This window comes from Paenibacillus sp. J2L1-98, assembly GCF_056269405.1.
In genome coordinates, this window is sequence record NZ_JBWDNW010000009.1 from 172,749 (window position 1) to 216,085 (window position 43,337).

45 protein-coding genes, 1 rRNA gene and 1 pseudogene (1 of these 47 only partly in view) are annotated in these 43,337 nt (G+C 49.0%); 41 read left to right on the forward strand and 6 right to left on the reverse strand.

The genetic code is table 11. The annotated features are described in order from the left end of the window. The 5 genes and pseudogenes from AC0YNZ_RS18035 to AC0YNZ_RS18055 form a co-directional block, all read left to right on the forward strand. Positions 1-2,046 carry the 3' portion of an alpha-galactosidase gene (locus AC0YNZ_RS18035; RefSeq protein ID WP_475827930.1) on the forward strand. Its footprint begins 147 nt before the window's first position, so the window shows 2,046 of its 2,193 coding nt (coding positions 148-2,193); its start codon lies off the left edge, out of view; the stop codon is at positions 2,044-2,046. Between the two features lie 238 nt (positions 2,047-2,284). Beyond that, positions 2,285-2,482, forward strand: a complete 198-nt coding sequence (locus AC0YNZ_RS18040; protein ID WP_475827931.1) for a hypothetical protein — start codon at positions 2,285-2,287, stop codon at positions 2,480-2,482. Positions 2,483-2,526: 44 nt separating this feature from the next. Further along, positions 2,527-3,708, forward strand: coding sequence for an STM4014 family protein (locus tag AC0YNZ_RS18045; RefSeq protein WP_475827932.1), 1,182 nt, complete (start codon positions 2,527-2,529; stop codon positions 3,706-3,708). A 6-nt stretch (positions 3,709-3,714) separates the two neighbouring features. Next, positions 3,715-3,925 (forward strand): annotated as a pseudogene (locus tag AC0YNZ_RS18050) (STM4013/SEN3800 family hydrolase); the annotation flags it as partial. A 624-nt stretch (positions 3,926-4,549) separates the two neighbouring features. Then, positions 4,550-5,080, forward strand: a complete 531-nt coding sequence (locus AC0YNZ_RS18055) for a type 1 glutamine amidotransferase domain-containing protein (RefSeq protein WP_475827933.1) — start codon at positions 4,550-4,552, stop codon at positions 5,078-5,080. A 107-nt stretch (positions 5,081-5,187) separates the two neighbouring features. On the opposite strand, the gene AC0YNZ_RS18060 is transcribed toward AC0YNZ_RS18055, so the two are convergent. Then, entirely contained in the window at positions 5,188-6,792 is a 1,605-nt protein-coding gene (locus AC0YNZ_RS18060) for a SulP family inorganic anion transporter (RefSeq protein ID WP_475827934.1), read from the reverse strand. A gap of 94 nt (positions 6,793-6,886) precedes the next feature. After that, the gene (locus AC0YNZ_RS18065; RefSeq protein ID WP_475827935.1) at positions 6,887-7,216 is read right to left on the reverse strand and encodes an ArsR/SmtB family transcription factor; all 330 of its coding nucleotides are present in this window, start codon (positions 7,214-7,216) and stop codon (positions 6,887-6,889) included. Positions 7,217-7,546: 330 nt separating this feature from the next. Here AC0YNZ_RS18065 and AC0YNZ_RS18070 point away from each other — a divergent pair, with 330 nt between their 5' ends. From AC0YNZ_RS18070 to AC0YNZ_RS18085, 4 genes are all read left to right on the forward strand, one after another. Continuing rightward, positions 7,547-8,188 (forward strand): hypothetical protein, encoded by a 642-nt coding sequence (locus AC0YNZ_RS18070; RefSeq protein WP_475827936.1) that lies wholly within the window; start codon positions 7,547-7,549, stop codon positions 8,186-8,188. A gap of 145 nt (positions 8,189-8,333) precedes the next feature. Beyond that, complete coding sequence (locus AC0YNZ_RS18075) at positions 8,334-9,020, forward strand: M50 family metallopeptidase (RefSeq protein ID WP_475827937.1); 687 nt, start codon at positions 8,334-8,336, stop codon at positions 9,018-9,020. A 24-nt stretch (positions 9,021-9,044) separates the two neighbouring features. Then, complete coding sequence (locus AC0YNZ_RS18080; RefSeq protein WP_475827938.1) at positions 9,045-9,863, forward strand: PPK2 family polyphosphate kinase; 819 nt, start codon at positions 9,045-9,047, stop codon at positions 9,861-9,863. 295 nt (positions 9,864-10,158) lie between these two features. After that, positions 10,159-11,658: an MDR family MFS transporter gene (locus AC0YNZ_RS18085; RefSeq protein WP_475827939.1), complete on the forward strand. Its 1,500-nt coding sequence runs from the start codon at positions 10,159-10,161 to the stop codon at positions 11,656-11,658. Between the two features lie 167 nt (positions 11,659-11,825). Here AC0YNZ_RS18085 and AC0YNZ_RS18090 read toward each other — a convergent pair whose 3' ends face one another. From AC0YNZ_RS18090 to AC0YNZ_RS18100, 3 genes are read right to left on the reverse strand one after another with little or no spacing between them, the layout of a single operon-like run. After that, positions 11,826-12,860 (reverse strand): ABC transporter ATP-binding protein, encoded by a 1,035-nt coding sequence (locus tag AC0YNZ_RS18090; RefSeq protein ID WP_475827940.1) that lies wholly within the window; start codon positions 12,858-12,860, stop codon positions 11,826-11,828. Continuing rightward, complete coding sequence (locus tag AC0YNZ_RS18095; protein WP_475827941.1) at positions 12,857-14,602, reverse strand: ABC transporter permease; 1,746 nt, start codon at positions 14,600-14,602, stop codon at positions 12,857-12,859. Before AC0YNZ_RS18095 ends, AC0YNZ_RS18090 begins: the two co-directional genes overlap by 4 nt. A gap of 24 nt (positions 14,603-14,626) precedes the next feature. Beyond that, complete coding sequence (locus AC0YNZ_RS18100; protein ID WP_475827942.1) at positions 14,627-15,682, reverse strand: ABC transporter substrate-binding protein; 1,056 nt, start codon at positions 15,680-15,682, stop codon at positions 14,627-14,629. Between the two features lie 314 nt (positions 15,683-15,996). On the opposite strand from AC0YNZ_RS18100, the gene AC0YNZ_RS18105 reads away from it, so the two are divergent. The 30 genes from AC0YNZ_RS18105 to AC0YNZ_RS18250 all read left to right on the forward strand — a co-directional run bounded on the left by AC0YNZ_RS18105 (position 15,997) and on the right by AC0YNZ_RS18250 (position 41,300). After that, on the forward strand, positions 15,997-17,193 hold the full coding sequence (locus tag AC0YNZ_RS18105) for a LolA family protein (RefSeq protein WP_475827943.1): 1,197 nt from the start codon (positions 15,997-15,999) through the stop codon (positions 17,191-17,193). Positions 17,194-17,341: 148 nt separating this feature from the next. Beyond that, positions 17,342-18,529 (forward strand): alanine racemase, encoded by a 1,188-nt coding sequence (gene alr / locus AC0YNZ_RS18110; RefSeq protein ID WP_475827944.1) that lies wholly within the window; start codon positions 17,342-17,344, stop codon positions 18,527-18,529. 227 nt (positions 18,530-18,756) lie between these two features. Beyond that, entirely contained in the window at positions 18,757-19,038 is a 282-nt protein-coding gene (locus tag AC0YNZ_RS18115) for a CopG family ribbon-helix-helix protein (protein WP_475827945.1), read from the forward strand. A 3-nt stretch (positions 19,039-19,041) separates the two neighbouring features. Then, complete coding sequence (locus AC0YNZ_RS18120; protein ID WP_028609438.1) at positions 19,042-19,392, forward strand: type II toxin-antitoxin system PemK/MazF family toxin; 351 nt, start codon at positions 19,042-19,044, stop codon at positions 19,390-19,392. Positions 19,393-19,645: 253 nt separating this feature from the next. Then, positions 19,646-20,371 carry a CpaB family protein gene (locus tag AC0YNZ_RS18125; RefSeq protein ID WP_475827946.1) on the forward strand — a complete coding sequence of 242 codons (726 nt, stop codon included), beginning with the start codon at positions 19,646-19,648 and terminating at the stop codon, positions 20,369-20,371. Next, positions 20,368-21,216: a CpaE/TadZ family protein gene (locus AC0YNZ_RS18130; RefSeq protein WP_475827947.1), complete on the forward strand. Its 849-nt coding sequence runs from the start codon at positions 20,368-20,370 to the stop codon at positions 21,214-21,216. Before AC0YNZ_RS18125 ends, AC0YNZ_RS18130 begins: the two co-directional genes overlap by 4 nt. Positions 21,217-21,260: 44 nt before the next feature. Next, positions 21,261-22,586, forward strand: coding sequence for an ATPase, T2SS/T4P/T4SS family (locus AC0YNZ_RS18135; RefSeq protein WP_475827948.1), 1,326 nt, complete (start codon positions 21,261-21,263; stop codon positions 22,584-22,586). Continuing rightward, positions 22,579-23,514 carry a hypothetical protein gene (locus AC0YNZ_RS18140; RefSeq protein ID WP_475827949.1) on the forward strand — a complete coding sequence of 312 codons (936 nt, stop codon included), beginning with the start codon at positions 22,579-22,581 and terminating at the stop codon, positions 23,512-23,514. The genes AC0YNZ_RS18135 and AC0YNZ_RS18140 overlap by 8 nt, the downstream gene beginning before the upstream one ends. Before the next feature lie 12 nt (positions 23,515-23,526). Further along, the gene (locus AC0YNZ_RS18145; protein WP_475827950.1) at positions 23,527-24,420 is read left to right on the forward strand and encodes a hypothetical protein; all 894 of its coding nucleotides are present in this window, start codon (positions 23,527-23,529) and stop codon (positions 24,418-24,420) included. 33 nt (positions 24,421-24,453) lie between these two features. Beyond that, positions 24,454-24,603 (forward strand): hypothetical protein, encoded by a 150-nt coding sequence (locus AC0YNZ_RS18150; RefSeq protein WP_475827951.1) that lies wholly within the window; start codon positions 24,454-24,456, stop codon positions 24,601-24,603. A gap of 43 nt (positions 24,604-24,646) precedes the next feature. Next, positions 24,647-24,793 carry a hypothetical protein gene (locus AC0YNZ_RS18155; RefSeq protein WP_475827952.1) on the forward strand — a complete coding sequence of 49 codons (147 nt, stop codon included), beginning with the start codon at positions 24,647-24,649 and terminating at the stop codon, positions 24,791-24,793. Further along, complete coding sequence (locus tag AC0YNZ_RS18160; protein ID WP_110772632.1) at positions 24,790-25,215, forward strand: hypothetical protein; 426 nt, start codon at positions 24,790-24,792, stop codon at positions 25,213-25,215. Before AC0YNZ_RS18155 ends, AC0YNZ_RS18160 begins: the two co-directional genes overlap by 4 nt. Before the next feature lie 21 nt (positions 25,216-25,236). Then, positions 25,237-25,722, forward strand: a complete 486-nt coding sequence (locus AC0YNZ_RS18165; protein ID WP_475827953.1) for a hypothetical protein — start codon at positions 25,237-25,239, stop codon at positions 25,720-25,722. A gap of 61 nt (positions 25,723-25,783) precedes the next feature. Then, on the forward strand, positions 25,784-27,007 hold the full coding sequence (locus AC0YNZ_RS18170; protein ID WP_475827954.1) for a M24 family metallopeptidase: 1,224 nt from the start codon (positions 25,784-25,786) through the stop codon (positions 27,005-27,007). Between the two features lie 21 nt (positions 27,008-27,028). Beyond that, a complete protein-coding gene (locus AC0YNZ_RS18175; RefSeq protein ID WP_475827955.1) occupies positions 27,029-27,508 on the forward strand; it encodes a PH domain-containing protein in 480 nt (159 codons plus the stop codon). Continuing rightward, entirely contained in the window at positions 27,501-29,036 is a 1,536-nt protein-coding gene (locus AC0YNZ_RS18180; protein WP_475827956.1) for a PH domain-containing protein, read from the forward strand. The genes AC0YNZ_RS18175 and AC0YNZ_RS18180 overlap by 8 nt, the downstream gene beginning before the upstream one ends. 147 nt (positions 29,037-29,183) lie before the next feature. Continuing rightward, on the forward strand, positions 29,184-29,717 hold the full coding sequence (gene sigY / locus AC0YNZ_RS18185; RefSeq protein WP_475827957.1) for an RNA polymerase sigma factor SigY: 534 nt from the start codon (positions 29,184-29,186) through the stop codon (positions 29,715-29,717). Continuing rightward, a complete protein-coding gene (locus AC0YNZ_RS18190; protein ID WP_475827958.1) occupies positions 29,704-30,042 on the forward strand; it encodes a YxlC family protein in 339 nt (112 codons plus the stop codon). Before sigY ends, AC0YNZ_RS18190 begins: the two co-directional genes overlap by 14 nt. Further along, a complete protein-coding gene (locus AC0YNZ_RS18195) occupies positions 30,030-30,251 on the forward strand; it encodes a sigmaY antisigma factor component (RefSeq protein ID WP_475827959.1) in 222 nt (73 codons plus the stop codon). Before AC0YNZ_RS18190 ends, AC0YNZ_RS18195 begins: the two co-directional genes overlap by 13 nt. 38 nt (positions 30,252-30,289) lie before the next feature. Continuing rightward, positions 30,290-30,496, forward strand: a complete 207-nt coding sequence (locus tag AC0YNZ_RS18200; protein ID WP_475827960.1) for a PLD nuclease N-terminal domain-containing protein — start codon at positions 30,290-30,292, stop codon at positions 30,494-30,496. After that, positions 30,496-31,446, forward strand: a complete 951-nt coding sequence (locus AC0YNZ_RS18205) for an ABC transporter ATP-binding protein (RefSeq protein WP_475827961.1) — start codon at positions 30,496-30,498, stop codon at positions 31,444-31,446. Before AC0YNZ_RS18200 ends, AC0YNZ_RS18205 begins: the two co-directional genes overlap by 1 nt. Continuing rightward, a complete protein-coding gene (locus AC0YNZ_RS18210; RefSeq protein ID WP_475827962.1) occupies positions 31,443-32,288 on the forward strand; it encodes an ABC transporter permease in 846 nt (281 codons plus the stop codon). The genes AC0YNZ_RS18205 and AC0YNZ_RS18210 overlap by 4 nt, the downstream gene beginning before the upstream one ends. Before the next feature lie 103 nt (positions 32,289-32,391). Then, entirely contained in the window at positions 32,392-32,775 is a 384-nt protein-coding gene (locus AC0YNZ_RS18215; RefSeq protein WP_110772643.1) for an ATPase, read from the forward strand. Between the two features lie 162 nt (positions 32,776-32,937). Next, complete coding sequence (gatC, locus tag AC0YNZ_RS18220) at positions 32,938-33,225, forward strand: Asp-tRNA(Asn)/Glu-tRNA(Gln) amidotransferase subunit GatC (protein WP_110772644.1); 288 nt, start codon at positions 32,938-32,940, stop codon at positions 33,223-33,225. 35 nt (positions 33,226-33,260) lie between these two features. Beyond that, positions 33,261-34,718 (forward strand): Asp-tRNA(Asn)/Glu-tRNA(Gln) amidotransferase subunit GatA, encoded by a 1,458-nt coding sequence (gene gatA, locus AC0YNZ_RS18225; protein WP_475827963.1) that lies wholly within the window; start codon positions 33,261-33,263, stop codon positions 34,716-34,718. 36 nt (positions 34,719-34,754) lie between these two features. Then, entirely contained in the window at positions 34,755-36,194 is a 1,440-nt protein-coding gene (gene gatB / locus AC0YNZ_RS18230; protein WP_110772646.1) for an Asp-tRNA(Asn)/Glu-tRNA(Gln) amidotransferase subunit GatB, read from the forward strand. 145 nt (positions 36,195-36,339) lie between these two features. Further along, positions 36,340-37,050 carry an MgtC/SapB family protein gene (locus AC0YNZ_RS18235; protein ID WP_475827964.1) on the forward strand — a complete coding sequence of 237 codons (711 nt, stop codon included), beginning with the start codon at positions 36,340-36,342 and terminating at the stop codon, positions 37,048-37,050. Between the two features lie 62 nt (positions 37,051-37,112). Then, positions 37,113-38,948: a DUF4097 family beta strand repeat-containing protein gene (locus tag AC0YNZ_RS18240; protein WP_475827965.1), complete on the forward strand. Its 1,836-nt coding sequence runs from the start codon at positions 37,113-37,115 to the stop codon at positions 38,946-38,948. Between the two features lie 75 nt (positions 38,949-39,023). Continuing rightward, positions 39,024-39,458 (forward strand): peroxide-responsive transcriptional repressor PerR, encoded by a 435-nt coding sequence (gene perR, locus AC0YNZ_RS18245; protein ID WP_475827966.1) that lies wholly within the window; start codon positions 39,024-39,026, stop codon positions 39,456-39,458. Positions 39,459-39,566: 108 nt separating this feature from the next. Beyond that, entirely contained in the window at positions 39,567-41,300 is a 1,734-nt protein-coding gene (locus tag AC0YNZ_RS18250) for a glycosyl hydrolase family 18 protein (RefSeq protein ID WP_475827967.1), read from the forward strand. Between the two features lie 174 nt (positions 41,301-41,474). Here the strand turns inward: AC0YNZ_RS18250 and AC0YNZ_RS18255 are convergent, their stop codons facing one another. Next, positions 41,475-41,834: a YgzB family protein gene (locus AC0YNZ_RS18255; RefSeq protein WP_475827968.1), complete on the reverse strand. Its 360-nt coding sequence runs from the start codon at positions 41,832-41,834 to the stop codon at positions 41,475-41,477. A 154-nt stretch (positions 41,835-41,988) separates the two neighbouring features. On the opposite strand from AC0YNZ_RS18255, the gene AC0YNZ_RS18260 reads away from it, so the two are divergent. Both AC0YNZ_RS18260 and AC0YNZ_RS18265 read left to right on the forward strand, forming a co-directional pair. Further along, complete coding sequence (locus AC0YNZ_RS18260; protein ID WP_475827969.1) at positions 41,989-42,873, forward strand: nucleotidyltransferase-like protein; 885 nt, start codon at positions 41,989-41,991, stop codon at positions 42,871-42,873. Positions 42,874-43,252: 379 nt separating this feature from the next. Continuing rightward, positions 43,253-43,337 (forward strand): 16S ribosomal RNA (locus AC0YNZ_RS18265); the annotation flags it as partial.

Genomic DNA, 43,337 nt, shown 5'->3' on the forward strand with positions numbered 1-43,337 from the left:
GAGCTGAGAGAACGCGCCTCCTTCACGCCAAGCACGGAGCTGGACCAGCTTGAGCTGTCGCTGGACACGCTCCCGCATGAGTATCCGGCCTACGGCAATTCCGACTTTCGGATGCCTGCATTCCAGGTCAAGCTGGCTAACGGCACGACCGTAACGGATTTGCGCTATGATTCACATAAAATTTTCGACGGCAAGCCTGCGCTTGAGGGATTGCCGTCGACGTATACGGAAAGCGATTCCGAGGCGCAAACGCTGGAATTGACGCTTAAAGACGAGCTGACCGGCTTATCCGTTATTTTGTCCTATACCGTATTTGAAGCGTTTGACGCGATTGCCCGTTCGGCTAAAATTGTCAACAACGGCACCGACACGCTGCAATTGCAGCGCGCATTCAGCATGAGTCTCGATTTTGCGCATGACCGGTTTGAAATGCTGCAGCTATCCGGCGCCTGGATTCGCGAGCGTCATGTTCATAAACGGAAGCTCGTTCCGGGATTGCAGTCGATTGAGAGCCGCCGTGGCTCGAGCAGCCATATGCAAAATCCGTTTGTTGCTTTGCTGTCGGAAGGCTCGACAGAGGATCATGGCGACGTGTACGGGGTGAATCTGGTATACAGCGGTAATTTCACAGCTGGCGTAGAAGTGGATCAATTCCATGCCGCGCGTCTATTCATAGGCATCAATCCATTCGACTTTAATTGGCAGCTGGAGCCGGGCGAGCAATTCCAAACGCCTGAGGCGGTCATGGTTCATTCCGAGCATGGGCTCGGCGGCATGTCGCGCAGCTTCCACGACTTCTACCGCGCCCGCTTAATTCGCGGTGCGTTCCGTGACCAGACGCGTCCGATTCTCGTCAACAACTGGGAAGCGACTTATTTCAACTTTAACGCGGATAAAATCGAGGACATCGCGCGCGCGGGACAAGAACTGGGCATCGAGCTGTTCGTGCTGGATGATGGCTGGTTCGGCAAACGCGATAGTGATAATTCTTCGCTTGGCGATTGGTTCGTAGACCGCAATAAGCTGCCAAATGGTTTAGAGGATTTAGTCAGCCGCGTGAAGCGTCTCGATATGCAATTCGGCTTATGGTTTGAGCCGGAGATGATATCGCCGGAAAGCGAGCTGTACAAAGCGCATCCGGACTGGTGCTTGCACCTGGAGGGACGCAGACGCACGCAAGCGAGACAACAGCTCGTTCTCGATTTGTCGCGCAAGGACGTTCAAGAATATATCGTGAAGTCGGTTTCGGATATTCTCTCAAGTGCTCCAATTACGTACGTGAAATGGGATATGAACCGCAATATGACGGAAATCGGCTCTGCGCTGCTGCCTGCCGAGCGGCAACGCGAGACAGCTCACCGGTATATGCTTGGCCTCTATGCCGTGCTTGAGGAAATTACGTCAGCGTTCCCGGATATTTTGTTCGAGAGCTGCTCCGGCGGCGGCGGACGCTTCGACCCCGGCATGCTGTACTACATGCCGCAAACCTGGACGAGCGACAACACGGATGCGGTATCCCGCCTGAAAATCCAATACGGCACAAGCATCGTTTACCCGGTAAGCGCGATGGGCGCTCACGTCTCGGCTGTGCCTAACCATCAGGTTGGCCGCATCACCTCGCTTGAGACGAGAGGGAATGTCTCTTTGTCCGGCAACTTCGGCTATGAGCTTGATCTGACTCAGTTTACGGAGGAGGAGAAGGAAGAGGTCAAGGTGCAGGTTGCCCTGTACAAGGATGTGCGCCATCTTGTGCAATTCGGCGATTTCTATCGTCTGCTTAGCCCGTTCGAGGGCAATGAGACGGCGTGGATGTTCGTGTCTAAGGATCAAAGCGAAGCCTTTGTCGTCTTCGTTTCCGTGCTGCAGGAGCCGAATCCTAGACTTAACCGCTTCCGCCTAAAAGGTCTCGATCCGAACCGCGATTACAGGCTGCTTGGCGAGGAAGCGGTATACGGCGGTGATCAGCTGCTTTACGCAGGCCTGGCGACACCACAATTTTTCGGCGATTACTCGAGCAAGGTGTACCGTTTCCGCGCAGTCGAGTAGAGCGGGATACGGGCAACAATTGATTTACTGAAACTTATAAAAAGAGGGCGTTCCTTAAGTTCATTCAACTTCAGGAGCGCCCTCTTCTGCGTTTTATATATCCGCCGAGTCGGCTAAGTTATAGAGATGTCGGGGCTGCTGCGGCGATGATAATGATGAAAATGACTAAGGGACCATTGACTTGCCGAAAAATGAGATGGTAACCTGATTTCATATGGAAACAAATGGAGGGATGATCTTGATTGAAAATCACTTATCGGTAGGCTATGACGAGTATGAAGACGTCTTAAGAATGTCTAGCTTTATTGAAAAGTTGGCATCAGGCGTGGACAGCGAGCTGCTGGAACGCAGGAAGCAGTCGGGGTTGTTGGTAGATCTATCGGATCAGCAGGATAAGGATGAGGATGATTGGCGTTATCCTTTTCTCACTAAGTGATGGGCCGCTATTCTGCGAATGACGCCAGAGAGAATCCCTTTCTATTGATAGGAAATCCGACAAACAAACGGACACTCGGTCTTCAGGCGGCAAGAAGCAAGCTGGGGCTTGCTCCGGCTCTCTTGCTCCCCTACGAGCAGCTGCTTAAGCGTACTTTGTACATACAAGATGTACTGCGGGCATTCGCAGGCTTTGATGAGATCATCATACGAATCGATGCGCCTGGCGAGGATGATGCGGTGGAGCGGGAGCTGATTGCATGGGGAGCGCCTGACCAGAGCGGTGATGACGTATTCTGGTCAGCCGGTTCCCTGCCTGACAGCATTTCAATTGCGGCGGAGGAAGCGCGCGGTCTTCCGCTTGAGTATGGTCGAATCTATTATCCGGCGCAGTGGTACCGCGGGTATTGCCGGTTCCTTGCTGCTGTGCACCGGGAGGTGAAGGCCTTGAAAATGGCCGTCCGCTGGGTCAATTCGCCGGGAAGTATCGCGAGTATGTTTGACAAAAGAAGCTGCTGGCAGCTGCTGTCGCGCCATGGCCTTCGTTTGCCGGCTTTGCCGGCTCCTGCCGGAACTATAGGAAACTACGACTCGCTCCAAGCTGCAATCGCGGCCAGCGGAATGAACCGGCTGTTCATCAAGCTGGCCTGCGGATCGGGAGCCTCGGGCATTATCGCCTACCAGATCAATCCGCGTACCGGAGACGAGCTTGCCCTTACGACGATCGGCATGGAGGAACGTGCCGGCAGCTATAGCTTTTACAATACGGGCTTGATGCGGCGCTACCGGGAGCGTTCGGATATCCGAGAAATGATCAATTGGGTGTGCAGAGAAGGCGCGCATATTGAATGCTGGATCGAGAAGGACAGCATCTTGAGCAAGTCGTTCGACGTGCGGCAGCTTGTCGTGAACGGTCAGGCCTGCCATACGGTGCTGCGGCTAAGCCGTACGCCAATTACAAATATGCATCTGCGCAGCGAGCGAAGAACGGACGCGGACCAGCTTCTATCCGCGGAAGTGAAACAAGCGGTGAAGCATACGGCTGAAGCTGCGCTCCGCGCATTTCCGGGTAGCTTTGCTGCGGGTGTGGACGTACTAGTTCAACAGGGCAGCAGCAGGACTTATGCGATAGATGTCAATCCTTTTGGCGATTTGCTGTCCGGTGCTGAGTATGAGGGGATGAACACCTATGAATGGCAAATGCGTCAGCTTCTCAGAAAGGATTAGGTACGAATGTTGAATATGAACCAAATCGTGGGCTCACACGATATATTGATGATTACGCTTGATACGCTGTGTTATGAAGCAGCAAAGCTGGAGGAAGGGAACTGTCCGTACCTTTGCGCAGGCAGAGGCTGGGAGAAGCGGCATTCACCCGGCAGCTTAACTTATGCGGTCCATCATGCTGTTTTAGCCACTTCTGCCTGCTCCGGCGAGCACGGACTATGCGGGAGAGAGCTGGAACGGGAACGGGAACGGGTATACGGAAACAGTCTGCTGGAGCGGATACCGGCCCGGCTTGTTCGCTAAGCCCGCTAAACGTGATACGGATCGTGTGTGATCACTTCCGCCAACTTAAATGAACACTGCTGACCCATTCGACTTAGTTACATTTCACCAACTTAAATGAACTCTGCAACCCATTCGACTTAGTTACATTCCACCAACTTAAATGAACTCTGCAACCCATTCGACTTAGTTACATTCCGCCACCTAAAATGAACTCTGCAAGCCCAATCGACTTATATACATTCCACCACCTAAAATGAACTCTGCTAGCCCAATCGACTTAGTTACATTCCGCTACCTTAATTGCACGCTGTCAGATTAGATCGGTATAATAGTTCGACTTTGCGAAACTAATCCCGTCATTTTTTCTCGCATCCATAAAAAGAGGCGTTTAGTTCGATGAAATGAACTAAAATCGTGCTTTCCACAAGCCTGCTGCGGATTAGTTCGACGAAATGAATCAAAATCAAATTAAGTCGTAATTTGAAGCCTTGCTTCAAATCCGCCCAAGTGGGGTAAAGTAATTTATGGATTGAGTAATGAGAGGAGTGTGCAAAATATGACGCAGACGAAGAAGGTCGCTTTTCTGCTGGCCAACGATTTTGAAGATTCCGAGATGGCAAGCCCGTATGATGAAATGGTGAAGAACGGCCATGAAGCCGTCATTATTAGTTTGAAGGGCAATGAGCAGTTGAAAGGGAAGCAGGGAACAATTTCCTATACTTCGCATTTAGGCATTGAGGAGGCGAATGCAGACGATTATGCCGCTATTATCATTCCAGGAGGGAAATCGCCATCCCATCTGATGAATAACGCGGCTGTGCAAGCCTTCGTCAAAGATGCCGATCAAGCCGGCACGACGATTGCGGCGATATGCCACGGTCCGCAAATATTGGCAGCCGCCGGTGTGCTGAACGGCCGCACGCTAACCTCCTATCCCGGTATTTCCTCGGAAATTGAAGCAGCTGGCGGTCATTTTGTCGACAAGGAGGTTGTCGTCGACCGTAATTTAGTGACGTCCCGGACGCCCGAGGATGAGCCGGCGTTCATCCGTGAGACGATCGGTAAGCTTGGGGTAAACGCTTGGTAGCTTGAGCTTGTTTTGTATAAGATGGGACTGTCCCGCCAGATCCGAGAGGGTGCAGCGGGCGGTCCTATTTGTTCTGTTCTGTATCGGGGATAGTGGTTGTGCTCGTATTAGAGTGATGTACGGTTTTCTAATTGATTCAAAGCATAGTCAATGGCCTGACCCGAATGCTGAAAGAAATGCTCCTGACCGATAACTCCGTATATTTCACCCCTTTTCAATACCTCAAGAGGCTGAGATTGGATCTCCGAAATCATGACGGTCCCACCGTATTTTCTGAAGTGCTTGACTAGACTGTCTAGCTTGGATTCGCCACTCGTATCCATGAAGGGTACTTTCTCCATACGCAGAAGCAGTACTTTAGATTTTTCATTTATCGTATTCATAACTAATTTTTCGAATCGGTCGGCAGCGCCAAAAAATAAAGGGCCTTTTATGATACAGATGCTGATTTGCGGATAGTCATGACAGCTCGTCACCATGAATGCCGTACTCATCCGTTTTATAAATAGAATGACGGATAACAGCAAGCCCGCCGCGACCGCAGTGGATAGATTCGTTAATACAGTCAGAAAAAATGTAAGGAGGAGTACGGCGGAGTCACTTGTGTTGGACTTCAGAATATGAATAAAAGGCTTTCGTTCACTCATGTTCCACGCAACGATTATTAGAATAGGAGCCATGCTTGCAAGCGGAATATGCGAGGCGTAACGCGAAAAGAAAATGAATACCAGAAAAACGACAATACTATGCATAATGCCGGAAATCGGTGAAACAGCACCGTATTTCACATTGGTTGCGGTTCGGGCGATCGCTCCTGTGGCAGGAATACCGCCGAATAGAGGCGTTATAAGATTAGCGATTCCTTGACCGATCAGTTCACGATTGCTGTTGTGACGGTTGGCTGACATATTATCGGCTACAACGGCCGATAGGAGCGATTCGATACCGCCGAGCATAGCAATTACAATCGCAGGAAAGATGAGCTGCTCAATCCGCTGCAACGTCAGTTCAGGAAAATGCAAATGAGGCAAGGTGCCTGGAATGTCCCCGAAAACGGATCCTATCGTATCGACGTGCCCATTAAAAAATAAAGCTGCTGCTGCGCTCGAGATAAGCATCCCCGTTAGAGAGCCGGGAAGCTTAGGCAGATACCTTTGCGATAGTAGAACGACAGCTAAGCATATTGCAGCTGTTGCCAGGCTGAATGCGTTTAGCGTTGTCACATGCTTGAATATTTCTATAAGGTTGAGCAAGAAGCTCTCATGCTTCTCGATATTTCTCAGCCCTAGAAGATTAGGCAGTTGTCCGGTAAATATAATAACGGCAATGCCGGAAGTAAAGCCGATCGTAACAGGCTTTGGCATATACTTGATTAAAGTGCCAGACTTAAACAAGCCCATGAGCACAAGAATAATACCGGACAGAAAACCTGCCAGCAATAAATTTTCATAGCCGTATTGCATGGTAATGGCAAAGAGGATCGGAACGAATGCCCCCGTTGGACCCCCGATTTGGTACCTTGAGCCTCCGCACAAGGAAATCAATATGCCCGCGATGATGGTTGTGTAGATCCCGTATTCGGGTTTAACGCCGGAAGCAATAGCAAAAGCCATTCCTAATGGAATGGCAATAATACCAACGATAAAACCGGATAAGAGATCCTTGCGAAATGAAGCTGTATCATATCCTGCAAATCTACCTGTCCATCTCATCTGGCTTCCTTCTTTTCTTCATATATTTGAATATTTGAATATATATGAAATAGTACTCCTGAGTATGCCGGATGTCAATCGTAAACAATGACGTTTAAGGCTCGTTGCGAATGACTTCCAGCAGGGATATGGCATCTACAAGATGATTATCGAATATTTGCTTGGCGATGACAAGTAAGTCCTTAATCAATGGATCGCGCAGCGAATAGATCACGGAGGTACCGTCCTTCAAGCCATAAACGACATTTTTATTTCGCAATACGGCTAGCTGCTGGGATACGGCAGAGCCTTCAGAGCCCAAAATGGTTTGGAGCTCGTTCACGTTTTTATCACCTTCGCATAGTACTTCAAGAATCCGAATTCTTAGCGGATGAGCCAGGGCTTTAAAAAACTCGGCTTTAAATTGTGGAATGTCTTGATTCATGGCAATGGCCCCTTAGTCGTAAACTTTTTCAAAATATAAGAAAGTATAAATTTGAACCTTATGCGATGCTTATTTTTCACCGCGAAACGAGCTTTTGACGTTAAAGACGGCGATAGCCGCTTACGCTTGTTTTATAAATATCATAGCATAAATTGTTGAGCTTCATAAAAAATCTCATTATGTTAGATGATAGGAGGATAGGACTGCAAATTTCTAATGGGTACTCAAGTATCTATGATAAAATTGTCTTCCGGACATAATTGGAGTATACTTTATATATATAAATTTTTGAATATTTGAATATTTAACGATTAAGGAGGGTGTGAATGAATGCCCGATACTACGCTTGATGAGCAAACGGACGAGCCCGTAAGACCCCTTTTTCATTTACCCTCGAAAGTGAGCAGGACATCCCTTATTGAAAACGGCATGCATACCTTAAATGAATGGGGTGCGAATCATATTTGCAAGGTGTGTATTTCAAATAGCGGCTCATGCTGCCGAGATTGTCTTCATCTTTTGGATGGTGTCGGATGTCAACGGCGAAATACAAGCTGTACGGCATGGTTATGCGGTTTTCATAAATTTATATTATATGAGGTAGGCCAATTAGGGGAATGGAACGCATTCTGGGATCAGGTTCCCGGTCAGGATTATCGCGAGGACTTCACCCCGGAATATATCGTTATCGATAAAGCTTTACGCAGGCAAAAGCAAACGATGGAGCATCTTGGAGAAGCCCTTGCCGCAGATCTGCAGGAAATGGAGCGATCGCATATCGCGATCGGTATAATCCTCACGCTACGAGAGAAGCTTGACAAAAACATCGATCAGCTTATGCACGGGGAGAATGATCCTAAGAAGCGAGTAAGGCTCAGAAGAAAGATGAAGGTACTTACGAGCGGCTTCCAGCGCTTTCACCACTTATTAAAAAAATATCATGAGCAGCAAGCCGAAGGCATAAGCCCATAACGAAAAGGAAGGAGCCGTGAATTTCGGCTTCTTTTTTTGCTTCAAGTCTATCCATCCGCTTACCCGTATAAGGATAATTTGAAAAATAATTCTTTCTCATCCGTATGAAGGGTTAGAATAGAGGCAGAAGATTGGAGGCTAAAGCATGTTTTCTTGGATCAGAATGGCGGCTATTATTGTTGTTACTACGTTTTTGACCCGTTTTATCCCGTTTTCGGCTTTTTTCCAAAATGTAAATACACTGGTCCACGAGCTTGCCCATGCACTGGTAACCTTGCTGCTGAAGGGAAGCGTCATGCATATTTACTTGTACGCGGATCAAAGCGGTGTGACCTATACGGCCTATACGAACAGTTGGATGCTGATTCCGATTGCCCTTGCCGGCTATACGGGCTCCGCCTTGTTCTCGCTGCTGCTTTTCTTTCTGCATGCAAGGGGGAAGGGGCGCTTCGGATTAGCTTTAATTGCAATAGCTGCGGGAATGGCGCTTGCGCTTTTTGTACGAAACGGCTACGGAATGGCATGGAGCGCAGGCTTTACGGCTTTGACGCTGCTCATTTATTTTATAGCGCCAAGCTGGCTTCGAAGCGGTTATTACTTGCTGATTGCATTCATATGTTTAGTGGAATCAATCATCAGCCCGTTTATTTTGCTCTTTCTGGCAATAACGGAGCCAGCCTCAGCGGGTGATGCGGCCAGCTTGAGCGGCGTAACGTTCGTACCTGCGTTTGTATGGGCCGCCTTGTTTTGCGCATTATCGCTCTGGTGCGCGAAAGGAGCGATCGGTTATTTGTTTAGGAGAAGAACTGCCGGGATACAAATAAGTAAATAATGACTGCGAAGGGCTGTGAAGAGAATGTCGAAAGGCTTTAGGCTGCCCGTGAAGAAAAAGGTGGATTTATCGGACTTTGATCCGAAGGATACAGGACGCTTTCGAGGTAAGGACGAAGCTGCACAGGAAATGAAGGAGCTTGAGCAGGAGCTGCAGCAGCTGCAGGAGAGGCTCGCCGCCGGCAAAGAGCAGGCGGTGCTGTTCCTATTTCAGGGCATGGATTGCAGTGGCAAGGACGGGGTTATCAAAAAAGTGTTTGCCGGCCTTCATCCGCAGGGCATTTCCGCCCACAGCTTCAAGGCGCCGACGGAGGAGGAAGCGCGGCATGATTTTTTATGGAGAGCACATGCTGCTGTTCCCGCCCTTGGCCAGATCGCTGTCTTTAATCGCTCCTATTATGAAGAAGTGCTGATTACCAGAATCCACGGCAAGGTGCAGGACGATGAGGCAAAACAGCGGTTCAAACATATTAATCATTTTGAAGCACTGCTTGCCGAGAGCGGGGTAAAGGTAGTCAAAATCTTTTTGCACATCTCGAAGCAGTTCCAGCTGGAGAAGCTTATCAGCCGCATCGAGGATCCGAGCAAAAACTGGAAGTTTGACCCGGGCGATTTGCAGGAGCGCAAGTCATGGAAGCAGTACGGCAAGTATTATGAAGAACTCTTTGAAAAATGCAGCAAAGAGGCGCCGTGGCATGTTGTTCCCTCTGATAATCGGTGGTACCGCAATTATGCCGTGCTCAAAATCGCGGTAGACGCTTTGCGGAATTTGGAGCTGAAGGAACCGCCTGCGAATCCGGAGCTGCAGCAGCTTCTGGAGGAAATCAAGAAGGAAGAAGGATAGCTTGCCGCGATGCGGGAATAAGCTATTTTATATATGCTTCACGTCAAAATTCTCTCCACTGGCCTACAGTTGGCTTTGGAGGGGATTTTTTATGCGAGCCTTATATCGCAAGATACTGTTTTAGAGTAAAATATTGGAGATGAGCATTACTGTTACATAGAGAGAACAAAAAGTAAATGGTTCGATTTAGCAATCGATAAGAAATCTTTTTCTATAGGGCATGCTACAATAAGAAACAGCTAAAGAGAAGCCATTGCAAGTCATTATGACTTATGGCAGCTAGTAAGAGAGGAGTATGGATGTGAAAACAGATCATGAATCCCATCAGACCGGTGGGACCTTTGGAGGCAAAGGCAACTTTTTAGTCATTATGGTGATGATCCTCGGTGTGTTCGTCGCTATTTTGAATGAAACGCTGCTTAACGTCGCCCTATCCAAAATTATGGAGGATATTGGAATCTCGGCAAGCACCGCCCAATGGCTGACAACCGGGTACCTGCTGGTCATTGGCGTGCTTATTCCGGTCACTGCTTTTTTAATCCAGCGGTTTACGACAAGAGGTTTGTTTCTGTCGGCTATGTGTTTGTTTACGCTGGGTACTTTTATAGCGGCTGTCGCACCCGGCTTCACGGCGCTTTTACTCGGAAGATTGCTTCAGGCGGCAGGAACAGGATTGCTATTTCCTCTGCTGACCAATGTCGTATTCGCCATGGTTCCGATTGAGAAACGGGGTTCGGCCATGGGAACGATCGGTATCGTAATTACCTTCGCTCCCGCTATCGGACCCACGCTGTCCGGGATCATTGTCGAGCATTTTAGCTGGCGTGTTCTCTTTTTCAGCGTGCTGCCGGTCGCTCTGCTTGTTATTATCTTTGCAGTTGCGAAGCTCAAAAATGTAACCGAAACGACGAAACCGAAAATTGATCTGCTTTCGCTTCTTCTTTCGACCTGCGGATTTGGCGGGATCGTATACGGCTTCAGCAGTGCGGGCGGAGGGGGCGGAGGATGGTCAAGCGGCATGGTTTTGATTCCGATGGCAATCGGCATTGTTTCATTGGTTCTGTTTACATGGAGACAATTATCGATATCCGAACCGCTGCTTGAACTGCGAACATTTAGTTTCCGGGTGTTTCGATTGTCCACTCTGATTATGATGGTCGTCATGATGGCCATGTTCTCTGCCATGATGCTGCTGCCGATTTTTCTGCAAAATGCTTTAGGCTACAATCCGCTTAAGGCAGGTCTGGTTATGCTGCCCGGAGGAATAGTGATGGGAATTATGTCTCCTATCAATGGCCGGTTATTTGATAAGTTTGGCGCCAAATGGCTGGCCATTATCGGATTGGCGCTTATGGCCAATACGCTGTGGCAATTTGCGCATATTACGCTGGATACATCCTACAGCATGATTATGATCCTGAATACGCTGCTGATGCTGGGTATTTCCATGTTGATGATGCCGGTTATGACCAATGCGTTAAATGAACTTCCTCCTCCGTTATATGCGCATGGCACAGCCATAATCAGCACGCTTCAGCAGGTTTCGGGCGCTGTAGGCACAGCGCTGCTTGTAGCGATTATGACCAATGGCTCTAGAAAGTTTTTGGAAACAACGTCAAGCACGGACGAAGCGTCTGTCATTCAAATTCTTGCTATGATTGCCGGTATGAAAAGCGCATTTCTGTTTGCGTTTGGATTGGTTTTCGCCGCATGGGCCGCTTCGTTTTTGCTTAAACGAGCGGTACCGCCGGCATCGGAGCCCGGGATGGAAAGCAAGCGTGTGTCTGCACATTAACGGTTGTTGATATAGCTGAGTTAGGGAAGTTAGAAACATAAGTGAAATCAAAAGGCTGTTCCAAAGTCATTCAGTTGACGCTGGGACAGTCTTTTTGACCGTTATATACTCATTAACGGATGCATCCTTGTGGCCTGCTTGCGTCAAAATATATACGGCTCCTGCTCCTAGTTCATTAATTCGAGAGAGACGGGCTCATTGAGCTGGAATTGCTGCCGGGAGCTAATCTCCCACTGGCCGTCGGAGGTTTCAATCTGATACAAATATTCTTTTCCTTGAAACTGTATGTTTGTAACTTCGCCCTTAAGACCCGTGTGCAGCGGTGATCCGAGATGAAATTGATCGGGTCTTACTGGATAGGTTCCGGTTTTTTTGAAATAGTCCGCTACATGATGGCCCTGCCATAGAACAGCTCCATTAGAGCTTGCAGGAACAAAGGTGTCGTTATACCATTTCCCTTGAACGAGGTTGGCCTTGGACACGAATTTGGCAACAAACTCTGTTTGAGGGCGCAAATAAATGTCCTGCGGCGTGCCTGCCTGCTCAATTTGACCGTCTTTCATGACGACAATGCGGTCAGCCATCGCCAATGCTTCGCTTTGGTCATGCGTGACATAGATGATAGCCGTTTTCGTTTGCCGGTGAATATGCTGGATTTCACGGCGCATATCCATGCGGAGCATGGCATCCAAGCTGCTGAGCGGCTCATCCATGAGCAGCAGGGAAGGCTCTGCCGCGATCGCTCTTGCAATGGAAACTCGCTGCTTTTGCCCGCCGGACAATTCATGCGGCATACGCGCTTCATGCGAAGACAAGCCTACCATTTGAAGCACGCTGGAGATCCGTTCCTGCTCATTTTCCTTAATAGCTGCGTGTGTTTCCTTGTGATGGCGTATCGGAAAACGGACGTGCTCGGCAACATTCATATGAGGCCATAGCGCAAAGGATTGAAACACCATACCGATTCTTCTTTTCTCAGGCGGAAGGCTGAAGCCTGACTTTGCCGTCAGTGCTCCGTTCATATAAATTTCGCCTGTTGTCGGCTGCTCAAAGCCTGCCAGCATTCGCAGAAGTGTAGTCTTGCCGCAGCCGGAAGGGCCAAGTATGGCTACAAATTCACCTTCTCCAATCAAAAGATTTATCGGTTTTAACGCTTGAAAGCTGCCGAATTTTTTCGTTACGCCTACTATCTTAATGGTCATGGCTGTCGTACTCCTTTTTTGAATTGAAGCTTTTGGACTAGTTGCAGAAGGATCAAGCCGACAAGGATTAATAGAACGATAAGACTGGATAAAGCGGTGGAATATAAGGTGCTACCGGCCTGTTCAAAGCCGAATACCGTAACGCCAATCGTTTGTGAGCCAGTTGACCACAATAATGCGGAGACCGTAAGCTCTGTAAATGCTGTGAAAAAGACGAGGAAAGCGCCGCTGAGCATTCCCGGCAGCAGAAGCGGCAGCAGAATGAAGAGCCATTTCTTCCAATAGCCGGAGCCGGATATATGCGCAGCCTCCTCCATTGACGTATCAATTTGCATAAAGGCTGTAACAGATGCGCGCATCTGCAGAATAAGGAAGCGGCACACATATGCGATGAACAGGATGCGAATCGAGCCGTAAATACCTGGATTCCAGCCGGGAATCGGCTCCATCCATGCAAAGATCATGGCAAGTCCAAATACAATGCCAGGCAAGGTGTATGGGAGAGCGATGGCCAGCTCTGCCGATTTGGTTGCCCATGACGGCTTGCGTACTCGAGCATAAGCGAGAAAAGAGCCTAAAACTAAACAGATGCCTAACGTTGTAATGGAGAGCACGAAGCTGTTTTGAATGGACTGCCAAACCTTCGGGTTTTCAAGCAAAATATATTTATAATTGTCTAACGTTAAATTCGCAGTTTGGAACGGCAATCCATAGGCCTTTTTCAAGGAAGTTGAAGCCATCGAAAACAATGGAACGATAGTTATGAACATAAGGAAGGTCCATATAGCGCCCGTGATCCACATCAGATGCTTTCCGAGCATGTAACGGGGACTGTGATCCGTAATAACGGTGTCTGCTGATTTGATTCTTCTTACAGCAAGCCATTGCAGCAATGTGCCCACAATCGCAATTGCGCCTAGAATGACAGAAAGAGCAGCGCCTCTGGCGAACGCAGAAGGACCGAATCCAATAATCTCTTCATAGATTAGGGTGCTCAAGACGGATATATTTTTGGGAATGCCAAGAAAAGCCGGAATACCAAAATTATCCAATGAAGCCAAAAAGACTAACAAGCCGCCAGACGTGACCCCAGGCAAAACTAACGGGAATGTGACGAGATAGAACGTTCTCCATTTGCCTGCGCCGCTAGCTCTTGATGCCCACTCCAGATCGCGTGGAATTTTCTTAAGCACATTTACGGTCAGAAGATAAACAAGCGGAAAATGATGAATCCCCATTACAAAAATAATACCGCCATAACTGTACATACTCCATGGGGCGGCCTCCGGATTGAACCAATGCATAATGCCCGCCACTATACCTTGGTTGCCCATAAAGGACGACCAGGACAACGTTAATACATAGGAAGGCAAAACAAAAGATAGCAAAATCGTCATATGCAGCGTTTTTTTGTATTTTATATCTGTATAGGCCATAAACCATGCGGCAACGACTCCCAGAATGATGGATAAAACGGATGAGCAGATGACAATGATGAACGTATCCTTTAACGTTTTCCACAGCCGATCCTGCTTGAGCATCTCTGTGTAATGGTTCAACGTTATGCCAGTATCGCTTTGGAAGCTTAAAAATGCTAATTTAACAATCGGCACAACGAAAAACAAAGTGAGTGAAAGAACAGTGAGCAGGATAACAATTCTATTGCTTAAGAAAAAAGAAAGGAAGGCGCGATTAGCTCGGCGTTCCTCTCTTTTATGCTGATTAAAACTGGGATTAGTCATGATGCATGCGCTCCAATTCGGCTCTTATTCGCCAAACATCTTGATAAATTGCTTCTTATCTGCTTCACGATTTTCAGTTAATACAGCGATATCAGAGGAAAGGATGTTGAATTCAATGCTGCTTTTCAAGCCTGCCGGTGCAGGTACGCCTTCACGTATTGGCGTATAGCCGATTTCAGCTGCAACTTTCTGTCCTTCTTCTGATAATACGAAGTCCACAAAAGCTTTTGCCGCTGCTTCATTTGCTGAATCTTTCATAATGGCGATTGGTTCCGTGATAACGGGAACACCTTCAGTGGGGTAGATTAATTCAACAGGAGAGCCCTTGGCCTTCTCGCGAGCTGCCATGAAGTCAACGACCATACCGTAACCTTTTTCTCCGCTGGCCACAGCTTTCAGTACGGCGCCGTTTCCTTTAATAACGGTTATGTTGTTTGCTTTCAAACTATCCAGAAAATCCCAACCAAATCCGTCAGTACGTGATAAAACTCCAATATTATACGCAGCAGCTCCGGAATATATCGGGCTTGGCATAATGGCAGCATCTTTATTCTCAGCAGCTGCAAGCACTTGCCATGAAGTAGGCAAGGTTGTTACTTTTTGCGTATTAACAGCAAGAATTGTTGCCATTATTTTCGTACCGGAATAAGTCCCGTCCGGATCAACGAATTGTGCTGGAATGCTCTTAACCTCTGGGGATTGATAGGAGGCTAGCAAATCTTGCTTTTTCAAGCCTTCGAATGTTACAGAATCCGCTAACAAGAGAACATCTGCCTGCACTTTGCCAGCTTGCTTCTCTGCTTGGATCTTGGCGATTACTTCTTCTGTTCCGGAGCGGAAGCTTTCTACAGTAACATCAGGAAATTTTGTATTGAAGGCTGCTACCAACTTCGTAATATCTTCTTCCGGCTGGGATGTGTAGAAGGAAAGCTTTCCAGCAACGGCTTCTGTTGAGTCTTCTGCTGCAGTCTCTTCTTTAACTGGCTCTTGACCGGATGTTGACGGAGTATTAGCTCCGCAGCCGCTGAAGATTAGAAGTGCTGCCAAGCTCAAAGTAATCAAAGATCTTTTTTTCAACAAAATGATCCTCTCCCTATCAATCTATTTATATTTGAAGTGTAGAAAATGATTGTTACCAAACGATTAACTAAAAAGCTTTGGATTGTTAATATTGGAATATTGCTGAATTGCCTGCAAACCCTATCCGCAGCTCAATCGTTGACGTAAGTACTTTATTTGTACAGAGCCCGCGACGGACCCGGTCTTGCGAGCTATGGAGTAAACGTTAAATCACACCGCTTGTCATGCTTGTCAAACTAGTCCGCATAATTGGTCAAGTCCCCTCATAGACATGTTATCAGCCAGTAAAAACAATGTGCAGAGGGGATGATTACATGCGTCGCATGACATGGACCGCGGCAGTATTATTATGTTTTTCATTAGTACTAGCAGCTTGCGGAACAAAGGACGCCGAGTCCGTGGTTAAGGAGCTCGACAAGGTAGTAAACAGCATGGAGAGCTATCAAGGTAGTGGGACGATGACGCTGCGGACGGGCCAGCAGCCACTCGAGTATAAAGTGGAGGTATCGTACCAGAAGCCGCAGTACTATCGGATCAAGCTGACGAACGAAGAGAAGGACATTACACAAATCGTGCTTCGCAATGACGACGGCGTATTCGTTCTCACACCGAAGCTGAATAAAGTGTTCCGCTTCCAAAGTGATTGGCCGCAAAATCAAGGCCAAGTATACTTGTACCAAACGCTGGTTCAAAGCATCCTGGTCGATAATTCGCGGCAGTTTGTTGTAGATGAGGATGCTTATGTGTTTGACGTAATGGCGAACTATAATAACGGCTCGCTGGCCCGTCAAAAGATTTGGTTGAACAAATCGGACTACAAGCCTGTTCAGGTGGAAGTCAGCGATACGAATGCGGCGGTTATGGTTGAGGTGAAGTTTGACAAGTTCGATTTCGGACCAAAATTCGATAAGGCGGTATTCGAGACGGAAGCGAATATGAAGGCTGAGCCTTCCAGCCAAACTACCGAAGAGCCGACGATGGCCACTCCGGAGCAAAGCGGCAATGATTCGACGACAGGAAATGCAGCAGCGCCTGATAACAATGCGGATGAGAGCGGAAATAATCCGGATGATGGCAGCGCCGTGGACGGCGATGATCAAACGAATGATAGCGGCAATGCAGCCGAGGATGAAGGCGGCGACGCAGCAACCGGCGCAAAAACAGAAGAGAGTGCTGATTTTACCGCGATGAAGCCTTCTTACACGCCAGAAGGCGTATCGGAGCCGGAATTAGTCGACATCGTGTTTGGCGGCAACCCTGGTTTGATGCTTCGCTACACGGGTGATTATAGCTATACTCTTATTCAAACCGAGCCCAAAGATCAAGCGGCATCGTTAGTGCCAGGGATGATGGTGGATTTAGGCTTCACGATGGGGCAGCTTAGCGGCGATGAGCCACAGACGCTTACCTGGACGTACGAAGGGCATCAATTCCGTCTCACAAGCGCAAACCTTCCTGAAACCGAAATGATTAAGGTTGCGCAGTCGGTACAGGGTGAAATCGGGAAATAAAGCTGGAAAACAGCCGAATTTCCAAGACGTACTAGCCATTTCCGGAGTTCGTTTCATTGACAGTCTCAGCAGCAACGTTTAACATTATTTCTATTGATGTTTGCTGCTCGGACTGTTGTGGCTGCCAAATGAGGAGAAGGTGAACGGCTTGGATTCGTTTTATCGCCCGACGAGGGTTGAATTATCATTAGATGCATTACGACATAATTTACAGGCTTTTCGCAATGCTATACCACAGGGCTGCCGGCTTATGGCTTCGGTCAAGGCGAATGCTTACGGGCATGGCGCTGTAGAGGTAGCACGTGAAGCAGAGCGCTTTGGCGTTGATTATTTAGGAGTCGCGTTTCTAGATGAAGCATTGCAATTGCGGAAGGCAGGCATTCAAACCCCGATTCTCGTGCTAGGTTTCGTGGCTGCGGATGCCTTGTCTGTCGCAAGAGAACACAATATTACGATAAGTCTGTTTCGGGATGACATTATAGAGGCTGCAGCTAAGCTGCCCGCTGACGTTGGCGGACGCAAGCTCAAGGTACACATCAAGATCGATTCCGGCATGGGAAGGCTTGGCGTGATCGGGAAGGACGCGGCGGTTTCCTTTATCGAGAAGGCTTTGCAAATACCTCAGCTTGAAGTTGAAGGCATGTTTACGCATTACGCCCGCGCAGACGAGTCTGACAAAAACTATACGATGCTGCAATACGACAGATTTCGTGAGGTTGCCGAGTATGTCGAACAGAAAGGCTTGCCTATCCCGATTATTCATGCAGCTAACAGCGCTGCAGGTATTGACACACCGCACTTTGCGGGAGGCATGCTGCGTCTGGGAATCAGTATGTACGGTTTATTTCCGTCTGAGGAAGTCAATCAGCAGCGCATCGAGCTGGAGCCTGTTATGACGCTCAAAACGGAAGTTGTTATGGTCAAAACAGCGCCTGCGGGCTGGGGAATCAGTTACGGCACGCGTTATGTGACCAAGGGTGAAGAACGTATCGGAACATTGCCGATCGGATATGCTGACGGCTTTAGCCGCATGCTATCAGGTAAAGCCCACGGGCTTGTGCGCGGCGTGAAGGTACCGGTTAGAGGTACGATTTGCATGGATCAATGCATGATTGCACTTGATCCTGCTGTTTCTGATACAGCTTCATTGCCCGTTGAGCCAGGGGAAGAGGTCGTGCTTATCGGGCGTCAGGGTAATGCTGTTATTACGGTGGAAGAAGTGGCACAGCAGCTTGGCACGTTAAACTATGAAGTAATCTGTATGCTTGCTGCCCGTGTACCTCGCATTTACGTAAGCGGTGGCCGAATTATTGCAATCAATAACCCCATAGCTTAGACATAATTCGATTTGGTAATTTTTTCATCTTTCATTTTTTTGTAAATGAAGAGGATTTTCGCCAAATATCTCGAATGTAGTAAGGCAGATCATCTATAAGGGTTATACATGAAAACATACAGCATATTTGATATACGGCTAACATAGATATGTTTAAGTATAGCATCGGCAATATATTGTCATAATGTGTATTAAGGTTTTGGAAAAGTTTTGGGGGTGCGAGTTCGGTGGCCAATGTACAAAATACCAAAAGAATCATGATTAGCCTGCCAGATCATTTGCTGGAAGAGGTTGACGGGATTGTTGCCAAGGAAAACTCCAACCGCAGCGAGTTTATTCGGCAAGCCATGAAGCTTTACTTGGTGGAGCGCAAAAAACGTCATATTCGAGAATCCATGCAGCGCGGGTATATGGAAATGGCGAAAATAAACCTGAACATGGCCTCGGAAGCTTTTCAAGCGGAGGAAGAAGCAGATCATACGTTAGGCCGTCTCGTAAGCGGGGTGTAGAGGTTGATTGTAAAACGCGGAGATGTGTTTTTTGCGGATTTATCGCCAGTCGTCGGATCGGAGCAGGGCGGTGTTCGCCCCGTGCTGGTCATTCAGAATGATATCGGTAATCGTTTTAGCCCTACAGTCATTGTGGCTGCGATCACAGCTCAAATTCAGAAGGCGAAGCTGCCTACTCATGTTGAGATGGATGCTGCCGCGCATGGCTTTGACCGCGATTCAGTCGTACTTCTTGAGCAAATCCGAACGATTGATAAGCAAAGGCTAACCGATAAGATTACGCATTTAGATGACGAAACGATGCGTAAGGTTGACGATGCTTTGTTGATTAGCGTTGGATTAATTGATTTTTGATGACGATGAGGGCTATTTAGCATCTAAAAGGGGTATCCTCTTCCTCTTGCTGAATGGCTTTTTTTGTTTGCTTTAACCGGATTTTGATGGAATTAGGAAAAAAATGCTAGACAAATGAAAATTCAATTGCTATTATGAACTCAATTACTTGTTGCAAACCTATATATGAGCTCTATTATGCGAAGAACGCACGCAGTACGCCTTAGATGGCTGCTGGTGCGTTCTTTTTTTATGCTCGGAGAGGAGTGTGGAGATGAAGAGGAGACGGAATGCCATTATTAGCTTAACGGCTGCAGTGCTGTCGGCAAGCATGGTTTACGGCATGTATGAGCTGCAGCGAATTCAAATTGAACGGGATGAGACGGTAGCCGTACTCGTTCCAAAGCGTTTTATCGGAGCGGGCGAGCGGCTGAAGGAAAGTGATCTGGAGTATAAAAGGGTTCCGCAGGCTGCTTATATTTCCGACATGGTAATCAAACTGGAGCATGCTGCAGGGAAGGAAACGATGATACCTCTAGGCAAAGGGGAACCGCTCTTGATTTGGAAGGTCGACGATTATTATTTGCAGCCCAGACGATCCGAATCGACGTTTCAAATTCCGAAGGAGTATATCCGCTCGATTTCAAACGGAATTAGAGCGGGCGACAAGGTGCTGCTTTATGCGTCGGGGGAGGATTCTCCCTCTAAGCGGCTCTATCCGGATGCGGTCACGGTGGCTTCGGTGAAGACGTCGGGCAACGTAGAGATCGATAATATCGAGAATCCCCATTTATTTTCGCTGGCTGAGGGAAACAAGGAGCAAATGTATGCTTCAAGGCGGGAAGCAAACGGGATGATTGATTACTTAAATTTAAATTTAACGGAGGAGCAGTGGCTTCACCTGGACAGCTTGTGCAAGAGCGGTGCCTTGAAGCTTGTCGTAGCATACAGCCCGCAATCGCTTGATTTGCTTGCCCGCAAGGAGGGGGATGGTCCGTGAACGGAGCTATAGCGCCACTAGCCGTTTTTATTGGCACTACGCCCAATATCGGAACGACGACAGCGGCGTTTGCAGCAGCTTACCGGATGGCAGAAGCAAGCGGCAAGCCGATCGGATATTTATGCCTCAATCTCAAGAGTGCGAAGATCCATCGCTACATAGGAGTTGACGAGCCGCTCGTTACGCTGGATAAGCTTCGTCCGGAGCTGCGCTCGTGCACATTGACGCCGGAGAAGCTGCGCAGAGCTGCCTACCCGGTACCAAGCCTGCCTAATTTGCAGGTGCTCTTCGGAAATCTAATGAGGGATCAAGCCGAGTATTTCACGCCAGAAGAAGCGCAGCATTTGCTTGCGGTCGCAGAGCAGGCCTTCTCGTTTGTAGTCACGGATGTGGGCGCTTATTGGGATAATGCAGCTACCATCTGCTCGGTCCGAAGAGCCGGCTCGCGAATTCTAGTGACTACGCCTGCTTTGTCGCATTTTCAAGAGGACGGCAGGCGCTGGATTGGACAAGTATCTCCTTTATTCGGGGTTGCTCCCGGACAATACGATTCGCTCATAATCAACGGTCCATGGAGAAATGGAGGTTATCAGATGAAGCATATTTGCAAAGAGCTGGGCACATCGCCGCTTGGCCGGCTTCAATTAAGCGAGCCGGTCTTTAGCCAATTGGATAGCGGAACGTATGCGGAATGGCTGAAAGCCGATACGGAGGGGAGACAAAAGATGCGAGAGCCCGCTAAAGCGTTGATGCAGCGGCATGGCATTCGCAGTATGGCGACACCGGTATCGGTTCAACCCTGGTACCGGAAGCTGCTCGCACACCGCAATGGTACAAGCTCGTGACGGCGCAGCAAAACCGGTTTTCGCCATCGGAGTTCGCAGCACAGATGCAATCGGAGAGGGAGCGTCGCGAGGATGCGGCAGCCGTCCCTTACCTGATTACTGACGCGCAGGAACAATTTGCCAAGCTCGCCGATGAGATCAGAACCTATTTAAGCGCTCCGCACGGGCTAGGCGAGGAAGAGCGCAGGCAATATAGCGAGACGTTGAATCGCGCTGTGCTCGGCTACTCGCAGGAGCGCGAGCAGGTTCTGGCGGTCATCACAGACCGGTTGATCAGGCTGCGCATCCATGAAGCGGCAAATGTACAGCATCCGTACCAAACTTTAGCAGAAGCGTTGTTTGCAGAGGTGATCGGATTGAGCGTCCTTGATTTGGTGCTCGCCGATAAGGAAGGACTGGAGGAAATTCAGGTTGTCGGTGAAAGAATTTTCATCGTGAAGCATGGCGTAACGGCTCCGTCACCCTATCGTTTTGACAGCATCCGGGAGGTGGAGCGAATCCAGCAAAATTTAGTCCTCTACAATAATGACCGCATTAATCCGCGTAAGCGGTGGGCTGAGGTGATGCTGCGCGACGGCTCGCGGGTGACGATGACCGGCTTTGGATTCACGGCAAGCCCAACCTTGACGATCCGTTTCTACACCGTCCGCAGCTTTAGCTTGGGGACGTTGTCCAGTCCGGCGTACAGAACGATGAATGGGCGGATACAGCGCTTGCTCAGAGCAATACTAGCCGCAAGATTCAATCTTGTTATCATTGGACCGACCAACTCGGGCAAAACAAATCTGATGAAGGCGTTGATCGCGGAGCTACCGGACGTGGAGCGGATCATTACGATCGAGGGGCGATTCGAGATGATGCTCGGGCGTGATTTTCCAAGCAAAAATGTCGTGGAATATATGACGGATGAAGAGGATGCCTATCACCGCTCGGATCAGGCTTTCAAGCTCGCGCTCAGGCAATCGCCTCAGCGTATCATCCACGCCGAAATTCGCGATTTGGACGCGAACATTTACGTTCGTGCCTGCACGCGCGGCCATTCCGGGAGTATGACGACAGTGCATGCCAATAAGCTCGAGGATGTGCCGGAGGCCATAACCGACATGTGCATGCTCGATGGCAGGGGCATGAACGCGGAACGTCTAGTGAAGCGTATCACGCAATATGTAACGGAAATCGGCATTGAAATGAGCTATTTGAACGGACGCCGGGTCATAAGCCGCATAGGCGAGCTGTGCTGGGAGGATGGGCAAGCCAATGTGAGAGATTGGGTGAGGTTCGACGAGGCGCAGAATGATTGGCTGTATCCATCGCCTCCATCGGTAAGCGCAGCGGCTCGACTCGCTGCTGGAGGAGATAACGATGAATAAGCTTTCGACAGCGGCAGCTGCATGCTTATTGTTTTGTTTATTTTTTCTCGCCTTGTATAACCTGCTTCTGTACTGGTCGAAGGAGCAGCAGCTGAGAAGCAAGCTGGCGTACCGAGCGGGCAGAGGCTGGCGAAGGTGGCTGTCCGGACGCTTTAAGCGTTATGAATGGCTTCGCCTCCATTTGTCTGAATTGCTGGAGACGCTTGAGCTGAAGATGACGCCGGCCGCATTTGCTTGTCTATCCGGCTTGCTGCTGCTGGCAGGGGTCGCATCGGGCGGTATATTTTTTCAAACCGCGAAAGGAGTTTTATTGTTCGGCGGCTTGCTGGGCTCGTTACCCTATACGTCGCTGAGGGCCATGCTCGTGCACCGGCGCATGCAGACGCAAATGGATTTTTTACCTGCGGTAGAGCTTTTTTATCAATGCTACCTCGTTACGGGGGAGCGTCAGGTAAGAATAGCGCTGCAGCGTACGGTGGAAGAGCGGAGACTGCTCGGGCCGATGCAATCGGTATTTGAGCAGCTTTACCGCAATCTGTCGGTACGAGGCGATGACGAGGCGAGCTTAAGGCTGCTCGCCGCATCGCTTGGTCATTTGTGGGCGGATTATTTCGTGAACATTTTGCGGGTGGCGCTTGTGGAGGGAGTACCCATATCGGACAGCTTAAAGGAGCTTCTGACCGATATGCGCAGGGCGAGGCGCGCGAACGAGCAGGAACGAAATCGGCTGCTGGAAATTCGCGTAGCCAATTTCTCGCCGATATTGTTTCTCGCTTTATTTATCGGAATCAACCTTCGGTACAACAAGGATAATTCCTATTTTTATTATGTCGTCGATCCGCAGGGTCGGGATATGCTGCTGAATGCGATGATGCTCATCTTCGCTTCGTTTCTGATGGGCTTATGGCTCTCGCGCAAAAAAATTTGAAAGGAGAACGCGATGCTTGAATGGACAGAACATGCGATAAGGCTAGCCGTCCTAATAGGTCAGTATATATTTGGAGCAGCGGCAATTTACGCCATACTCCAGCTTTGGCCGGCGCGTGCAGCCCGGTGGAAGCATCTGGCCGCCGTACTAAGCTGGCGGACGAAGCAAGCGCCGGATGGCTGGCTGCGGCTGTTCCGTATTTCAAGGCAGCATCCTTCCTTCATGGAGCGGGAGCTGCTGCTCGCAGGCTGCGGAGTAACGGTGGACGCCGCATGGTATGTATTTGCAAGAAGGCTTATGCTGCTCGCAGATAGCGGATTGATTATGATTGCAGCTGCTTGGCATGAGCGAATAAATGCGTTTGTCCCAACCTCTTATGCAGGTCCCGGCTTGCTGCTGATTATGCTGTTCCTTTATGTCGACTTAGTGTGGCTGCGTTCCATTCGCAAGATGCGTGCGCTTCAAATGACCAAAGAAATATTTGCCGTCAGCAAGCAGCTGCTTTACTTATCGGATTCCTCGCTGCATATCCATGCGAAGCTGCTGCGGTGCATCCCTTTTACGAGATCGATGCGACAGGACTTAGAGCAGCTTCTGGCCGAATGGTACCATGATGCGGGGGGAGCGCTGCAGCGGTTCAAGCAAAGGATTGGAACGGATGAGGGCCTCAGCTTTGTAGAGACGCTTGATGCGCTCCGCCTGCATGAGAGTCCGCAATATTATGAGCTGCTGCGCGTACATATTGCGGATTATAAGGAGAAGATCGAGCTGGCCAAAGAAAGCCGTAAGGAATCGACCTCTTATTTTTTGTTTGTTATTGCGGGCATTCCGATTTTATACACCTTCCAGGTGTTTATCTATCCCTGGGTGAGGGAGGGGCAGAAGCTGTTTCAGTCTCTTAGCTGAATTTTTGAGTCGATTGTGAAAGGAGGTGATAGCATGCGCAACATTTTGATGACAGTCATGCTGCTCGTTGTCGTTATCGTCCTGTTCAACACGATCATCGCGAAGGACACGACAGGAACAAGAAGCCAAATCGAATCGCAAGGAACGTCGGCAAACACGCGGATCGGCCAACTGCTACCGTAAGCTCAGCATCCCTGTATTTACGAATGAGCGGAGGTGTCCATTTTTGCGCGGTATTCTTGTATCCATGCTGCTGCTCGTTACTGTGATTATTCTCTATCAAGCCGTCGCGGAAGGCGATGGAGGAATGAAGCGGCAGCTTGATGGAGCGGGCGGCTCGGTTAGCGGCCACATTAGGGGAATGAGCCCATGAAGCAAATTTTAATATTCGTTTTGTTTGCCGCGCTATTATGCTGGCTAATGTTCTCCCCTATTTATAAGCATGTTCTTATCGTTAGGCAAGCCGTTCTGCAGCAGGAAGTCGATTATTTGCTGGAAGTAGGGGCTAGCGGCAGCTACGGCTACATCAGCGGGGAAATGCAGGAGCAGTCCAGACAGCGTTTGGCCCGGTTCGGCATGCGCCCTGACGAAATCGAATTTGAACTCGCTGCTGCGAACGGTCTTGCGGCATCGGACCCGAGCGCCCCTATTTTACGGGGAACCGGCATTTCGTTAACGATGAGTTATCCGTATGAGAACTTATTTGAAATTGACCGGTTAATCGGCTTGACGCCGCCATTGCCAAATGAGCGGATGCGGGCGTTTGGAATGAAAATGAGTGAATATGTGCCGTAAGCGAAGGAGGCGGATGAGCCGGTGTACAAGCTGCTGCTTATCGTAGTGATGATGACGGTATGGGTTTCGATTCATCTGCTGCAGGTGGACGAGGAGCTCGCCATGCAAACCTTATTCCAAGGCAAGCACGCAGTCAACCGGGCAGCGCATGCGGCGGCTCAGCAGCTTGATCAAGCGGCGCTTGGAGACGGCTTACTTCGTATAGCGCCCGATGAGGCGGCAAAAACAGCAGCTGTATATTTACAGGAAAATTTAAAGCTGGATGCGGACGGCGCGCCGCTGCCGGAATCATTCTTGAAGCAGCCGGTGGAGCTGGTCGTATTTGACATCGTAAATGCGGATCAAGCCTTCCCATATACTTACCGAAACGATGCCTACGACTATGAGGTTACGCTGCAGCAGCCGGGTGTGGTGATGATCGTCCATATCGCTTATCCGCGAGCCTTTCAAATATTGGAGCCAATAGAATGGGAAATAAAGGGGGCGGCAGAGCTCGTCGCAGGTTGACGGAAATTTGGAAAATTGGTGTAATAAGGGGAGGGAAATAGTATAGGAGTTGATTATCGAAATGACGGACATTACGCCTGATATTCCTGCTGAGCTTGTAAATCAGCGAATTGGACGTTTGCAGGAAGTGATGCAAGCGGAACAGATTGACGCTTTTCTTATTACTCAAAATGTAGATCTTTATTATTTTAGCGGGTCGATGCAAAACGGGTATTTGTTTGTTCCAAGCACTGGCAAGGCTACCTTTTACGTTCGGCGGAGCGTTTCGCGCGCCAGGCTGGAGACAGCGGTTCAGGTAGCTGAGCTCGGTGCTTTTCGTCAATTTGGAGAGACGCTTACTCAGCAATACGCGTATTTGTTTGTTAAAGGAACGGAACTGAAGATAGCAGCCGATCTGGATGTGCTTCCGGCCCAGCTTTACTTAAAGCTGTCGGAGCTGCTTGGCACGTCGGGCCGCTGCGAGCTTATTGACGGTTCAGCCCATATTCGCAAAATACGAATGATAAAAGCGCCATGGGAGATTAGCCGAATTGAAGCCGCTGCCGAGGTTGTGGCAGAAGCGCTAAGCGAGGCTTTGAACGTGCTGAGGGAAGGGATAAGCGAGCTTGAGTGGATGGCGCGCGTTGAATACGAGCTTCGCATCCGCGGGCATATCGGCTTGATGCGCATGCGCGGCTTCAATCAAGAGATTACGACCGGCATGGTTATTTCGGGGGCAGCGGCAGCCGTTCCGACTTATTTTGACGGGCCTGCCGGCGGTCTTGGACTGGGCGCGTCTTCACCGCAAAGCGTCAGCAGGTCGGTCATCAAGCGAAATGAACCCATATTAATCGATATCGGCTGCTGCGTGGACGGCTATGTCATTGATCAGACCCGCACGGCCGTAATCGGCGGGCTTTCTGAAACGCTGCAGCATGCGTATGATGTGTCGGAGTCGGTCATTGCGTCGGCAGAGAAGCTGATGATACCCGGTACGCTTTGCTCGAAGCTTTACGAAGATGCCCTTGAGAGATGTGCAGCGGCAAAGCTGTCGGAGCATTTTATGGGATTTGGCGCAGATCAGGCCAAGTTTCTGGGGCATGGCATCGGGCTGGAAATCGATGAGTGGCCTGTACTTGCGAAAGGCTTTCAAATGCCGCTGGAGTCTGGGATGGTTATTGCTGTAGAACCCAAATTCACGTTTCCGGGGCAGGGCGTGGTTGGCATCGAGAACAGCTATTTGATTACGGAGCATGGTGCTAGAGCGCTGACTCGTTCGAAGGCGGGACTAATTGTACTGCCTTAGACAAAGGGGGGAGATACATAAATGGATCGGGTGTTAACAAGGCGGCTTCACCGTGACTATATTACGGTTTACCGTATTAGCGGACTTATTACGCATGGGATCTTACTGGCTTTCATTATCGCTTATTTTACATTTTCCTTAATTTGGGATTGGACGCTAATACCCGGCTGGATCGCACTCGCGATCGTTGTAATCACGTTTGTATTGTTTACATGGATGATCCCGCAGATGAAATATGCAAGATTTCAATATGAGCTGTTTGACGATGAGCTGGAAATCCAATCGGGACTTATCTTTTTGAGCAACGTGCTCGTACCGATGGTTCGTGTGCAGCATGTTGAGCTGGAAAGCGGACCGCTGATGCGCAAGTACGATCTGGCCAGCGTATCGATCGTTACCGCTGCGACGACGCATCGGATTAGCGGCTTAAAGCAGCCGGAAGCGCAGCAGCTGAAGCGGCGGATAGGTATATTGGCTAAGGTGGATGATCAGGATGAATGAGCGCCGTACGCTTCATCCGATCTATATTTTGTTCGGGCTGCTGAATACGATCCGAGGTTTTCTTCCTTTAATATTAATCGGATTGCTTAAAGGAACGGATTGGTTAGGGCTGGAGTGGTATTGGTATGCAGGTGCTGCATTACTTGCGACCGCTATATTAGCGTTCAGCTTCCTTGAATGGAGACGCTTCGGCTTTTGGCTGGAGGAGGATCGGATCATCATTCGCAAAGGGTGGCTGCGCCGGGACGAGAAGACGATTTACTATGGACGCATCCATTCCGTCAACGTAGAGCAGCCGCTTATACAGCGGTTGCTCCGAGTAGCGCAGGTCAAGATCGAGACTCCAGGCGGCAGCAACAAGGCGGACGGTATTTTGCCTGCGCTCTCGATTAAGGAAGCAAACGATATTCAGCATATGCTAAGAAGGCAAGCGAAATCGAAAAGCGAGCCCGTTCATGCAGCAGCGTCTGACCCCGCTGCACGGGACGATAAGACGGCGAACCAGCCGTTGATTGTAAAGGTGAATGACAAGCCGCTCACGGCAGAGGCTCCGGCTGAACAGGGCAGAAGCGCGCCGGCCTTCTCGCTGCATCCGGCACAGCTGCTTCAAGCGGCTGCGACTTCGATGAATTTCGGTCTCGTTGCGGCTTTTACCGCAGGTTTGTACTCCTTTGCAGATGATTTTATTGATCTGCTGCTTCCGGATCATTTTTTCGAGAATGTTATGGAAGATTCGGCGAGCTTGATGCCAAGCTATATATTTATCTTCTTTATTATCGTCATTGGGCTCGGGCTTGCCTGGCTGCTTTCCATTATACTGTACGTCTTAAAGTACAGCGGCTTCTCGGTAAAAAGGGACGGCAGGCAAATATCGGTTTCCTACGGACTGCTGGAGAAGAAAAATTTCGTCTTTGATTCGAAGAAGGTGCAGGCTGTCATCGTTAAGGAAGGACTGCTGCGTCAAGCGTTCGGTTACGCGGAAATTCAGCTCCAGGTCGTGTCATCGGATAAGAAGGAGCAGCTTATGCTGCATCCATTTCTAAAGCGCACAGACGTTCAGGGGGTGCTGAAAGATTTTGTGCCGCAGGTAAAGCTTCCTGCTAATGCTGAATTGACGGAAGCGCCGAAGCGGGCGCTGCTTTATTACGTTAGAATCGAGCTGCTGCTTACAATGCTGGCATGTACCGCTTTAATCATGTTTTTTCACACGGAAGGCTTATGGTCGCTGCTTCTTCTGCCTCTCGTCCTATGGTGGAGAAGCAGCTGTCATAACGCGGCAGGCGTTAGGCTGAGTGAAGGCCAGCTTACGCTTCGCAATCGATTTTTATCCAGGTCAACCTATTTGATTCGGAGGCCTCAAATCGTTACGATGCGGGTGAGCCGATCGGTTGGGCAGCAGCGTAAGAAGCTGCTCACGTTATCTGTGCGTGCGCTCGGCAGCCCGCTCGAATACCGCGTGAAATGTCTCGACCGCAAGGACGTCGAGCCTGTGTGGCAGTGGTACAGCCGCAGTCAAAGTAAACAATAGAATAGGCATTTCATCTCAACAGCTGCAGAAGAGCTTAACGCTTCCGCAGTTGTTTTTTTTGTAAAAAACTTTTTAATCCCAGTGAACGAAATAAGAGGGTTAACCGTCTTAATTACATACAGACGAAATAAAGGAGGTTACGCGCTCGTGCTTGACGAGACGAAGCTGATTAAGCAAGCGGTTCGCGGCGATTCGCGAGCGCTCTCTGAGCTGCTGCGGCACAACTATACTTTTCTTTATCAATATGTGCTGAAGGTGACGCTGAACAAATCCCGTGCGGAGGATATAACGCAGGAGACGATGCTGAAGGCGATTGAGAAAATCGCGACGTTCAAAAACAAAGCTAAATTTTCGACGTGGCTCATTACGATTGCTTCAAGGCTTGTCGTGGACCGAGTTCGCCGGAGTGAGCTTGAAAAGCATTGGCTGCAGGAGGAGCAGTCGCTGCATTCTATTCGCTACGATACGTTGCAGCGGGGAGATGAATGGCCGGAGGCGCTGCAAGCGTTAGGTCAGCTGAACAGCGATATTCGGATCCCGGTACTGCTCAAGTATTATTACGGCTATGCGCAGGAGGAGATCTCCTCGATGCTGGACATACCGGTAGGTACAGTGAAATCAAGGCTGCATAACGGTTTGAAGCAGCTGCGGAAGGAGCTAACGGAACATGAAGAAGCTTAAAGAGGATCATAACGATCAGCAATGGTTCGATGAACAGTTAGGAGAAGCAGTAACCCGTTTTGACGCCACTCATGCGCCGCCTGTTCCGGAGCTTCAGCATTTCGAAGACTTCGTGCAGGCGCATAAGCGGGAAACGAAGAAAAAGCTTTGGAAGGAGCTCATGCTGTTTTGGTTAACGGCAGGCTTCATTTTCGGCTCGATGCTGTGGATTATAGATCGTAATTGGATATGGTTCGCTATCCTTCAAGCCGTTATTACAGCGGGCGGAATTGGATTCGTCAGTATGACGTTTGGCCGAAGGAGGGTGCGCACATGGAAGAGCTAAAGGTTTTACCCGTCTGGTGTTGGGTGCTGCTCATCGCTGTGCTGGTTACGCAGTCGACCTGGCTGTTTATTGATGCCCGCAAAAGAGACAGCATGCCTTGGGTTTGGGGCCTATGGGGATTGATTCAATTTCCGATGCCGCTCCTCTTTTATTTCGTATTTGTGCGAAGCGGCTGGTTCCGGCGGGGTGGCGGCAAGAACAAGGAGTAAATCGTGTGCACTGCGGTCAAAAAAAGGGGGTCGTTAGGATGAACGAGCAAATTGAGCTGTCGCAAATCTTGCCTATCGTTGCGCCCGTACTCGTCATTCAGTTGATTTTGATGATGATCGCTTTGGTGCTTTGCGCGAAGGCGGAGAACACGCGCGGACCAAAGTGGATGTGGGTGCTCATTATTTTATTTGCTAATATTGTTGGGCCTATTGCCTTCTTTATTGCCGGAAGGAGGAGCGAGTGATGGAGGCGCTGCTTAAGGTGAAGGGCTTAACGAAAACATTCGGTACGGTTCAGGCGGTAGCGGGCATCGACTTTTCGATAACCGAAGGCCACTGCGTTGCGCTGCTGGGTCCTAACGGAGCTGGGAAAACGACGACGATCCGGATGATTACGGGGCTGTTAAAGCAGACTGCAGGGCAAATGGACTTTCCGGGCTCTGCCCAAGCAGGCCATCATCGAGCATTGATCGGCTACTTGCCCCAATCGCCTTCGTTCTATTCTTGGATGACGGGTTACGAATATGTTGTTTATGCGGCAAAATTATGCGGCCTAAGCGCCGAAGCTGCAAAAAAACGCGCAAAGGAGCTATTGGAGCGGGTCGGTATTTCCAGCGCCGCCAAGAGACGAATAAGCTCCTATTCAGGCGGGATGAAGCAGCGGCTTGGCCTGGCTCAAGCGCTTGTGCATCACCCAAAGCTGCTTGTCATGGATGAACCGGTATCCGCGCTTGATCCGCTTGGACGCAGAGAGGTGCTTGAGCTGCTGCGCGGGCTGAAGCATGAAACGACGGTGCTGTTCTCGACTCATGTTCTGCATGATGCGGAAGAGCTGTGCGATGACGTTATTATTATTCAAAACGGGAAAATCGCTCTGCAAGGGGCGATTGAGGCTATCCGCAGCGAGCACCGCAAGCCGGTCATCGAGCTTCAGCTTGAAAAGGACGATCATTCCAAACGCTGGCTATCCGCTTATATGGAGGGAATCCTTTCTTCCATGGATGATGGAAAGAGCGCTGGCTTATTTCATGATGTCCAGCTGCAGAATGGGGTTGCCCGGTTTACCGTTAACGAATTGGACGCAGCAAGAAGGAAGCTGCTGGAGGAGCTGACGAGCTCGCAAGTAAAAGTGAGCAGACTGGAAATCGGCCATACGTCATTAGAGGATTTATTTATGAAGGTGGTGACTGCATGAGCATCAAAGCTTTGGGACGATCACATCTCATAGAAGATAAACGGACTGCTTCATCAAACTTTACCCGGTTCATCGTTATGGTTCAAAAGGAGCTTCTCGAGCTTGTTCGCAGCTTTAAGCTGCTTTGGGTACCGCTTGTCTACTTATTGCTGGGCATTATGCAGCCGGTATCCGCTTACTTCATGCCGGTTATCCTTGAGCAGGCAGGCAGCTTACCGGAAGGAACGGTTATTGAAATACCGAAGCCTCCGGGCTCCGAGGTGCTTGCGCAAACGCTGCAGCAATTCGGCACGCTTGGCGTTCTTGTTCTTGTGCTCGTCTGTATGGGTACGGTATCGGGTGAGCGCAACAGCGGTACGGCATCGCTCATCCTCGTGAAGCCGATTTCAGTGCTATCCTTTATCGGTTCCAAGTGGACCGCTATGCTGCTGCTTACTTGGGGCTCGCTCACCGCCGGCTATTTCGCTTCTTGGTATTATACGGGTCTGTTATTCGGAGAAGTACCGCTTGCGAAGGTAATTAGCAGTCTTCTCGTTTATGGCTTATGGCTGTCCTTTGTGGTAACGATAACGATACTTTTCAGCGCGCTGCTCCGGAGCCCTGCCGCGGCGGCCTTTTCGACGCTTGGCGGCGCCGTCGCGCTGTCCTTGCTGGCGGGCCTTTTCCCTAAGCTTCTTGGGTGGAGCCCTGGTGCGTTAAGCGGCTTTGCATATCAATCTGTTACTACGGGGATCGTTAATGCCAGCCGATTCGGATGGTCGGTAACTTCGGCAGTTGTATGCATTGCAGCGGCTATAACGATATCCGCAGGGATGCTTCGCAGAAGTTCGGCTCTAGAATAAAAAAATGTATTCTATTAACTCTCTCTTCGATTGGACACCGCTATTATTTTTTAGTAGGATAGAAGTGAAAGAATCAGCGGCGAAGAAACAGGAGTTGAGGACGATGCTACAACTAGGTACAAAGGTCGTCATAGTGGCTGACCAATATGAACAAAACCTTCCCATCGGGGATTATGGTTATATAATAGCGTACGACCGTAATGCGGATAATGTATTTGATTATGTGCTGAGAGTCCCTTCGGCCAACCGGAACTTTCTTATTCCCGATGAAGACGTGGAGCTTGAAGAAGTGCTTATTCAAGATGAAGTTGACCGCATTGAGCGGGAAGCGCTTATCGATTTTGCGCTGGCTACGCACAACGAGGAATTGTTTAAACGCATTATGAACGGCGGGAATGAGCCAGAACCGGAACCGGAGAATGCAGGCAAGGAACCGCTCAGTCCAGCGGACTTTATTCGTCAAGTTAATTTAAAGGCTTGGATTTAATCCACAGCCGCGCATAGCGGACTGTTCTGTATGTCACCTTGCTGACTTCGGGACAGTCTTTTTTTTGTGCAAAAGGCAACTTGCCGTTTACATTGATGTTCGCCCTACAAGTGAGATATAATAGGAAGAATGATTACAGGAATAGGAAAGGAAGAATACCAGATGAGCATTACGCCCAAGGATGTAGAGCATGTCGCCAGACTGGCGCGGTTAGAGCTTTCCGATTCGGAGAAGGATCAATTTACGGATCAGCTCAATGCTATTTTGAAATATGCGGAAAAGCTTAACGGCTTGGATACGGAAAATGTCGAGCCGACCAGCCATGTGCTGCCAATCACGAACGTCATGCGTGCGGATGAGAAACGCCAGTCGCTGCCGATCGAGAAGGTGCTGCTGAACGCGCCTGATGATGAGGATGGACAATTTAAAGTACCTGCGGTGCTTGAATAATAAGAATGGGTTTTAATTGAAGGGAGGAACTACTGTTGGCACTGTTTGATTTGCGCCTGCAGGATGTACATAACAAGCTTAACAATAAGGAACTATCCGTTTCTGAGCTGGTTAGCGCATCATATGCGAGAATTGCGGAAACCGAGCCTGCTATCCAGGCTTTTATTACATTGAATGAAGAGAACGCACGCTTGCAGGCTTCCAAGCTGGATAAGCAATTGCAAGAAGGCGGCGAACGCGGTTTGCTGTTTGGACTGCCGGCGGGCATTAAGGATAACATTGTGACGGAAGGCTTGCTGACGACCTGTGCGAGCCAGTTCTTAAGCAATCATAATCCGATTTATGACGCATCCGTCGTTCGCAAGCTAAAGGCTGCTCAATCGGTAACGATCGGCAAGCTGAATATGGATGAATTCGCAATGGGCGGTTCGAATGAGAACTCGAGCTACTTCCCAACACGCAATCCATGGAATACAGAGTACGTGCCTGGCGGCTCAAGCGGCGGCTCAGCGGCGTCTGTTGCTGCAGGGCAGGTATACTTCTCGCTTGGTTCTGACACGGGCGGTTCGATACGTCAGCCCGCAGCGTATTGCGGCATCGTCGGCTTGAAGCCGACCTACGGTCTTGTTTCACGCTTTGGACTAGTTGCCTTCGCATCGTCTCTGGACCAAATCGGCCCGCTTACCAAAAATGTGGAAGATTCCGCTTATGTGCTGCAAGCCATTGCCGGCTATGATGCAAGCGACTCTACCTCCGCCAATGTGGACATTCCGGACTACACCTCCGCTTTGACGGGGGATGTTAAGGGCCTCCGCATCGGCGTGCCGAAGGAATACCTTGGTGAGGGCATCGATCCGCGTGTGAAGGAAGCGGTGCTTAAGGCTTTAGCCGTGTACGAATCGCTAGGTGCGACATGGGAAGAGGTTTCGCTTCCGCATACCGAATATGCGATCGCTACTTACTACCTGCTCGCTTCATCGGAAGCTTCTTCTAACCTGGCCCGATTTGACGGCGTACGCTATGGCGTTCGTGCGGACAATCCATCGAATCTGATCGATTTGTATAAGAAGTCACGCAGCGAAGGCTTTGGCCCTGAAGTAAAACGCCGCATTATGCTCGGTACGTATGCGCTTAGCTCCGGCTATTATGATGCTTACTATTTGAAGGCACAGAAGGTGCGCACGCTTATTAAGCAGGATTTTGACCAAGTGTTTAATGAATATGATCTTATCATCGGACCAACGGCTCCGACACCGGCTTTCCGAATCGGGGAGCAGGTTGGCGATCCGTTGACGATGTATTTAAACGATATTTGTACGATACCGGTTAGCTTGGCGGGTGTTCCTGCCATAAGTATTCCTTGCGGTTCCGCTGATGGCTTGCCAATCGGCCTGCAAATTATCGGGAAAGCGTTCGACGAATCGACGGTGCTGCGCGCCGCTCATGCGTTCGAGCAGAACACGGAGCATCATAAACAACGTCCGCAGCTATAAGCGGATCTATATACGTTTACGAAGGGATCGATACGAATGTCTGAACCGAACAAATACGAGACGGTTGTCGGGCTGGAAGTCCATGTGGAGCTGCATACGAATAGTAAAATCTTTTGCGGCTGCTCTACGGCTTTCGGCGCGCCGCCGAACACCCATACCTGTCCAGTATGTCTTGGACATCCCGGCGTGTTGCCGGTATTGAACCGCCAAGCGGTTGAATATGCAATGAAGGCGGCAATGGCACTCAACTGTCAAATTGCCGACATCAGCAAGTTTGACCGTAAAAACTACTTTTACCCGGATTCGCCTAAGGCGTACCAAATTTCGCAATTCGATCAGCCGATCGGCGAGCACGGTTGGATCGAGATCGAGGTGAATGGTGAGACGAAGCGAATCGGCATTACTAGACTGCATCTAGAAGAGGATGCGGGCAAGCTGACCCACGTTGACGGCGGATATGCATCTCTTGTCGATTTTAACCGTGTCGGTACGCCGCTTATCGAGATCGTATCCGAGCCGGATATTCGCACTCCCGAGGAAGCGAAGGCTTACTTGGAGAAGATCAAAGCGATTATGCAGTATTGCGACGTTTCTGACGTGAAGATGGAAGAAGGCAGCTTGCGCTGTGATGCGAACATCAGCTTGCGTCCTTACGGACAGAAAGAATTCGGTACGCGTGCCGAGCTCAAAAATATGAACTCCTTCCGCGGCGTTCAGCGCGGCCTTGAGTATGAGCAGTTCCGCCAAGCGGAAATTCTCGACAGCGGCGGTGAAGTGATCCAAGAGACTCGTCGTTTCGACGATGCGCTCGGCAAATCCTTCTCTATGCGCGGCAAGGAAGAAGCTCATGATTACCGCTACTTCCCGGACCCGGATCTCGTTTCGCTGCATATCAGCGAAGAATGGAAGCAAAGCATCCGTGCTACGATTCCAGAATTGCCGGATGCCCGCAAAGCGAGATATACGTCTGAGTACAGTCTGCCTTCTTATGATGCGGAGGTTATTACTTCATCTAAGAAGCTTGCGGACTTTTTCGAGGAAAGCCTTTCCTATACGAAGGATGCCAAAGCCGTTTCGAACTGGATCATGGGTGATCTCCTTGGCTATTTGAATGCGAACGGCCAAGAAATCTCCGATGTGAAAATAACGGGCCAAGGACTTGGCGAAATGATCGGCCTGCTTGAGAAAGGAACGATCAACGGAAAAATTGCCAAGACCGTATTCAAAGCTATGCTGGAATCAGGTAAGCTGCCGCAGCAAATCGTTGAGGAGCAGGGCCTCGTTCAAATTAGCGACGAAGGCGCAATTCAATCTATTGTAAATGAGATCATAGAAGCGAATCCGCAATCGGTCGAGGATTACAGAGCCGGCAAAGAGAAAGCGATTGGCTTCCTGGTTGGACAAATCATGAAGGCATCCAAAGGTAAAGCAAATCCTGCACTTGTAAATAAGCTGCTTGTTGAGCGGCTGAAATAAGTGCATCTGCACGTTAAGACGCGGCTCATCGCTATGATGAGCTGCGTCTTTCTTTTTGATCATCGTTATGGACATGAGACCTGTAAGCTCCAATTGCCGCATATAATTATGTTACAATAACGTGTAGAGAAAGGTCGGATCGCGTATGGTGTTGAATACAGTTCATAATCCTTGGTACATCAGTGAAATGCACATTTTGCTGAGGCTGCTTCTCGCCCTGCTGCTAGGCGGTCTCGTAGGGTTCGAGCGCGAGCAGTCGAATCATGCGGCAGGACTGCGAACGAATATTTTGGTTTGTTTAGGCTCTTGCTTGCTTATGCTTCTCTCCATGTACGGCTTTTCTGCTTTTGTTGATGAGCCGAACGTAAGGGTCGACCCTGCGCGTCTAGCCGCGGCTGTCATTACCGGCATTGGCTTTCTCGGAGCCGGCACAATTTTATTTACGGGGAAATCGATAACTGGCTTAACGACAGCAGCTTCGCTCTGGGTCGTGTCTGCTATTGGTTTGGCTGTCGGAGCGGGCTTCTATTTCGCATCGGCAACAGCAACGATTATGGTGCTGGTTACGTTATGGGCCTTCAATAAGCTGGAGAAAAGGTATATAAGCACAAAGAGAGCGCATCTGCTCAAAATAAAAGCCAATGACCTGTCTCAAGCTTTGCTTGATATAAATGGATTGCTGACGGAGCATAAAATCATCATTCGGAAAATACTGCTGGAGGAGTGCGATGGCGATGGAGAAGGCGACCAGATAATGCTGCAGGTCTATATTACGTTGCCGAAATCGGAAGCGCTGCTTATGCTGCTTGACAAAATAAAGCATTTGGAGGGTGTGCGTTGGGTCAGCTCAGAATAAAACGAACCAAAAACAGGCTGCTCACCGTATTATTTGCGTTTGCTTTGCCAGGAGCAGGTCATATGTATACAGGACAGCATCCGAAGGGTTTGCTGCTAATTGCCGCCTTCCTGCTGGATTTAACGGCGATTGTTCGGCTGGCCGATTCGGATGGAGGCAGCCATTTACTGCTTATCGTTTATTTAGGTATCATGCTGCCAGTCTTTTACTTCATTAGCGTGTTTGATTCTTTGCAGAGCACGGAAGCAGAGGATCACAGCCCCGTTGCATTAAGCCGCATGCATGGTATTTTACTTTTAACAGCGGGAAGCTTTATGCTTATTTTAGTAAAGCCTCCCGAAGCGATTTTGCCCTGGATGAATGAGCTTGCGGAGCTGTGCGTGGGCCCAATTTTAATAATTGCTTCAATTACGTTGCTGTTACGTTCACGGAAAGGATCGGTATCTATGTTTAAGCTAGGACGTTTTACGGCAGCTGCGCTTGTCCTAACCGTGGGGGCATTGCTTCTGTGGGACCAAATTCAAGGTCGGAATGATATTTCGCTACTTGGACAATGGTGGCCGGTCATATTTATCTTATTAGGCCTTGAAATCATATTGTTTAGCGTAAAGTTTAATGGAATGGAAAAGAAGCTCAGGCTTGACGTCGCAGGCGGAATGGTTGCGTTAGCGATTACGCTGACTGCATACGTCGTAACGCAATACGCGGATATTCCTTTTCGCTGGTTGGATCAATTTAACGTTGATCTGAACGGGTCTGCGGAATATGGCGAAGAGAAGGGTTTCCGCTACGACAAGGCAATCATTAAAGTTCCGCTGGATGAAGAGGCATCGTTAATACGCATCGTAAATCCGAATGGACAAGTAACCGTTCGTTCGGGCGACGTGCAGGAGATCGAGCTTCTGACAGCGGTATGGGTTGATTTGACCGACAAAGCGGAAGCTGATGCCGTAGCAGAACAATCCACAGTGAAAATTAATCCAGGAGCAGAGATGACGTTTGAGGCTAAAGGCCAATCATTCGGAGCTAACGGAAGCAGGAAGCCGAGAATGAATATGATCATCACGGTGCCAATGTCCCTGTCTGATCGGCTGGAAGTGGATGAGGCGCCTGCAACATCACCCTTGACCTTGGAAAGCGCTGCCGGGTTGGAGAAGCCAAACACAACTGGAATTCCGATCGATTCTAGCGAGCAGACGGCGACGGACGCTCTTGAAGTACCGGATACAAGTCTAGACGATATGTCTGAGCAAACACCAGAAACCGAGGAAGAACCGAAGTCGGCGTTAAAGCTGAAGGTGGAATCAGGAAACGGTTCAGTCGATATCAAGTCCCTAACGCTGCCTGGAGGTCTCGACATTCGAAGCAATAGCGGATTAATTGCCGTTAGCAACATTAATGGCTCGGTTTCCGTCAAAGGTAACAATGGCGGTATAAATGTGACTGGCATAATTGGGGACAGCAGTCTTGAAACGAAGAACGGCACGATTACGGCTGCGTCGATTCAAGGCAAGCTTTTTGCCAATACGCTCAATGGAAGCTTGGAAATCAAGGAGATTAAGGGTGACATTGAAGCCGAAACGAAAAACGGTAAAATCAAAATGGACGGTGCAGGTGCTTCTGTAAAAGCGGATACCCTTAATGGCAGCATTGAGCTAAGCAGCGCCAAAGTAGGCGGTGATTGGGATTTGGACAGCTCCGTCGGCGAGATTAAGCTTGCCATGCCAATGGATGGCCATTTCACGGTTAACGGATCGGTAACTTTCGGTAATATTACGACCGAGCTGCCGCTTGAGGTGAGTAAAAAAACGATAAGAGGCACAATGGGCAAGGGCACTTACCGGATCCAAATTAACGCCACCAACAGCATTGCGATCAAACAATTTGGGCTTTCCTAAAAAGGCGCTTTCATTGACAAACTCGCAAATGAGAACGTACAATAGTCGTAACTACTTAGGAAGGGCGTGAGGGGAATGGGAGCCAGCGTTAACTTAGCACTGGAGCAACTGAAGATGAATGGCGTCCGAATGACCCCGCAACGTCACGCCATATTAAGCTACTTGATGGACTCGATGTCTCATCCGACTGCAGATGAAATTTATAAAGCGCTCTCTCCCTTGTATCCGAGCATGAGCGTAGCTACCATATATAACAATCTGCGTTTATTTGTAGAAGCTGGATTAGTGCGTGAGCTGACTTATGGCGATGATTCTAGCCGTTTTGATTCGGATTTATCTGATCATTATCATGCCATTTGTAAAAAATGCGGTTCAATCGTCGACTTTGATTATCCGCCTCTGCTAGAGGTTGAGCGTGCTGCATCACGCGTGACGGGGTTTGTGGTTGAAGGCCACCGGATGGAAATATACGGTATTTGCTCTACATGCAATAGTAAATCAGCGAAATAATTGGCTTTAAGCCAATAGGAACGTGCCGGGAAGCGATAAACGCTAATCTGCACGTTTTTTATTATGGCAATTTTATAGTCATAAAGTACCAAACAGGAGAGTGATGACTTGGAAACGATTCACAACCGGGCGCCACGTCGAAGAGACAGCCGAGGTGTTCGGAGCTTGTTTTTTTTCTTTATTGTGGGGGTAATAAGTGCTTTTTGCTGGTATGGGTACATGCGTTTTATTCCGAATAGTGAAATGGTTGATCCCGGCTATCATTCCGAATACCCGGTCATCATTCAAGGTATAGAGGCCGAGCAAGGGGCCATTATTGAGAATAAAGAAGTAAAGCTGCCTCTTTCCGCGGTGCAGCAAGTGTTGGGCGAGGACAAGCCTATCCGGTATGAACCGGATTCTGGCTCCATTATTTTGACGACGGCTAATAAGGTACTTCATCTTAAGACAGACTCTTTAACGGCAACGATTAATCAAAAGCCTTATAATTTAACGATTGCCGCAGAAACATCTGACGGGACCGTCTACATTCCGGCAGAGCCCTTGAAGGAGCTATACGGCTTACAAGTGGAATTCGTGCAGGAGACGGGTATCGTAACGCTGCTATCAGCGGGAGACGCGGTTCAACTTGCTGAAGCAGCAAGTGAGAAGGGAGCAGCCATTCGAAACGAGCCGACCATTCGAGCGCCCTATGTAGAGAAGGTGCCTCAATCGGCAACGGTTAGAATTTGGAAGGAGCAGGATGGGTGGCTGCTTGTTCAAAGCAGCAGCGGGCTGACTGGCTTCATTAACAAAAAAGACGTGAAGCTGACGACGATTGATCAAATGCCAGATCAAGTGCGTGATCCTGCTTTCATTGCTTGGAAGGTGCTTGGCAACAAAATTAATATGACATGGGAAGCTGTCTATGACCGGAAAATCGATACCTCTACGATCGGTCCCATGCAGGGTGTAAATGTAGTTAGCCCTACTTGGTTTGCATTGGCAGATGATAAAGGGACGATTAAAGGCAAGGCTGATTCTGCATACGTGAAATGGGCGCATCAGCAAGGCATGCAAATTTGGGCGCTGTTCAGCAATGATTTTGAGCCGGACCGTACAACAAAAGCATTAGCAACCGTGGAAACGAGATTTTTCATGATACAGCAGCTAATTGCTTTTGCCGAAGTTTATGGTTTGCAGGGGATTAATATCGATTTCGAAAATGTGCATACCTCCGATAAGGCCAACTTTGTGCAGTTTGTTCGCGAGCTGACACCGCTGCTCCACGAGCAAGGCTTGGTTGTGTCGATTGATGTAACACCGAAATCGAATAGCGAAATGTGGTCACTGTTTCTTGATCGCGCAGCGTTAGGCAGGATAGCCGATTATATGATGGTAATGGCTTATGACGAGCATTGGGCGTCGAGCCCGAAGTCGGGTTCAGTCGCTTCCTTGCCTTGGACGGAGAGCTCACTCGTTCGTATTATGAATGAGGATGGCGTTCCTCCAAGCAAGCTTATTCTTAGTATGCCGCTCTATACCCGAATATGGACGGAGAAGAAGGGCGTAGACGGCAAAATAGCAGTCACTTCGAAAGCGGTCGGAATGGAGCAAGTAAAGGAATTAATTAGCGCGAAGAAGCTGAAACCGGTGCTTGACGCAGCGGCAGGTCAGCATTACGTGGAATATAAGGAAGGCGGCGCTTTGAACCGGATTTGGATAGAGGATGATGTATCCATGAAGGCTCGGGTCGCGCTTGTTCGCAAGTATAATTTAGCAGGCGCCGCAACGTGGCAGCGATCGTTCCAAACGGCATCCATTTGGGAAACGATCGACAAAGCCATTAAGACTAGGCCATAATTTATTTATAATAGCGATTGCACTTATTTCATAAAGAAACGCCCCCTTTGCGAAGGGGGCGTTTCTTTTTTGAAATATAAGAATTTATCAGCTTTGCTTCTTGGAGAGGGCTTATATTTCATCGCGAAACGAGCTTTCCGTTAAAGCGTGGCGTCTGCCGTTGCGTTTCGTTTGTTAAACTTGCTGTTCAGACGAACTATGCGTCGCTTGAGCAGGATCCAACGTGAGCATCGTTTTGCAGTACATGCAGCGATCGGTTTTCCCAAGCATTTTGGTTGGACGTCCGCATTCAGGACATTGCAGCATCGTGGCGCTTGTCGACATCATGCCAGCCCAGAAATAGACGGCTACACTGATGAGCAAGGAGATCATGCCGATTACCATGAAGATTGCAGCGATAATTTTGCCGGTCTGTCCCCAGAAAACGATGCCGGCTGTGCCGAGTATCATTACGCCCATACCGACCAGGGTGAAAACGAGCCCCCAGAGACGGAATTCATTAATTTTGGCGGACTTAAAAAAGAAGTTTTTCATGCATTCAAACCCTTCCTATGACTAATGACTTATGAATTTGAGACTGTTTTCTAAGTTAGTAAGCAGGAAAGTGCCTCTAACCTGTCGAAAAAGAATAAAACTGTAGATTTTTATTATAGCGTAATAAAATGTGATTAGCTATATGGAGGAACCCGTGGAACATATAAAAGCACACTTCGCAGACAGCTATCGAGACGAACCAGATGTAGTCGGTTTGGCTGTTATTGAAAACCCATATCCATATAATCCTTTAATTGATGGATTAGATTCATTAGTACTCGTCGTAGCGGAGGGAAATAAAGCCCGCAATGAGACGGAGCATGTCCAAATCTCAGGACAGCGGGTAATGATTCGTACAATTGATTCTATAAGTTTGAATGACTGGTTGGCCGGTGGAGAAAATCGTAATATTATTGAGTGGCTAGTTCGGGGGGAGATCTTGGTGGATCGCGACGGCTATTTAAGTAGTGTACGTGAACGACTGCTCCAGTTTCCCGAGACAATGCGGGAGCAAAAGCAGTTTACGGAGTTTGCCGGTTTTTTAAGAACTTATTTGCAAGCGAAGCAGGATCTGTTGGATGGCAATTTGTTGGATGCATACAGCCATGTGCTAACGGCGCTGCATCATTGGGCTCATATTGTTCTTATAGAAGAAGGGCGTCATCCGGAGCTCACGGTGTGGAAGCAGCTGAAGCGGGTTCACCCTGGGATATACAAGCTTTATGAGGAGCTTACCGTAAGTCCGGAAACATTGGAGCAAAGAGTGCAATTAGTTATGCTCGGCTGCGAGTTCTCTATAATGAGCAAGATGAAAACAAGCTGCGCTTTATTATTTAAAATACTCGGAAGCCGCGAGGAGCCATGGAGTATAGCTGAGCTGCAGTCGCATTCCTCCATAAATGTATTGCATGTCGATTTATCGCTTATTTTGCAAAAGCTGGTGAAGCGGGAGTACATTCGTGAGGTCGCTGTTATGAATGAATTAGGAGATATCGGCGCTCTTGAATTACGCTACATGATGAATAACACACTAAGCTAATATCAACAGTATATATAAGAATAAAGCGCTTGGTTGCCTGTATCTAAAGTGGCAAAGAAGTGCTTTTTTTATTGATTATGAATTTCTGAAAAACATGCTTGACTTCAACAAACGTCAGATGATATATTAATACTCGCCGCTTTTACAGCAAGCACATTCGCGAAAACGACAATTTCAAAAAAAATGTCGAACGACGAAAAAAAGTACTTGCAAAGAGATAGGCGAATGTGATATATTATAAAAGTCGCCGATACGAAATACGCGGTCGACACGAAAGAAAAGATTGTTCTTTGAAAACTGAACAACGAGTAATAACTGCCTCGCAAATCCTTCGGGATAAGCGAAAAAGCGATAAAAAGTAATGAGCAAGTCAAACACCAATTTGGAGAGTTTGATCCTGGCTCAGGACGAACGCTGGCGGCGTGCCTAATACATGCAAGTCGAGCGGATCTTGTCCTTCGGGA

Bases quoted from the DNA above. Each gene is read 5' to 3' on its own strand.
- AC0YNZ_RS18055 (WP_475827933.1), top strand. From the start codon at position 4,550: ATGACGCAGACGAAGAAGGTCGCTTTTCTGCTGGCCAACGATTTTGAA.
- AC0YNZ_RS18060 (WP_475827934.1), bottom strand. From the start codon at position 6,792: ATGAGATGGACAGGTAGATTTGCAGGATATGATACAGCTTCATTTCGC.
- AC0YNZ_RS18065 (WP_475827935.1), bottom strand. From the start codon at position 7,216: ATGAATCAAGACATTCCACAATTTAAAGCCGAGTTTTTTAAAGCCCTG.
- AC0YNZ_RS18070 (WP_475827936.1), top strand. From the start codon at position 7,547: ATGCCCGATACTACGCTTGATGAGCAAACGGACGAGCCCGTAAGACCC.
- AC0YNZ_RS18075 (WP_475827937.1), top strand. From the start codon at position 8,334: ATGTTTTCTTGGATCAGAATGGCGGCTATTATTGTTGTTACTACGTTT.
- AC0YNZ_RS18080 (WP_475827938.1), top strand. From the start codon at position 9,045: ATGTCGAAAGGCTTTAGGCTGCCCGTGAAGAAAAAGGTGGATTTATCG.
- AC0YNZ_RS18085 (WP_475827939.1), top strand. From the start codon at position 10,159: ATGGATGTGAAAACAGATCATGAATCCCATCAGACCGGTGGGACCTTT.
- AC0YNZ_RS18090 (WP_475827940.1), bottom strand. From the start codon at position 12,860: ATGACCATTAAGATAGTAGGCGTAACGAAAAAATTCGGCAGCTTTCAA.
- AC0YNZ_RS18095 (WP_475827941.1), bottom strand. From the start codon at position 14,602: ATGACTAATCCCAGTTTTAATCAGCATAAAAGAGAGGAACGCCGAGCT.
- AC0YNZ_RS18105 (WP_475827943.1), top strand. From the start codon at position 15,997: ATGCGTCGCATGACATGGACCGCGGCAGTATTATTATGTTTTTCATTA.
- AC0YNZ_RS18125 (WP_475827946.1), top strand. From the start codon at position 19,646: ATGAAGAGGAGACGGAATGCCATTATTAGCTTAACGGCTGCAGTGCTG.
- AC0YNZ_RS18135 (WP_475827948.1), top strand. From the start codon at position 21,261: ATGCAATCGGAGAGGGAGCGTCGCGAGGATGCGGCAGCCGTCCCTTAC.
- AC0YNZ_RS18140 (WP_475827949.1), top strand. From the start codon at position 22,579: ATGAATAAGCTTTCGACAGCGGCAGCTGCATGCTTATTGTTTTGTTTA.
- AC0YNZ_RS18145 (WP_475827950.1), top strand. From the start codon at position 23,527: ATGCTTGAATGGACAGAACATGCGATAAGGCTAGCCGTCCTAATAGGT.
- AC0YNZ_RS18150 (WP_475827951.1), top strand. From the start codon at position 24,454: ATGCGCAACATTTTGATGACAGTCATGCTGCTCGTTGTCGTTATCGTC.
- AC0YNZ_RS18160 (WP_110772632.1), top strand. From the start codon at position 24,790: ATGAAGCAAATTTTAATATTCGTTTTGTTTGCCGCGCTATTATGCTGG.
- AC0YNZ_RS18170 (WP_475827954.1), top strand. From the start codon at position 25,784: ATGACGGACATTACGCCTGATATTCCTGCTGAGCTTGTAAATCAGCGA.
- AC0YNZ_RS18175 (WP_475827955.1), top strand. From the start codon at position 27,029: ATGGATCGGGTGTTAACAAGGCGGCTTCACCGTGACTATATTACGGTT.
- AC0YNZ_RS18180 (WP_475827956.1), top strand. From the start codon at position 27,501: ATGAATGAGCGCCGTACGCTTCATCCGATCTATATTTTGTTCGGGCTG.
- AC0YNZ_RS18190 (WP_475827958.1), top strand. From the start codon at position 29,704: ATGAAGAAGCTTAAAGAGGATCATAACGATCAGCAATGGTTCGATGAA.
- AC0YNZ_RS18195 (WP_475827959.1), top strand. From the start codon at position 30,030: ATGGAAGAGCTAAAGGTTTTACCCGTCTGGTGTTGGGTGCTGCTCATC.
- AC0YNZ_RS18200 (WP_475827960.1), top strand. From the start codon at position 30,290: ATGAACGAGCAAATTGAGCTGTCGCAAATCTTGCCTATCGTTGCGCCC.
- AC0YNZ_RS18205 (WP_475827961.1), top strand. From the start codon at position 30,496: ATGGAGGCGCTGCTTAAGGTGAAGGGCTTAACGAAAACATTCGGTACG.
- AC0YNZ_RS18210 (WP_475827962.1), top strand. From the start codon at position 31,443: ATGAGCATCAAAGCTTTGGGACGATCACATCTCATAGAAGATAAACGG.
- AC0YNZ_RS18215 (WP_110772643.1), top strand. From the start codon at position 32,392: ATGCTACAACTAGGTACAAAGGTCGTCATAGTGGCTGACCAATATGAA.
- gatC (WP_110772644.1), top strand. From the start codon at position 32,938: ATGAGCATTACGCCCAAGGATGTAGAGCATGTCGCCAGACTGGCGCGG.
- gatB (WP_110772646.1), top strand. From the start codon at position 34,755: ATGTCTGAACCGAACAAATACGAGACGGTTGTCGGGCTGGAAGTCCAT.
- AC0YNZ_RS18235 (WP_475827964.1), top strand. From the start codon at position 36,340: ATGGTGTTGAATACAGTTCATAATCCTTGGTACATCAGTGAAATGCAC.
- AC0YNZ_RS18240 (WP_475827965.1), top strand. From the start codon at position 37,113: ATGTATACAGGACAGCATCCGAAGGGTTTGCTGCTAATTGCCGCCTTC.
- perR (WP_475827966.1), top strand. From the start codon at position 39,024: ATGGGAGCCAGCGTTAACTTAGCACTGGAGCAACTGAAGATGAATGGC.
- AC0YNZ_RS18255 (WP_475827968.1), bottom strand. From the start codon at position 41,834: ATGAAAAACTTCTTTTTTAAGTCCGCCAAAATTAATGAATTCCGTCTC.